The organism is Photobacterium sp. GSS17 (assembly GCF_028621875.1).
Lineage (GTDB): Bacteria > Pseudomonadota > Gammaproteobacteria > Enterobacterales > Vibrionaceae > Photobacterium > Photobacterium ganghwense.
In genome coordinates, this window is sequence record NZ_CP117518.1 from 1,095,483 (window position 1) to 1,153,153 (window position 57,671).

Below are 57,671 nucleotides of genomic sequence, written 5' to 3' on the forward strand. Positions count from 1 at the left end.
AATTAATCTGGCACAAGGTTATGTCCAGACGGCATTTGAACTGCTGGATCAAGCCTTTAAACTGGTGCGAGAACAGCATCTGCAACAGGTGCCGCTGCACGAGTTCCTGTTGCGTCTGCGGGCGCAGATCCTATGGTGCTGGAACCGTCTGGACGAAGCTGAAGAATCGGCACTAAAAAGCCTGGAAGTGCTGGCTCCGTATGATGAAACCAAATCCTTGCATGCTTACTCCATGCTGGCGCGCATTGCCGTAACCCGTGGTGAACATGACAAAGCGGCCCGCTACCTGGAACTGTGTAACAGCCTGATGGATCGCTCCATCTACCACATTGACTGGCGCGCCAATACCGACCTGGCCAATTTGCTTTACTGGCAAACCACCGGCGATACGGAGAGCATCCGACTGTGGCTGGAAAAGGCGGAACAGCCAGATGGTGCATGTAACCACTTTCAGCAGCTGCAATGGCGAAACATCGGGCGTGCCAGCGTCAACGTTGGTCAGTATGAACGGGCTGAACAAGTGTTTGCTATGCTTGAAGAAAGTTGTAACAAACATAATTTGGTCACAGACAAAAACCGAAATCTCGTGGTACAAGCCGTGCTAAGTAAAAAGCAAGGTAACCGCCTTCAGGCGCTGGCCCAGTTAAAAGAAGCGCTTAGCCTTGCCAACAGCACGGGAATGGTTGGAATATTCTTGTGTGACGGCAATGAAATTTGTGATTTACTGCAGGAACTGGCAGACACCAAAGCGTTGAATGAACTGGAACTTCATCGCGCACGCCAGCTGCTGAGAGAAATGACCAGCAAAGAGCGAAACCGTTCCGTCCATTTTGATGAGCAGTTTGTAGAAAAGCTGCTGAATCTACCGGATGTACCTGAACTGATTCGCACCAGTCCACTGACACAAAGGGAGTGGCAGGTACTGGGACTGATTTATGCCGGTTACAGCAATGAACAAATTGCGTCTGAGCTGGATGTGGCGTCAACCACGATCAAAACTCATATCCGCAATCTGTACCAAAAACTCAACATAGCCAATCGCCAGCAAGCGATTGAGACTGCTGAGAATCTGTTGAAACTGATGGGCTTCTGATCCTCAGGGCTTCATCTCGGGTTAAGGATGACCGATGAAAGAATGGAGCAAAGACAGGATCTGGTTTCAGGATATGCCGTTCAGGTTCCACGGCATACCTGTGGGTGCCAGAATGACCGTCATTAAGCTGGATAACGGGAAGTTGCTGATTCATTCCCCTATCCAGCTCACTACCCAAATGCAAATTGAGCTGACCAAACTGGGCAGTGTGTATGCCATTGTCAGCCCCAATATGAATCACCATCTCTATCTTTCGGAATGGTGGCTGGCCTATCCGAAAGCCTATTTTTTTGCCCCGCCGGGCTTACAAACCAAACGCACCGATCTGGTGTTTGATGATGCATTAAGTGCCAATAGTCCGTCTATCTGGCGCCATCAGCTTTATCAGACCCTGTTGCGTGGTAGTGACCAAATGGAAGAAGTGGTCTTCTGCGATCCGGAGTCCAACACCCTGATTGTGGGCGACACTCTGGCTTGGCTACGCCACGCCTGCCACCCGCTTACTGTTGCCTTAGGGGTGGCGAGCGGTTGTTACTGGCAACCGGCCATGCCTTATTACTGGCGGCATACCTTTAAAGACAAAACCCGGTTACGGCAGTCATTACAGGAAATTCTGACCTGGCCATTTGATCGCATCATTTTGTCTCACGGCGAAAATATTACCGAGAACGGCAAAGCCGTGTTTCACCATGCATTTCGATGGGCGTTTTAAGCCCTAAACCGAAACCTGAAACCGAAACTCTTGCCGATTTTCTCTTTTGCTGTCACGTTGTTCACCTCTGACGTGACAGCCGAATAGCTTATCAAGAGATAAGCCGACGAAATGAAAATAAGCAGTCCGTTGCCAAGCCGTTGATATCACCCATAGCGAAATTCCTCACAAGTCATTTCCCATTTTTAGGTGATATGGTTTACCGTTTGGTTCAAGAGCGCCTGATTTATTGTCTTTAATCAATGAATTATCGAGTTGTGGTTTCATCATGACCATATGTGATAAAACTCACACATTTACCCGAAAAGTGGCGTATATTCATATCGTATTTCTTGTGAGGAAATGGAAATGAATGCTTCTAAATGTTTTCTGAGGGACCTGCTTGGAATTGTTCTTGTCGTGAGTGCAATTTCGGTGATGATGGGCATTATTTTCAGTTGTTTAGCTGGTCTGAATTACCTTTCCCATGAAGAGGCGTTTGCCAGCACTTACCTCCATGAAGCGATACCGCTGTTATTTTGCATCATTCCATCACTGATTCTTGCGAAAATTATCAATCGTCCGAAATGGATTAATGATGTGGAGGAGTATGAACTACAAAGTGCCAAACGATTCAGTCAGACTCACTAACCTACAGGCCTTTAGCCAATAATATCCCTAACTCAGCCCCGCATAGGGGCTTTTTACGCCCCTGAATATTAGACTCTCAGCCTTCGGCTCCCCGTACCCTCCCTTTCCTATCAGGCAAGTTCTCGCCTGCCGCTTGTACGATGCCCAGCCATTATCGGTTTTCTCTTCGTTTTCGGAGTGACATATTATTGTAAGGGGAACTGGCTAGTATGAGACACATGGCCTTCATAACCTTAAGCAGCGTTAGGGAGTTAAGCGTTTGAATAAGTATGATCTTTACCGGCGCTTGCCTGAAATGATGCAACTCGAAACGCTGGTTAACCATCAGGTCACACACCTTCAGAGTGTGCCTGTATCAGTCAACACACTGGCAGTGACCGAACTCGAAAACGTTCCACTTCCCATCTATAAAATTGCCCTCGGTAATCCCCATCCTGATACTCCCTGCCTGATGTTTATTGGTGGGGTACATGGCCTGGAGCGGATAGGCAGCCAGGTGGTGCTGTCGTTACTCAACAGTCTGTGCCAACGGCTCCATTGGGATGCAGCACTGCAAACCCGTCTCAAACGCCTGCGACTGGTTTTTATTCCACTGCTGAACCCTGTCGGCATGGCAAAACGGTATCGTTCGAATGGCAATCATGTGGATTTAATGAGGAATGCCCCGGTCGACAGTGCTGAACGCACAGCTTGGTTGGTTGGCGGTCACCGGATATCACGTTTTCTCCCTTGGTATCGCGGAGCCGAAGGTGCACCAATGGAACTGGAGTCGCGAGCATTGATCCAAGCCGTGCTCAGTGAAACTCGCCAAAGCCCGTTGACGATTGCGCTGGATTTTCATTCTGGATTCGGCAATAAAGACCGTCTCTGGTTTCCTTATGCCAAAAGCCGTCTCCAGCCAATTGCGGATATCGGTGCACTGTTTCACTTAAAAACACTGTTCTTCAATGCGTTTCCGCATCAGAACTACCTGTTTGAACCACAAACCAAACATTACACCTGTCACGGTGATCTCTGGGATCACCTTTATGATCTGGCTTCGGCCCGGCATCAGTCACTGCTGCCGCTGACCCTGGAAATGGGATCCTGGCGCTGGGTGAGAAAGAACCCGTTACAGTTGCTCGATCGGATTGGATTATTTCATCCTATGAAACCTCATCGAGTCGACAGAGTGCTGCGTACCCACCTGACCTTAACGGAATTTATGATGAGTGCAGCCTATTCTTACACCAGCTGGTTTTTAAGCGATGCCAATGCCGATTATGCCCGGCAAGCCATTTCGCTTTGGTACCCTCAATCGGATTTAACTGACAATGAGCATAGCCTTACCTGAGTCGTCATATTCAGAGACTGCGTCATCTGAAACAACCACTTCCTCCGCGACATCCGGAGCCAATGAAAGTGCTCGCCCCATTATTTTGTTGCGCGGGTTGCTTCGCGAGAGCCGACACTGGGGAGCGTTTACACAGATGCTAGAGCAACACTACCCTTCAAGGCCGGTAATCTGCCTCGATCTAGCCGGAAACGGCAAACGGTTTGAAGAAGCATCACCCTCGCAGTTACCTGAGATGGTTGAAGATTTACGCCAGCAACTAGCGTTATCACTAACGACCCACCCGGCACACGAAACAACCACAACGCCCCCCGCAGGCACGGATGTTCAGGCTCAAGCTCAAAAACAGGATCTGGAACATACACAACAGCCGGTTCAAACAAAGCCTCATCCAAGCCAGCAATCCCCCAAATTGGCAGCAGATATTATCGCCATCTCGATGGGGGGAATGATTGCAATGGAGTGGATGCACCGCTACCCGGAAGAGATTCATCAGTCAGTGCTCATTAATACCAGTGCCCGCCCCTATTCCCCCTTTTATCACCGGCTGCGTTGGCAAAACTATCCGGCCATTCTGCGTGGACTGTTTCAAACAGCCAATGACAGAGAGGCGACATTTTTCCGACTGACCACACGTCTGGCACCCGCTAAACATCTTGAACAATGGTGCCAGTGGAGGGCCCAATGCCCGGTTTCATCGCGAAATGCCCTACGCCAGTTATTTGCTGCAGCCCGCTTCACTCACCATGGCGTGCCCAGTGCTTTTACCCTTTTACTAGCCAGCAAGCAGGACAAACTGGTCGATGTTGCCTGCAGCAAAGCACTGGCAAAAGCCTGGGCCGTCCCGCTGTTGTTACATCCGGCTGCCGGTCACGACTTACCCTTGGATGATCCTGAGTGGGTACTCAACCGGGTCACCACATTTTTCCGGTTACATGAGCAATCCGAACCCGGGGCAAAACCGCGGTAGCCCGGTGTCATCACAGTCAGACGATTGAACAATTTCTGTTTAAACCACAAGCCATACTCGGGTAAAACGCAAAAAGGCCGCATGATAATCTGCGACCTTTTTCTTCATCTTTGCACACCGTTTGTATGCATGGCTTGTGACCTGATTCTGACTTATGCCCTAATCTGGTCCGGTTGCTAAGGCTCAGCGATTAACGCGGACGAGCAAAGACCTGAGTCCAGTAAATACCGTACTGCGTGTCCGGATTTTCTACAGCCGCTGAACCCATTTGCGTTACGTTACCGCTCATGATGTTCTTACAGTGACCCGGGCTGGCCATCCAGGAAGCCATAACGGCATCAATGTCTTTCTGACCTGCAGCCACGTTTTCAGCCCATGCACTAGATACATAACCTGTCGCATCGATACGGTCACCTGGCGAGCTACCGTCAGAGCCGGTATGACTCATGAAGTTGCCGTTAGCCATATCACTGGAGTGACCGTATGCCGCCGCTTCCAGGTCATAATCCCACGTTAGCGCTGGCACCGCTGGCATAATTTCACCGCCACAGTTTTGCTGTTGAGAACGCGCCTGATTCACCGCGTATAGCATCAAGTCTGCAAACTCAGTGGAATCTGGTGGTGTAGTCGGTTCAGTGGTTCCACCGGTGTTGTTACCGTTATCCGGCGTTGTGGTACCCGTGTTACCGCCAGTGCTGCCGCTATCAGTACTTCCGCTGTCTGTGCTGCCACTGTTACTTCCGGTGTTATTTCCCGTATTAATCGCACTACCACTGTTACCAGTCCCGGTTGAGGTCGTTCCCGATGAATCAGAACCACCGCCTGAACCACCACATCCCGTAAGAATTAACGCCGACAATACGAACAAAGGAAGAACTTTCATAATATACCTAGCTGTAGAATACAATAGATATGTTTTATTAAGCTCAATGGTTCATGAGTTGCTATAAATAATTTAGCTTAATAAAACACGATTAATAATTTTGAATATCAATAAGACGAGGCACACTATACTGACTTGGGACTGAACGATTCAATATGCAACGGTTATTTTTAAGCCATATTGACAGATAATTGACAAATAAACCTGGTTGAAATTTGACCAAATATGGTTGTTATTAATTGATTTTAAATGAAATTAAAAACACATCAAACATGAGATAAAAATAAACAGAAAAACTAACAATAATGACTAATAAATAAGTCACACTCCATTGCCCTGTCGATATTAATAAGTCTAATCTTTGATTTTAATAAAATATCCCTGTCAAAATATTATTAATTGTTAAATATTTATTAATGAAAAAAGCCTATATGGACTCAATAAAAAAATGCTGCGTATTTGCAGCATTTTTTAATTACCTCATAATGTTAATTACAGTGCCACTAAGTCATCCTGAGTAACACTCACTCCTTTAATCTGCGCATAAACCTGATCACCAACCTTCAGTTCCAACTCATCAGCTGCCCACAAGGTAATGTTGGCCCAAAGCTGAGCTTCGCCAATTCGTAACCGGACTTCCACCCGCTCTTCCTCATCAACCGAGTGAAGTTTATCAATTCGGGCAGCGAGCACATTTCGAATACTGGTTTGAGTTGGTCGCTCGCGGACAATAGAGACATCGTTAGAATGGATTCTTACTCGTACCCACTCGCCACGGGCACGTTCCAGCCGTTTGACCCACAGATAGGCATCATGATTCAGCATCACCTGTGTCAATGCATAGTCCGGATGCTGAAAGTTCACCCTGGCACTAAGCAATGAGCTTTGCTCTTTGCTTGGCAGCCAAGGGCGCATCGCCGGTGAGCCCCACACACTGTTTATATGGCCGGAGATCACCACCTTCCCTTGATTTATCATGACCATATGATCAGCAAGACGAAGAATTTCGTCCAGGCTGTGCGTCACATACACAATCGGAATTTTGATCTCTCTGGCCAGTTTTTCCAGATATGGCATTAATTCCTGCTTGCGGGGTAAATCCAGAGACGCCAACGGTTCATCCATCAGCAGCATGCTTGGGTTCGACAATAACGCCCGACCAATGGCGACACGTTGCTTCTCCCCTCCGGACAATGAGGCCGGATAGCGTTTCAATAAGTGCGCAATGCCCAGCAGATCAATAACATGCTGAAAATTATCAGGAGACTGATTCACACAGCCATAACGTAAATTGCCTTCCACACTGTAATGGGGAAACAGCCGGGCATCCTGAAAAACATAACCAATCTGACGCTTTTCGGGAGGGAGGTTAATCCCGCGCTGAGTGTCAACAATGGTTTTGTCCCCGATCTCGATCACCCCGTCATCAGGCCGGGTTAATCCGCTAAGGACGTTGATCAGTGACGTTTTACCGGCACCCGAACGACCAAACACCGCGGTGATGCCCTGCATAGGCAGCATCAAATCGACATCCAGCTTCAGCTGACCCAGTGTTTGTTTCACAGCAATCTTAATCATTGTGCCTCCAGACGTCGTCGGGCAAGTCGAGCCAGCCATTCAGAGGCCAGTAGTGATGCCAGTGCAATGGCAATCGCAATCACACATAACCGCGCCGCCTGACTTTCTGCCCCCGGAGTTTCAATGAATGAGAACATGGCCAGTGGAATGGTCTGAGTTTCGCCGGGGATATTCGAGACAAACGTAATGGTGGCCCCAAACTCCCCCAGGGCGCGAGCAAAGGCAAGTACCGAGCCCGTCAGAATACCGGGGATAGTCAGCGGTAATGTAATCGTGAGAAAAACACGCAAAGGGCTCGCGCCAAGGGTCCTCGCTGCTTGCTCCAGTTTAGGATCGACATTCTCCAACGCCAGCCGAATAGCCCTGACCATCAGCGGGAAAGAGACCACGGCCACCGCCACCACAGCGCCGCGCCAGCTGAAACTAAAAGTCAGCCCAAACCAGTCATATAAGACTTTCCCGAGCCAACCCTGACGACCCAACATCACCAACAACAGATAGCCAATAACAACCGGCGGTAACACCAGAGGCAGGTGAATCAGCCCATCCAGTACCGATTTACCCATGAAATTTTTACGAGCCAGCAACCAGGCACACGCCATTCCCAAAGGTAAGCTCACTAACACAGCCACCCCGGAAATTTTCAGGCTCAACAGCAATGCCTGGATCTCGTAGTCGGATAACACTAGCGTGATTCTCCAAAGCCATATTTTTCAAAAATGGCTGCCGCTTCATCTGTCATCAGATAATCGTAGAACCCTTTTACTTGTGGATCTTCTGCTTTGCCTTTAATCATCGCCACCGGGTAAGTGATTGGTGTATGACTGTCCGCAGGTAACACCCCCACCATTTTCACTTTTTCTGACACCATGGCATCCGTTTTATAAACCAGACCCAGATTCGCTTCCTGCCGTTCCACCAGCAACAACGCTGAACGTACGTTATTCGCTGCCGCCAGTGCTTTCTCTGCCTGTGGCCACAAGCCCAGATTGCTTAAAGATTCCTTGGCATACATACCCGCCGGCACATGATTCGGATCGCCCATAGCCAAACGGGTCCCTTTCAAGGCTTCGGTCAGATTCCAGTTGGCGGTAATTTCAATGTTGTCAGCCGGATAACTGGTCGGCGCAATCATGACAAGGCTGTTTTCCAACAACGACTTACGGGATGAAGCGTCGATTGCTTGCTGCTCTGCCAGATAGTCCATCCATTTTTCGTTCGCTGACAGATAAATATCGACTGGAGCCCCCTGAGCAATCTGACGTGCCAACGTTGAAGAAGAAGCATAAGAAAGCGTTGTCGAGACGCCGGTTTTGTCCTCATAGGCTTTTGCCACATCATTCAACGCATTGGTCAGTGAGGCCGCTGCAAACACCGTGATCTTGTCTGCAGCAAAGCTGTTTGTACCCGCCAAGGCCAGCCCAAACAGGGCAATTCGGCTCCAGTTCATCTGTTCTCTCCATATCGTGACAATAAAAATACCGATATATACTATTGTACATATCGGTATCGAGCAATACTCCCTGAGAGGTGTAATAGCTTGATGCGCCATTTATCACGGCACTGGGTGAAGGTGATCTGAGCAACAACCTCAGATCACATGATGAAGGCGAGTTTAGAAAGAAAAATGATATTGGTACTGATACGTCGGCACGATTAAAGCCTGCCTTTCCGAACGCAGCATTTTTTCTCTTTTACGCAGATACCTGGCTTCTTCGCTGTTGCCGTTCTGCTTCTTGTTCAACTGCTGCACCTGATAGGCAATGGTCGACAATTCTCTGTCTATTTCCTGAATCCGCTGTTCGACACGGTATTCCTGAATACCACGGTTGTACTGCTCAATGAACTGCGGGTTGTCGCAAACACCGTTGTACACACCGCCGTAACGGCCTACGCGATAGCCGTTGTCCGGCATGCAGTAATAGGTCAACCCCAGCTCATAACCATTCCCCCAGGAGAGGTGGTCAACCATGACGTTGGCTTCCCGGCAGTCCTGCGCATAATCATTGATTCTTGATGAGGGTACGCCATTCTGCCCGTCCTGAAGCCCGACAGAGTACCAGTCAGCAACCTGACACTCTTCCACCGACATGCTTGAACATCCGACAAGCTGCGCCAATAACAACATACAAAGGGAGCGCCTAAACATAAAACCTCATGTCAAAACAAAGCAAGCCGACATACTAAATCAAACAGCGTTCATTAAAAAGCAGAAAGTTACTCCCAACCTTTAGCTAAGTTGCCCAATTTACAATCTGTTTGATAAAAAAGTGATTGGTTTATCCGTGAAAGCAGTCATCAAAGCGTGGCTAAGCACAGTGTCTCAGGAACACGTTTCGAACAGCAAGTTCCAGCAATGATTAGCTGGTCCTACTTGGTCAAAGCCATTAGAAGAATGGTTATATAAAAAATCAAACAACAATAGAAAGTGCATTGGAAACGGCAATTCTCTGTTTGGTTGTGTAATATAACGTCAGCGTTAAACAGGACTTTTTGATTTCATGGAAAACAGCCTCAGCATTCGTTCCTACACCCGGCAGCGCCGTGGCCACACACATACCTATCATCAATTGGTATTACCCATACAGGGAACAATCAACATTGAATTATCGGGTTACACCGGAAAAGTCTCTGTAGGCGAATGTGTTGTGATTCAAGCAGGACAACAGCACTACTTCAAGGCCGATGAAGCCGCACGTTTTATCGTGGCCGACCTGAACGAGTTGCCTGCAAATCTGATCATAAGTGGGTATGCTGTCTTTTGTGTGACGCCTCCGCTACTCAGTTTTCTCTTTTTTATTGAAAAACAGCTGGAATATCAGGTAGACGACAGACTTGAACAATCGGTTCTGGCGATCTTTTACCAATTGCTGGAGCAACAAGGCTTCACTCATCCGGTCGATCCGCGCATTCGCTCTGCTCAAAGCTATATCACCGAGCGACTTTGTGAACCACTTGAGATCAACCTCCTGGCCGGAGTCGCCTGCCTGAGCCCGACACAATTTAAGAAGCTATTTAAAAAGCACATTGGTATCAGTGCTCACCAATACATTACGCAACAACGGATGGAAAAAGCCAAAGCTTTGCTAAGCCATACTGATTTGCCCGTTCAGTTAGTTGCCGAGCAGGTTGGCTATCGTGATCTGTCAGCATTCAGCCGCCGGTTTTCTCGTTACTTCGGATTATCGCCGCGTGAATTTGTGCACCAATCCCCCTAATAGCGCCCTATCAGCCAACCATTGCGTCCGTTCAGCACAATATTAACGGTAAGGTTCCATTATTCTTTATCACAATACTGTTCTGTTGAATGAGACCTTTGTGATATGACTGTTTATCCTACAACTGCTTCTTCTGCCCGTTACGGCATCTGGGCAATTCTGCTGGCATCCCTGCTGTGGGGGACAACCGGCACAGTCGCAAGCTTTGCCCCGGATGTCAGTCCTTTAGCCATTGGCGCTTTTGCTATGGGATTTGGCGGCCTGATTCAGGCGCTGTCTGCCAAAACCCGCCTCGTACAAGAGATTCCCCGGCTGCTTCAACAGAAACAACGGCTGCTGATCGGTGCTGTGGCCATCACCGTCTATCCACTGGCATTTTATACCTCTATGCGACTAGCCGGCGTCGCCATTGGCACTGTAATCTCCATTGCGTCTGCGCCTTTTGCCACGGCCATCCTAGAGTGTCTCATCAGCAAAAAGAACACACTGACGCAACGCTGGGTGATTAGCTTTGGGTTGGGAATAACAGGAATGGCTTTATTGACCTATGCCGAGCCTGCCACATCGCAGTTGGATGAAATCAGCACGTTAAAGATGACCGGTATTTTATTGGGATTGATAGCCGGCTGTGCTTACGCTGTGTATAGCTGGGTTGCTAAAGCGATGATTGAAACAGGCATTCAATCCTCAGCCGCAATGGGAAGCCTGTTTGGTTTAGGAGCTATCGGGTTATTGCCCACCTTATTCTTCACCGGCAATCAGATGTTTGCATCACTGTCCAATGCCATGGTGATGATTTACATGGCAGTGATTCCGATGTTTCTCGGCTACTTTCTGTTTGGCTATGGGTTACGACACATTAACGCCAGTAAAGCGACACTGTTAACTTTGTTCGAGCCTGTCGTCGCAGCCGTTTTTGCCGTCACTATCGTCGGCGAAGTTATTCCATATCAGGGATGGTTTGGCATGGTACTCATCATCCTGTGCCTCACCATACAAACCCGTGAAAGCCCCGCCGATAAACACAAGCTGTCAGTTAAATCACATCAGTAAACAGTGAACCCAATGCATGGCTCCCCCCACCTTGTTCTGGGGGGAGTGGTCTGAGCAATCAGGATGACGAGCCCTCTATCGTTTTCAGTATTCTCGCCGGATTCCCGGCAATCACCACATTATTGCCGAAGCTCTTCGTCACCACAGCCCCCGAAGCAACCACCACATTGTCACCCAATGTCACCCCCGGATTAATGGTCGCGTGCCCGCCAATCCAGCAGTTATTACCAATCGAGACGGGTTTGGCGAACTCAACGCCCTTAGCCCTTTCAACAGGATCAATTGGATGCGCCGCGGTATAAATACCGACTTGCGGCGCAATAAAGCAATTATCGCCGATATGGACTTCAGCAACATCCAGAATCACGCAGCCAAAATTCGCAAAGAAGTTTTCTCCCACGTGAATGTTTTGGCCATAATCGCAATGAAAAGATGACTCGATGTTAATCTGCTCCCCGGTAGACCCAAATAGGGACTTGGCCATCGCCACCCGTTTTTCAGCCTCAACCGCACTGGTTTGATTCAGTTTCTCCGTCAACAGGCGAGCTCGCAAACGCAACGCGACCAACTCCGGGTCAGCCGGGTTGTAATGCAGTCCTGCCAACATTTTATCTTTTTCCGTCAATGTGTATTCCTTCATTGCTGAGACTGGAAAGTATTACTGCATCTTACTGTCTGCCTCAGTTAACTGATACCGCTAAGTTCGCTTGTTCATGAACATGAACATGAACAGCACGGGAACATGACTGATGTGTCCCATATCAGTCAGTTTTCAATACATGCGATACAAATAAAAAGAGGAAGCTTATTAAGCTTCCCCTCTTATATTCAGCAACGCCTATTCAGTAGCGTCAGCCTTAATGACTTACACAAGCTCTGCCAGCATAGTATCCGTATACTCCACCAAGGCTTCGCCGTTTTTGACCTTTGCAACATAGTCAGGGTTGGCAATCAATGGACGGCCAATTGCCAGCAAATCAAACTGATTGTTTACAATGGCTGCACTGCCAGATTCAGCAGAATAACTCCCTACACCAACCAGTGTTTTGCTGTAGCGCTGACGCACATAGGCCGAAGCGGTACCACCCAGATAGTCGAACTCCATGCTGTCATCGAAGATCCCTATGTGAAGGAAAGCCAGATCGCGTTGTTCCAGTTCTGCCAACAGATAATCTGACACATTGCGGTCACGGGCATCACCTTCCATATTGAAGTAAGCCCCCGGAGATAGTCGCAGACCTGTGCGATCCGCGCCAATACGATCGGCGATAGCATCAATCACCGCCAGCGGGAAACGCGCCATATTTTCCGGTGTACCGCCAAATTCATCGTCACGTGTGTTGCTGCAGTAATGCAGAAATTGATCGATCAGATAGCCGTTAGCACCGTGGATTTCAACGCCATCGAAGCCAGCGTCAATCGCATTAGCCGCAGCCTGAGCGTAGTCTGCAACCAGTTGTTCAATCTCTGCTTTGGTCGCCGGTTTTGGTACGGTATAAACCAACTCGCGCATTCTCGGCACCGTTCCCTCTACGGCAATCGCTGAAGGCGCAAGCACATATTCACCACCAAAGAAATGCGGGTGAGCCACTCGGCCTGTGTGCCACAGTTGCGCAAAAATTTTACCGCCGTTGGCATGTACGGCATCTGTGACTTTGCGCCAGCCATCAATTTGCGTAGGCGTATACAGACCCGGAGTATTCGGATACCCCTGACCATCGGGACGAATGATGGTAGCTTCAGAAATGATTAACCCCGTCTCTGCACGACGGGCGTAATAGTCAACCATCGCCTGCGTCGGGACCAAATCATCGTCAGCCATACAACGAGTCAGCGGCGCCATTAGAATTCGATTTTTAAGCGTCAGCGTGCCATTCAGGGCGTACGGCTGGAACAGGATGTCCGTCATTTTTCTTACCTCTATCTTGAACGTATATTCAAGATAGGCATTCTTGAATAATTGTTCAAGAACTTTTTTGAATGAATGTTCAAACACTGGTAAAATCAAGGCAGTTTCCATTCACCAGAGAGATGCTATGCGCAGTGCAGAGTTCGATCGTGAACAAGTTTTACGTTCTGCAATGGATGCCTTTATTGCTAAGGGATACAGCAAAACCAGTATGCAAGATCTGAAACAGGCTACCGGCCTGCATCCCGGATCCATTTACTGTGCCTTCGAGAATAAACGCGGCCTGCTGCTGGCTTCACTTGAGCAATACCGCTCTGACAGCAAAGCGGATTTCCAACGTTTTTTTGATCAATCCCCTTCTGCATTAAAGGGACTAAGACTGTATCTCGATCATGTTGTTGAGGAATGTGAGTGTGAAACCATCAAAGATTGTCTGCTGCAAAAAGCTTTAAGCGAGCTTTCTCAGCAGGACGAAGAGGTCGAAGCGCTTATCGCCCACATGCTTAATCAATGGCAAGCGTCTATTGCAGCGAAATTACAGCAAGCTCAACAAGAAGGGGACATTCCGGCTGACAGAAATCCGCTTGAGCTGGCTCAGTTTCTGGTTATGGGGATATACGGTATCCGTACCTTCTCACACACACAGCCAGAAAAAGGCACATTGCGAAGATTAGCCGATCAACTGTTTGCTCATTTATCGCAGTAAATTCAGGCTATCTCTGTCCTTTGAGAATGCATACTCAGCCTGATAGACCTAGCTGAGTATGCATGTTTGCATTTTCCCAGCCAGGCACAGCGTTGGTTCCGTCGCCCAGCTAACTGGCGCCGTGTTTGGGAGACAAAACAAACAAAGCAGTCATTAAAACCATCCCAACCAGAAATATCATAGAAGCCAAAGCCAGAATTTTGTCCAGGAGTTCCGGCGCAATAAACTGGCCATAAAGCAAAAATAATCCACTAATCAATATCAGTACGCTCAGGTGATGAACCCAGAACTGCACATGAGCCAAAGCACTGTTGCCATTTTTCAACCACAGCTTGTGGCAAAGCCCGTAAATAAACGAGACAACAAAGCCTGCCAGCATCGTGTGTGCATGCGTAACGAGCTGACCGTGGTTATGAGAGGCCGCCATGTAGATGCCCAGTAAAAGCCCTAAAATGGCGTATCCAAAACTGCACAATATGAATTTTCTGTCCATCCACTCCCTCCAACTGGCGACACTTCACCAACTTGATCGCTGAAATATCGAGCGCTGAAATATTGAGCTCTGAAATGTTAAGCTCTGTAATATTTGGCGCTGAATAGCCCTAAATCATGAGATAAAAACCAGCGTGAGCCTTAAAAGCCAATCCCGCCCTCAACGCAAACACGGATAAAGTAAAAGCAGTTTCTTACTGATATAAATTGGCATTCACCTTCATAAGGCTAGGCTGGACAGATCAACTTTGCCATTCAAACCATAAAGCAACGTCACTCAGACCATGCAACAACTATGCGCCATTCTAAACGGTGATACAGAGGCCTGGCACATGAATGAGAACACATTAGGCAGCAACCAAAGACCAAATAAATCTAATGATTTGCTTCTGAGTACTGGAACTTCTGCTTGCTGGTTCTTCTGATTGCTATTAGCACAACTGGGATTTTACCGTGGCACTTTTAACGTATTTTGCTGCTGCAACGACAGCACAACCTGTTCTCACATGTTCAGCTGGCTATTCCTCTGTGTGTTGAAAAATCGTGTTGCATCTCAGTTCATTCAATGTAATATGGCCGTACAGCCATCTAAACACCCATACCGCCCAATACCATTTTTCGCGTATGGAAATACATGATAGGGAAAGCATGATGAAAAAACGTAAAACAGTCAGTCAATGGATTCTCGGCACCCTGCTGTTTGCAGTCTTAACCGGCTGCGGACAGGAAGACAGCACTGTCATTAAAGTCGGGGCAACGGTAGGCCCTCATGCTCAGGTCGTTGAAGCCGTTGCACGAGAAGCAGAAAAGCAAGGGCTCAAAGTCGAAGTCGTTGAGTTTTCTGATTACATCACCCCGAATGGCGCATTGGCTGACGGCAGCCTGGACATTAACAGTTACCAACACCAGCCTTTCTTACAGAATTACAACAGCAATAATGGCTCGAAGTTGGTCTCGATTGGGGAGTCCATCCTGATGCGCATGGGGATTTACTCGAACAAATACGCCTCTCTGGCCGATCTGCCGGATAATGCGCAGGTTGCGATTCCTAATGATCCGACGAATGGTGGACGTGGTCTGCTTCTGCTGGAGGACGCCAAGCTTATCACACTTAAACCCGGTGTCGGTTTCAAGGCCAGCATTGAAGATGTGGTCGATAATCCAAAGAACCTGAAATTTATTGAAGTTGAAGCCGCGCAGCTGCCACGCAGTCTGGACGATGTCGATGTGGCAACGATTACGATGAACTATGTCATGTCTGCCGGTCTGGATCCGAAGAAACAGGGGATCTATCTGGAACCGAAAGATGCCCCCTTGGCAGTCATGGTGATTGCGACGCGTGAAGCAGATAAAAACAACCCGGCATACCAGAAGTTTGTTGATATCTATCAGTCACAACCGATTCGCGACTATCTGCAGCAAACATTCAACGGTACCATCGAACCAGCTTTCTAAGCCAAATCAGGACATGTCTTGCAGCCCCCCTTCATCAGCGTGTATTCCGCATACTCCGGTGATTGTGGTGGCTGCAACACTCACACCGGATAAGTGTCGCTAATAGCAGTTACTTTGAGTTTTCAGACTCGTCGACATTAAGACGAATGGTGAAGGTACTACCCTGCTGTGGTACAGACTCAACCGTCAGGATACCACCCAGGTTGGTGACCATTGCAGAAGCCAGTGCCAAACCAAGTCCATAGCCCTCCGAATTACTTCGACTGCTATCCACCCGATATAAACGCTTAAACACTAAGTCCTGATGCTCCGGGGCAATCCCGATCCCTGTATCAGTCACATTGATGACTAGCTGGGTTGTTTTCTCCGGTTGGTTAACAGCGTGATGCTCAACCGGTGGCAAAGAGGGAGCAATCGTGGACGCAGATAACCGAACCGATCCTCCCGGCGGGGTGTATTTCAATGCGTTATCAACCAGATTAACCAATACCTGCGTCAGTTTGTCAGCATCAGACAGAATGATGATACCGGGAGAACAGGTGCAATGTAGCTCAATCCCCTTTTCTTCGGCAATATCTTCAAACCAGCTAGCCACGCGCTCCAGCGCCATTTTTACTTCCGTTGGAGCTAGCCTAACAATGCGCTTTCCGGCCAGTTCATCATTCAGTTTCATCAGTGCTGTCAGCATGTTACTGGCCTGCACCGCATACTCAGCACAGTCACTTAAGGCATGCTCCTGCAGATTCTGTTTCTCTGCTCCCTTCAAGGGAGACACCAATGCCCCTTCAGCGGCCAGCCGGATCCGTGACAACGGTGTTCGTAAATCATGGGCAATGGCATCCACTGTGGTATCCATTGTTGCAATGACCTGATGTAACCGTGAAACCGCCTGATACACGCTCTGGTTAATGGCGGCCAAGCCATCTTGTTGCATGGCGTCCGTTCTAGAAAACGTTCCTTTTCGTGGAGGTTCTATCTCGTTTTGCTCGGAAAATGAATCCAAAGCGTGATGGCTGAGCTTATCAAGCTGATTGCCCAAGGTTGCCAGTGGCGACATCGTGTTTTGGATTAAACGATGAATAAACACAGCAGTAAACAGCACCAGTACGCAGAAAGCCATAAAAGTCATCATCCATTGTCGCGTCGCCACTGCATAGCGCGCCCGGTTATCCAGCACCAGCCAAAAGATCTGTTTATCCCCCTCCATTTTCAACGTCATATACGGTTTCACAATGAAGGCATTCAACCAGTTTTGCTCACCCAACAGGTATTCCGTAAGCACCAGCTCAACCGGTAGCTGGTTATCACCGGCTATGTAACTGGCAGGTTTATCAGAGGATATTTGAGTGGCCATCGCCGCGATATTATTTTCGGTCAGGCGTTGGGGGTTTGCCTTAAGAACATGGATAAGTTTTTCATCAGACTCAAAACGAAGAATGCGCTGATATTCAGCAGACAGGGAGTGCAGGATTTTTCGCTCGGCCCGGTAGAGATCATAAAAAAACAGCGCGCCGACCACCATTTCAATCAGCGTCAGGCAAACCAGTAAAATACCCATGAACCGATAAAACAGATGGCGCTGGGTACGTGTTAAGGCCTGATCAATACTCTGATTTGAGGACATAACCCACTCCTCTGATGGTATGAATCAGCGGCTCTTCAAAGTCTCTGTCCACTTTTACTCTTAACCGACAAACCAGCACATCAACAACATTAGTCTGCGGGTCAAATTGATACCCCCAGACCTGCTCCAGGATGGTCGTTTTTGACAGCACGGTTTCCGGTTGTTCCATCAACAGTTTCATCAGGCTGAATTCACGCTGATTCAGCTGAATCGATTGTCCGGCACGAAAAAGTGTTCGTTTCAGCACATCAAGCGTCAGATCCTGATAGCTCAGTTGATGTGACTGCAGAGATTTTGCCTGATCGCGGCGTGTTAAGATCTGACAGCGGACAGCGAGTTCCGAGAATGCAAACGGCTTGACCATATAATCATCGGCTCCGGATTTCAGGCCAAGAACGCGTTCCTCAACAAAATGCCGGGCACTGAGAATGATAACGGGTGTGCGGTATCCCATGCCGCGTAATTCAGTCAACACTTCTAGCCCATCCTTCTGCGGCAGCATAATGTCGAGCACAATAAGATCAAACTGCTCAGTGGTTGCCAGATGTAAACCGTCAACGCCGTTGTCTGCTAATTCAACGGTATACCCTTCCTGACGAAACCCTTGGGCAATAAACCTGGCGATGTGGCGATCATCTTCAATCAGTAAAACGTTCACTTAACCCTGCCATCTTCTGCTCGTTACGCACCACTTTATCAGCTTTTCAGTGAGTCGATGATAAACATTACACCTTTGTAATGGTCCTGAAAGCATCCGGCAATTGCCACTGCACTAAGGTGTTATACACAAATCCAAATCATAAACGTTGAAAACCCTATAACGGAGCATGACATGAAATCATTCACACAATGCGCAACATCGCTAATACTTTCAGGCCTGATGGCAGCGACCTTCAGTACATCTGCAGCCACTGAAAATCAGAACAAGACCATTTCAGTGACTCAGATTTCATCACATACAGCCTTTGAACTTGCCAAAGAAACGGTTCTGCAGTGTGAAGCCAAAGGCTACCGCGTCACAGCAACCGTTGTGGACGTTACCGGTAATGTCATCGCCCAGTTACGTTCTGATCTGGCCGGACGCCACACGCTGGAAAGCTCTCGCCAGAAAGCGTTTACTGCTGTCAGTCTAAAACAACCTACGGCCGACCTGATGAAAACCATCGCGGACAAACCGATCCTGCAACCGCTGAAAGATATGGATGACAATCTGTTGTTACTGGCGGGAGGATTGCCACTCAGCGTGAATGACACGATTATTGGGGGAATTGGTGTTGGCGGTGCACCGGGTGGCCATCTGGATCAGCAATGTGCTGAAGCAGCCATCGCGAAAGTACTGGAACAGTAAATACCAGCCTAAATGAAAAAGGTGCAGGAGACTGAGTCTTCCGCACCTTTCAAATATCAGCGTTTCGCTCTCGTAATACTGGTGTCTGCATTCCGGTAAAGTGGCAGGTCACTTGCGAAGGAAATTAAGATGAACGGCCAGTTTCCAGCCAGGCTTCTGCCTCTTCTTTCTGATCACGGCCAAACCCTTTAATTTCCAGCCCCGGAATCAGCTTTCCTTCAAATTCACTGACAGTTTTAATCCAGTCTTTGTCGGTTAATACCACCGCCCGATCAAACTGCCGAATGAAATGAATCATTTTGGGAAACCGGCCCAACTCTACACCAATAGCGCCGAGAGAGGGTAAGTGGTAATCCACCACATCAAATAACATGACACCATTCTCAATGCCGTCGGCTTGCTCGGTTAGAGCATCCAATGCTTTGCCCATTTGCTCTGCATCCAGTTTGCCACTCATTTCAATGTCTAATCGGTTGTCGCCTACCCGTTTCACTTCAAACATGGCTGACTCCTTAGTGGGAGTGGTGATATACCGTTTCAAGGCAAATTGACAGCTCGCCGTTCAACAGTATATTCCGGTCATTGACCAGCTGTATTACTAAGTATTTGCGATAGAAGTGTAGTACGCCATACCCTTAACTGTCTTTGCTGAGTGCAATTTTCCCCGCCAAACCAATCAGCAGTACGCCAGACACACCTTCAATGACGCGGGTATAACGCGCCACTTTCGGATTGTTGAACAGCCAACTGCCCAATAGGGCATAAACGACATTACACCCTGTCGCTAACGCACTGAAAAGCAGGCCAAACATCAGCAACTGCATCGATGTTGACCCCTGCCCCACTTCAATAAACTGGGGCAAAAAAGACAAAAAGAACAACGCCACTTTCGGGTTAAGTACGCTCACCACCACACCTTGGCGGAATATACTTTCATTAGCCGATGAAGAGGCCGCAGTCATCGTCAGTGAAGATTGCCCGCGCAGCATGTTGCGCAGAGATGAAATCCCCAGATAAAGCAGATAAGCCGCACCCAGGTATTTCACAACACTGAATGCAACAGCGGAACTCAGAATAAGTGCTGACAGTCCAAAAACGGCCGCTAGTGTGTGCAGGAAGTAACCGACACCCAGCCCCATTGCGGCTTTTAAGCCAGCCTGCATACGGCCTTTCATGGTATTTGACACAATATAGACGACGTCCGGCCCAGGGATCAGGTTGATAGACAGTGACGCGATGGTAAATAAAAGTAAGGTTTGGAATTCCATTTCAGCAGCTCCTTGTCGTATAAAAAGAAAATATTATTGCGTCAGCAACTCCGGCGTAGCCAGCAGTTCTGCTGTAGAAACACAGCGAATCGGCATGCCAAAATTCGACATGGTCGACAACGTGCTGTTTTCGTGTGCACGAATCACTGCCGCGTTTGCATGTGGCTTATCCTGTGTGGTGTGAGCATCTGATACCAACTCAACCGGATAACCCAGCCCGGCCGCGCGGCGTACCGTGGTATCCACACAAAATTCCGAGGCATAGCCGCACACAATCAACTTTTCGATACCCAGCTCCTCCAGCAGCTCTTTCAGGTTGGTGTTCAAAAAAGAATCAGGAGTGGACTTTCGGGTATACAAATCGCCTTCACAAGTGACTAACTCACGATACAGTTGCCAGCCTTCACTTTGATAAGCAATCGGTGTATCCGGCTGATCATGCTGAACAAAAATCACCGGTTTTTGCTGTTTTCTCGCCCAGGCGGTAATGGTGTTGATTCTGGAAATAACGTGTTGTGTTTCAAAAGGCTGAGGATCGACATCAAATACGATGGTCTGAACATCAATCACTAATACGGCTGATTTCATGGATTCCCTCCAAAGGAAGTAACTAGGTGTCCTGAATGCAGTACTACCGACGCTTGTCTGACTCTCTTCACGCGATAAGTCTGCATTTCGAATGGGGAACAATATATGACACCACACACTTATCATAAAGACATTATTACCGAGCAAGACCTGACGGCATCTTTACCGCCCTCAGAATCTAATCCGTAATAAAGAGCCAATCAGTACTCAAAATCCGATCCCTCTGAGGATCAGTGCGGGGACACTACCATTCCCCGCACTGTTGCCGTTTTCTGCATTTTTTTCTTGCTGGTGTTATGTCCTGCTATCAGTCACCCGCTTGAGGCTGACTGACAGGTAATGCTCATCAATTGAAAATTGCCAACCGTGCTCTTCCATGTTGTCCGTTTCAACCTCGAACTCTTTAGCCTCACTTTCTTCAAAACGCAGTGCTAACGTTTCCTGCTCAATGAATGTACGGTGTTCAAGCAGCCAGCTTTTCAGCTTTGGGGTGGCCTGAAAGCGCACTTCAATGCGATCGCTGACCTTAAATGCCGATTGTTTGCGCGATTTCTGAATGAACCCCACGACCTCCCTGACAACCCCTTCACCGATCAGCGCCTCGGTCAGTTGGCAGTCCAAATCCACCGAAATACTGGCATTAGACACCACATTGCTCCCCGGCTTCGGTTTGCGAAATAGCTGGATATCCTGTTCACCAAACACTTCACCAGCCAGAGTCACGCTGCCCTCATCCTGAAATCGATAAAGCTGTTGATGATCCAGAGCTTCAATTAACGCCTGATATTGCTTAAATGACTTTCCAAACCGCTTACCGAGCACAGGAAAATTGGGTTTGGCGTAAAAGTCCACACTGTCCGCTTCGTCAGTACTGTAAATGACATCTTTAACATTTAGCTCGGTACGAATGTAGTGATCAAACCGGGCCAAATCATGCAAAACCTGCGAATCACCATGTAAGACAATCAGCTTGGGTAAGGGAGTTTTCATTTTAATACCGGCCTGGTTTCGCTTTTGTCTGCCAAGCAAAATGATCCCCTGCAAGCGATTAACAGAACGTTCAAGAGCCGCATTCGTCAAAGCGTTGTCCACATCAGGGTAAGCACATAAATGGACGGATTCAGGTGAGGAGTCAGCCTGCTGTCGTAACGGCTGCATGGACTGGTACAAATACTCAGCCAAGAAAGGAGCAAATGGTGCCATCAGTTTCCCGAACTCGTCCAGCACAATGAACAGAGTACGGTATGCCGAGGACTTATCCAGAGTCATTTGCTCTCCCCAAAACCGTGAGCGGTTGAGGCGGATGTACCAGTTTGTCAGCGATTCCATGAACTCAAACAAGGGCGGAACAACGTTATACAGTTGATAACACTCCATCTGTTCACTGACCGTCTGCTTTAAGGTTTGTAGCCGAGCTAAAATCCACTGATCAAACGGGTTCTGGCTCTCTGCTGACGATGCGTCATATTGCCAGCGATCAATTGCGCAGTATGTATTCAGAAACTTGAACGCATTAAGCCAAGGCAACAGCATACGCCTAACCATTTCCTGCACACCCGAGTCCGCAAATCGTTGCTCTTCTGCCTTCACCAGACCAGAGTTCAGCAAATACAACCGCAAAGCATCAGCACCGTATGTATCCATGATAATGTCAGGAGCCGTATAGTTTTTCAGGCGCTTAGACATTTTTTTGCCGTCTTCCGCCATCACGATCCCGTTTACAATCACATTTTTAAATGCCGGCTGTTTGAAAAGACAGTGGCTGATCACCTGTAAGGTATAGAACCACCCCCGGGTCTGGTCTACCCCTTCCGCGATAAACTCAGCAGGAAAACCGGCCCCAAAACTGTCTTGATTTTCAAAGGGGTAATGCACCTGCGCATAAGGCATTGAACCCGACTCAAACCAACAGTCGAACACTTCATCGATACGCTGGTATGCCCCCTCTTCTCCCGGCAAACTAAAGCGGATATCGTCGACATAATCACGATGCAGATCATCCAGCCAGACGCCACTGTATGTCTGTAATTCTTCACGGGATCCGATGCAGAGGATGTTACCGGTGACATCATTCACCCATAACGGTAGCGGTGTTCCCCAGTATCGGTTACGTGACACAGCCCAGTCTCTTGCTCCTTCAAGCCATTTCCCCATTCTGCCGTCACGCAGATGATCCGGCACCCACCGAATACGCTGATTGTTTTTCACCAATTCATCACGAATCTGCTCAACACCGATATACCAGGAAGGCACTGCACGGTAGATAATAGGCGTATCAGAACGTGGGCAAAACGGATAACTGTGAACCAGAGTGTCATGCCGGTATAACTGGCCCTGCTGTCGCAACATAGCAATAATGGATTTGTCTGCATCCTTGACATACTGCCTGGTCAGGTCCGGTACTTGATCAGTAAACCGACCCCGTTCATCAAGCGGGCAAGGCATTGCCGTGATCCCTTTTGACTTCATGATCCTATGGTCATCCTCACCAAAAGCTGGTGCCATATGAACGATTCCCGTTCCGCTATCCCCTGAAACAAAATCATCTGCAACGACACAAAATGCGCCTTCTGCTGCCAGCTCACTAAAGTAAGAAAAAAGCGGTAAATAGGTTTTTCCAACCAGATCATCACCTTTACAGGTCGTAAGTTCGCGATAAGGCTGACCTTTCAGAACATGGTCAAGTCGTTCACGGGCTACCCACAAAGCAAGATTGCGGGTTTCGTCCAGCACTTTGACATACTCGGCCTGACCATTAACACAAAGAGCCAGGTTAGACGGCAGTGTCCAGGGGGTTGTCGTCCAGGCGCTCAGATACGCATTTTCATCCTCAAGCTTGAACAGCACTGTAATGGCCGGGTCTTGTACATCTTTATAGTTTGAGGTCGCCTCAAAGTTTGACAGCACTGTGGAAAGCTCAGTTGAATAAGCCACCACTTTTTCACCCTGATAGACCAGCCCTTGTTCCCAAATCTGCTTGAATACCCACCAGACAGTTTCCATATACCAGGGCTCCATGGTGCGGTAATCATTGTCAAAATCAACCCACCGACCAATTCGCGTGATGGTTTTCTCCCATTCCTGCGTATACCGCTGAACAATGCCTCTGCACGCATCGTTATAGCCAGCAATCCCGATTTTTACGACCGTTTCCTGCGCAGACATCCCCAGCGATTTATCAATTTCATGCTCGATGGGTAATCCATGGCAATCCCAGCCAAAGCGGCGTTCAATGTAATGCCCTTTCATCGTGAAGTAACGGGGCACTACATCTTTAATGGTGGATGCGACCAAGTGGCCATGATGAGGTAAACCTGTTGCAAACGGCGGCCCATCGTAAAACACATAAGGCGGTAGGTCTCTTGTTTGCTGCAGTGATTTTTGAAAGATTTCCCTTTCTTTCCAGAAGCTGAGCATCTCATGTTCAGCTTCCACAAAAGAAAAAGGCGATGATTGTTCGCTGGTGACATTAGCCATACACTTTCTCCGCTTTCTTGGTAGGCCAAGGAAGCAGAAAGAAGAAACCCGCCTCCTGGGCGGGTTTCTTACTTTTCGACAAACAGCCAAAAACCCACCATTCCTATGGAATGATGGTAATAATTCGTGCTGGCTGAAGAAGTAAATACATAGTCATATACTCAATGTTGCACAACGTTATGAATTGGTCAACATCTAATCAGCCTGTAATTTCGGAGCACGGCCTGGTTTCAGGTTTGACTCTGGCTTAATTACAGGGTTAGTTTTCGGCTTGGCTCCCGATTGACTATGGTCTGGGGGCTGACTTGGTGTAAGTGAAAAGTTCCTGACGAAAACGTGTAAACGTTGGCACTCGGTACAACCAGGCAGCAGGATGTGTCGTTTTACACAATAATGTATCGGTCTGCTTATAGGCTTGATGAAGCTGAAACATGACTAAACCGGATAAATCGATAGTGTTCATGAACCTCAGGCTGTCAGTGTCATTGTCTTCCGGTGGGGTTACTACAGCACACTCCCCTCCTGCCTGCCTTCTTGTCTGGGTTAGCTCTTGCTGATAACCAAACTCTTGCTCTAACAAGCGGTTAAATTGCGGGTTGAAACCGGCATCAAACGCTTTTGTTCGGGTAAGCTGTCCGGCTTCATCTCGGATATAAAAGTCCCCTTTGGTACAAGCATTGATCGCAATGACCGGATCAAGCATTCGCAGACGCTGAGTTAAATCATCAACGCGCGCCGGCCAGTGTTCAATGAATCGTCGGGTACGGTAAAGGCAGGTGTCCTCCCCCTGCGAGCATTGCAACTGAATAGCGTTAACCACTACAACCGGATAGTGTCCCTGAGCCAAAACCTGAGGCAATGTCGCGAGTAAAGCAGCAAAATGCGTACAAATATTCTCTCCGGTCGCCCCATTGGCCGGACGAGCATAAACCGGTAACCCATTCAGCGCATTAGTGACATGACGGACCTGAAACTCTTTGATGTGTGGACTTTCAATCACCAATACGATCGGGCGGTTAAATCTCTCCCGATGTCTGATAAACATTTCAACAGGCCAGTAGGTCTGCGTATGGTTTTTGGTGCGACGAAACCTGTAACCCGCCTGTGAAACAGTCAGTACTCCAAACACTTCATCGTGACAAATCTGCACTCAATACTCCCTATGATTCAGATTGTTACTCCTTCCGGCGAACACTTTATCGAGTGATTAAAGGCAATACCAGTCCAACTCCACGTTGCATATTGCGGCAACACTGCCCGTTATCAGCATTCTTTCAGAGCCTACAACTGAAAAGGGAATGAGAAAACCGTCGATGGAGTAACTTCAATAGATACTTTTTTGAAACGCTTTTCAGAACAGCTTTTGCAGTTCATGATCTCCAAGACTCCTACTGAGATCAAAGTTTGACGTGTTGGCACCACGTGATGCGCCTCCTCGGCTAACCTTAAATTAAGCGAAGCAATGGAGATCACGCCATGTACTTTACCGAAAAGCTGAAATTGCGCGGCAAAGCCGAAGAAGACCTCTATTTTGCGAAACAGGAAAAAGTCTTAATTGAAGCCCTGCACGAAAAGCGCGATAACGGCGAGCTCGAGCACTGGCACGATGAGTGCCCACCACGAAAAGACCCGCGAAGTGATCATGACTGATGTCGAAGTTGATTGTATCAAACAGATCTGCGCGCCTTTCATCAACTCATCAGCGTTTAAGTCTGATCACTAAAAATTCAGCGGGCTCACACGAGCCCGCTGAGAGTGGCATATTGCTATTTACCTAATACTTGATTAACTGAGCAGACTGCTCTTTGAAAACGGCTATCGGGCCAGTTTCAACTGGACCCGCGCAGGTGCATTAGCGTTCCTCTTTGTCTGCAACGTGATCGGAGACCATAGCTTCGGTGGTGATCATTAACCCCGCCACAGAGGCCGCGAACTGCAGTGCTGAACGAGTGACTTTTGCAGGATCAAGAATACCCATCTCAATCATATTGCCGTATTCACCCGTTGCCGCGTTATAGCCGTAATGGACATCGCCCGCTTTTACGGCATTCACCACAACAGACGCTTCATCACCCGCGTTGGTGGCAATTTGACGCAGTGGTTCTTCCATGGCACGCAGGGCAACACGAATACCCACATTCTGGTCATCGTTATCACCTTTCAGTTCCGCCAGTTCCTTAGCAATCTTGGTCAATGCAACACCACCACCGGCAACAATACCCTCCTCAACCGCAGCACGGGTTGCATGAAGTGCATCATCTACGCGGTCTTTCTTCTCTTTCATCTCGACTTCTGTCGCTGCCCCGATTTTAATCACGGCGACGCCGCCAGACAGTTTGGCAATCCGCTGTTGCAGTTTTTCTTTGTCGTATTGAGAAGTGGTGTTTTCCAACGCTTTCTCAATCGAGGCAACACGATCTTTGATGGCATCTTCATCTGCGGCACCACCAACGATGGTTGTGGTGTCTTTCGTGATGGTGACTTTCGTTGCGCTACCCAATTGCTCCAGCGTTGCTTTTTCCAGCTCAAGACCAATTTCCTCTGAAATTACCGTACCGGCAGTCAGAGTAGCGATATCACCCAGCATCGCTTTACGGTTGTCACCAAAGCCAGGCGCTTTCACCGCAGTCGCACGAACAATACCGCGCATGTTGTTCACCACCAGCGTTGCCAGTGCTTCGCCTTCAATATCTTCGGCAATAATCAACAGTGAACGGCCAGATTTAGCTACGGCTTCTAGTACTGGCAACAATTCCCGAATATTGCTGACTTTTTTATCCACCAACAGGATGTACGGGTTGTCCAACTCAACAGAACCGGCATCCTGATTGGTAATGAAATATGGCGATAAATAGCCACGGTCGAACTGCATACCTTCAACAACAGACAGTTCATTCTTCAGCCCCTGACCTTCTTCAACGGTAATTACACCGTTGCGCCCCACTTTTTCCATGGCCTCAGCAATGATTTCACCAATTTCACGGTCACTGTTTGCAGAAATGCTACCGACCTGAGTGATAGACTCTTTATCGCTGCACGGTTGTGACATTTCACGCAGCTTTTCAACCGCCGCATCAACTGCTTTGTCGATACCGCGTTTCAGGTCCATTGGGTTCATACCAGACGCCACCGCTTTCAAACCTTCGTTAATGAAAGACTGAGCCAGTACGGTTGCGGTGGTAGTACCGTCACCTGCTTCGTCGTTGGCTTTGGAGGCGACTTGTTTCACCATTTGTGCGCCCATGTTTTCGAACTTGTCTTGCAGCTCGATCTCTTTCGCAACAGAGACGCCATCTTTTGTAATGGTCGGCGCACCGTAGGATTTGTCCAGTACGACATTACGTCCTTTAGGACCCAGAGTAACCTTCACTGCATCCGCCAGCAAATTCACCCCTTTCAGCATTTTTTGACGTGCGTCATCAGCAAATAAAACGTCTTTTGCAGTCATAAAAAACTCCTCTGAAAATCACTACAAAATAGATTATTCGACAATCGCTAACACATCAGACTCAGACAAAATCAGGTATTCTGAGCCATCGATTTTTTCAGTTTTCACACCGTAGCCGTCATTGAAAATAACCACGTCGCCCACTTTCACTTCCATGGCCGCGTGCTCACCGTTTTCCAGCCGTTTCCCCTTACCAACCGCAAGCACTTTTCCTCGATTAGATTTCTTGACCGATTGAGAGGTTAAAACGATTCCTCCTTCAGATTTATTTTCCACCTCTTGTCTTTCAACAATCAGCTTGTCATTTAAAGGACGAATGTTCATTAAGGTGCCTCCTACTTAAATACCGAAAAATAAAAGACAGATTGAATAGTGATTAGTAAGAGCCAGTCCGATGCTCTCGATGAAAGAAAATAAGGTCATTTAAAACAAGTTCAAGGGGTATTTTTAATAAAAAATTTTTATCACCTTGAGCAATTTCATTGTTAACCAACAGAACGGGCTGACCAGCGGCGTATCAGGCATGGGTCCACTGCGGGTAAAGTGGACATGAAGTGGTCACGTTACCTTCAATCTCGCAAAAGCGTTTATGTCTTTCGCACGGTACGTTAAACTTGGCACAAGTTATTCATAATCCGTTGGTCAGCTGCGATGCCATAACTGGCCGTGGCTTACTGACATAGCCTGTCTCTGCCGCTTTGGCTTAAGTCAGTGTAATGACAGCACAATAAGAGTTTTCCCAATGAGCAACACTATTCAGTGGTTTCCGGGCCACATGCACAAAGCACGTAAAGAGATTGAAGAAGTTCTGCCAAAAGTCGATGTGATCATCGAAGTACTGGACGCCCGCATTCCATTCAGCAGTGAAAACCCGTTAATAAAAACTTTCCGCGAAAAATCGAATAAGCCAGTGGTGAAAGTACTGAACAAACGTGACCTGGCTGATCCGGAGATGACCCAGTTATGGATTGCGCATCTAGAAAAAGAGCAAGGCGTAAAAGCCATTGCCATCACGACGGAAAACGTGAATGAAGTGCACCAGATTATGGAGCTTTGCCGTAAACTGGCGCCAAACCGTGAAGATATGGGCAAAAACATTCGCACTATGATCATGGGTATTCCGAATGTGGGCAAATCAACCATCATCAATACGCTGGCAGGTCGAAGTGTCGCCGTCACCGGTAACCAACCTGCGGTGACACGTCAACAACAGCGTATTAACCTGCAAAACGGTATTGTGCTGTCTGATACACCGGGAATCCTGTGGCCAAAAGTGGAAAACCCGCACAGTGGTTTTCGTCTGGCTGCTACCGGTGCCGTTAAAGACACTGCGATGGATTATGTGGATGTGGCGTTTTTTACCATTGAGTATCTGGCACAAGCCTACCCTGAGCTGATTAAAGCGCGTTACGATCTGGATGACGACCTGCCGGAATCAGATATTGAAATGATGGAAGCCATTGGTCGTAAGCGTGGTTGCCTGAAGGCTGGTGGCCGTGTTGATCTGCACAAAGCCTCTGAGATCCTGATCAATGAGCTTCGCAACGGTACACTGGGACGCATCACAATGGAGCGTCCGGAGATGATCACTCAGGAATTGATCGACGTAGCCGTTGAAGCTGAGCGTAAAGCAGAAGAAAAAGCCAAACAGAAAGAAGAGCGCCGTAAACGTTACCTGCGTAATAAACGATAAGTTTCTGACATTTGTTAATTGATTCGGCTGCCTGAAACCTGACACGAAGTTGCTCTGTCTTTCAGCGAACAATGATATGTCAGCACTATGCTTGCCGTTTTACCTGCCCCCGGTTTTCATCGGGGGTTGTTATATCAGGCCCAATCAAAGAAAATGCCTGTGACACGGAAACTTATCCTGAGTAATCCGGTCTGATTGTTCTGCCCTATCGGGTAATGATGAGCGTAATCCGCTGATTTCTATTGGCCATTAACAGGACCCATGCATGCGTAGCCACACCAGCCGTTACCAACATGCCAGAGTAGCATTGTGTCTGGTCATGATCGTGCTCTTCATCTGCTCCGGGCAGAGAATGGGGCTGGTAACGTCGTGCCCGGCAAAGCAAGCGGCTGGCCACCCGTCTGCAAATCTGGTGAGTGAGCTTTCAGCAAAGGCTGCCATTTTCGTCCAGACCGCCATTCAGGCAACATCGGATCATGAGCCCCATGAACCTTGCTCGCTAGCCGATCACCTGTTGCAGCTTCATCAGCACCAACTGGATTTTGCCATTCTTCAATCCTTTGTAATTTTTCTGGCTTTTGCGATCCTGGCAGGGCCCAGCCTGATCACGCCGGTATTGACGGAGCCGATTCCGCCAACACGAAGGCGCCACCTGACATTATGTGTATTCCGGGAATGACACCGGCTTGAGTTACTCCGGCACCCGCCGGCACTTTTGTTGTGTTTATCCTTGGAGATTGATTGTGAAAAAAGCACCTTATTCCCTGTTTACTACGCTGATGAGCCTGCTGGTGCTTATCGGTTTTTTGTTCACCTTTCCAGCCCGGGCTGTTGACTATTCAACCGGCTGGCTGACAAACCCTGATCATCCCCCAGTCGAACTACGGTTTATGCTGACGGGCCAGACTGATGCTGATGCCAAAACGGTAGAAGCGCTACTGGAAGTCAAACTTGCTGAAGACTGGAAAACGTACTGGAGAACGCCAGGCGAAGGCGGTGTTGCTCCGTCGCTCAAGTGGGATCTGGCTGACAATCTGACAGCAACAGACTGGCACTGGCCTCTGCCTCAACGCTATGAGTTTCTGGGGGTAGAAACTCTGGGGTACAAACACCATATTCTGTTCCCGATGACGCTTCATGTCGAAGACATGGACAAAGCGGTCTTTCTGGCTGGCACGCTAACAATGTCCTCCTGCACCAATATTTGTGTACTGACCGATTATGATGTATCGCTGAGTTTTACCCCTTCCCAGCTGGTCGCGTCCGAAGAAGCTATGCACCTGTATAACCAGGGCATGAGCCATGTTCCACGGGATCAGGAAGCCGTTTCAATTAACAACGTCTCTTGGGACCCGGATAAACAAACGTTGTCTCTGGTCGCGACAAATACACTAGGTTGGCAGCAACCTGATGTTTTTGTTGATGGTCAGTCACAAAATGTCCAGGATGCATCATTCCTTCAACCTACCGTACAGGTTGATGGTCAAACCCTGATCGCAACAATGAAGGTAAATAGCTGGTTCGGGGTGCCGAAACTGCTTGGTGAAACAGTCAATATCACGCTGACAGACAAGGATTTTGCCAGCGAAGAAACCGCTATTGTGAGCGACCAGCCATTGGCCATTACCATCGCAGGCAGCAAAAACCTGCCGGAGATCATTGCTATCGCTCTGCTTGGGGGCCTGATCCTCAACGTGATGCCTTGTGTATTACCCGTACTGGGAATGAAACTGAGCAGTGTAATCACCGCTCAGGGCCTGGCTCGCCGCCAGATCCGTGCCCAGTTTATGGCTTCGGCACTAGGAATTCTGGTCTCTTTCTGGCTACTGGCAGGATTCCTGATTGCCCTGAAACTGTCCGGACAGGCTTTAGGATGGGGGGTACAGTTCCAGAGCCCGTATTTTATCGGCGCCATGGTAGTTATCACCGGACTGTTTGCCGCAAACATGCTGGGCTTGTTTGAGATTCGTTTGTCCAGCGACACCAACACCTGGATGGCGACCAAAGGGGATGACTCTTATCTGGGACATTTTGTTCAGGGGATGTTTGCAACCCTGCTTGCGACACCTTGCAGTGCACCGTTTCTGGGCACGGCTGTTGCCTTTGCCCTGGGCGCGGATTTTCTTACCCTGATCGCCATCTTTACTGCGCTGGCGGTAGGTATGGCAGCGCCTTGGCTAATGATTGCGGCCTTCCCCCACCTAGCCGGCTTGTTACCGAAACCTGGCATGTGGATGAACAAGGTCAAAACCCTGTTTGGCCTGATGATGCTTGCCACCAGTCTTTGGCTTATCAGCCTGATGACCAGCTTCTTCAGCCCAGTCATGGTGGCTGCATTCGCGGCCGCCCTATTGCTTGCCCTGCTATGGCAACTTGGACGGGTAAAAGGCCGGAAGCCGGTAATTTATACACTGGCTTTTCTGGTGCTCGCCTCGGGCGGCGGATTAATCGCCGGAAGTATGACCGCTGATCGCTGGTCAACACCACTTGCGACCGATCATCACTGGCAGCCACTCAATACCGATGCCATCAGCAAGGCAGTCAGCAATGGACAGACTGTCTTTGTCGATGTCACGGCGGAATGGTGTATCACCTGTAAAGTCAACAAAGTCAGCGTCTTATTGCAAGAGCCTGCTTACAGTGCGCTGGATACCGAGAATATCGTTCTGATGCGTGGCGACTGGACCAAACCATCTGAATACGTCACCGGGTATCTGCGTTCACATGGCCGTTATGGTGTGCCGTTTAATATTGTCTATGGCCCGGCAGCACCACAGGGCATTGCCCTGCCTGTTATTCTGACCAGCGACGAGGTGTTACAGGCGATCCAGAAAGCCAGTGGAGAGCGTTCGTAATGCCGAAGCAACCGGAAAAAACGGCCAAGCCCAAGGTTCGCCGCTTGCTGAAAGAGATACTGTGGATGACGGCAATAGTGATTGCCGTCAGCGTGGCGATGGATGTCTGGAGAAGCCGCACGATACCCTCCGATCCTGTACCGGCTGTCCCGCTACAGTCGACACATGGAGAAAGCATCGATCTGGTAAACCTAAGTTCAGAAAAGCCTGTATTGGTCTATTTCTGGGGCAGTTGGTGTCAGGTCTGTCGCTTTGTGAGCCCATCCATTAACTGGCTAAACAACAGCCATGATGTGGTTTCGGTCGCGGTAAGTTCCGGTGATGACCGACGGATAAACGGCTACATGAATCATCATGACTACCGTTTTCCTGTTATCAATGATAACCGCGGCCAGTTGATGCAGGCATGGGGGATCACTGCGTTACCGACCGTAGCCATCATCAAAAACGGCAAGGTACAAACAGTCACAACCGGTTTCAGTTCACCGCCGGGATTGTGGCTGAGAATGGCGGTGAATAAATAAAAGCAGTAGCCGTTCCCACTGCATAGGGCTTCGATCCCTATGTAAACCAATGAGATAAAACCAGTAAGCCCATCAATCTTGATGGGCTTACTGGTTTATGAGCTTACTAAATCGATTAACTTCAGCAGATGAGCTGACGTCCGGCTCATTGTTGAGTGGTTTAATCCGTACCGATTACTTCGTATATCTCGATATCCCCACTTTACTCGCTATTCCCATTCCCAGTGACGGCCTTCATGCCCTTGTGCAAACATCATGCGATAGCCGCTGATGTTCTGATGGGGAATATCGTGCATGATTTTACCGAACTGTTTTTTATCCAGATGAATCAGGTTTTCATGGTCACCGGACTCAATATACAGCTCGTTTTGGTCAAGCAGCATATCATCCACCAACATGTTCACACCGTATGCCTGTCCGATGCTCGGCACCGCACCCGGTTCACAATCCTGGAAGAGTTTGGAGAGTTCATGTTCACCGATGAGGAAGAACTGTCGTCCCATCATCCGATTGATTTTATCAATCATCACACGTCGGTTAGACGGTACAACCGCCATTAACAAATCACCATTCTGATCTTTGAGCATAACGGCTTTTGCGACTTGCGCTGTAGGCACATGCGCCGAGATGGCAGAACTAAATGATGTATCGGTATGTCTGTGTCGGGTCAGACTGAAGTCGATATTGTGACTATTCAGGAATTGCCCGACTCGAGTTGCCATAGCCATGGGTCACCTCCCGTGTCGAACGCCACCAGACAGAAGGTATATCCGGTGGCTAGCTATAGCCTCATTATGGGAGGGGATGGGTCATTTCGCGACTTAAAACACAGTAAAAATACCGTAAACTTTATGTCACACATTATTGGGTGCGGTATGGGCCGTTAGCGGGAATTCGTCTGGCCTGCCAGTAGACGCTGCGCCAGTAAGGGTTATTCAGGTTCGAAATGGTAACACCCTGCGAGGTAGAGGCGTGTAGAAAGCGAGACTCGCCCAGGTAGATACCAACATGACGCAAACGGCGACCTGTCTTAAAGAACACCAGATCCCCTTTCTTTAAGTCAGAAATATCAACCCATTTTCCCCGGCGCACCTGCTCTTCCGTTGTTCGCGGCAGATTCACTTTCATGACATTGGCAAAACCAACCTGAACAAAGGCAGAGCAGTCGATTCCTCGGCGGGTGGACCCACCGAGACGATAAGGCGTTCCCCGCCACTCGCGGTATACAGCGTCAAACGACGGATCGTTATTGAGCGGTACGTTCATCGGGACGAAATCATACCCGTTTTGTGATTGGCTGACTTCTGTTTCGGCTTCTGCGGTTGTCTCAGGTGTTGATGAGCAGCCTGACGCGATTAGAGCCACCAATATAGGGAATACAGCATATTTCACGAACCAATGTCCTCAACTGGCTATCAGTCAGTAATGACTATTTTATTGCATTTTTTTGTTGGTCAAAGTGAATAATAGCAATTCAGGCAGCCGGCAACCATGATTTAGAGGAAGATTTGACATTCAGTGCGCAGAATACGACCAAAAAAAGAGGCCGACGTCAGTCAGCCTTAAAATTCCACACAACAGAAGAGAAAGATAGCATCATCAATGCATGTGTCTGAGAAGACAAATTATCCCTCCCGCTCTTTATCGCTGTTATAACTTTTCATATCCAGTTGTTTATTAACGCTTATCTAACAACTGCGATTGGCTTCACGAGAAAAACGTCCAATTATCTCTCATATCGGTCAAAATACGTCTCAACTGTTGTTTTTCAATGCAGCGACTTTATTAGGCTCATCGGTTTTATCTCTCTTCACCGATTTATGTAACCCTGCTGTTTGATTTGAAGCACCAGCGTTACCGCGTTCAAATGTCACCTGCCCCTGTAAAACCGTCATCATGACTTTTGCCTGAGCAATTTTTTCCGCCGGAATCGCCGTCAAATCCTGATTGATGATCACCAGATCAGCCGATTTTCCGACCACGAGGCTACCAGTGATCGATTCAATCCCAAGCGCCTTAGCGGGTTCAATAGTATAGCTGTCGATAGCCTGATAAATATCGTCAATCCCAATCTCTGGCTTCTGCAATGATTCACTGATCCTGGCTAATGGAACAACTTTGTTGGTGTATAACCCGGCACTGCCCAGTGCCACGCTCACTTTGTGTTTGAGTAACTCGGAGATCGAAACTGCTTCTTTTTTATCCAAAATGTGTGATGGTGGTTGCTGGCGAGAAAAATCCGGATTCAGCAGATAAAAATTGGCGGTCACATCCAGATCATGCAGCAATTTATATAGCGGCTCATGGATGAACCGCATATTGCTTAACGTAAAGCGACTGTCATCATTTTCACGACGAACGTTCTGAATGGAGTAAAGCGCAGCCTTGATGGCTTCATCCCCCTGTGCGTGAATATATGCTCCATATCCGATTTCATTCAACCTCATCAGCCAGGTATTCAATTCCGTCGGCGAAAAGAAAAATAACCCGTAAGGCTCACTGTCTATGGACGGTTCACTGTATGGCACCGATAACCGAGCAGTGCCCAGATGGTATTGTCCGTCAACATGTAGCTTGACCTGGTTGATCAGCAACCGATCACTCAAATCGTTCCGATACAGTTCCTTCAGTCCTTCCAGTTGCGCGTTGACACCTTTATAGGGTGACAGTTTTGGCCGCACCGACACCCTAACATTCAGCCGGTTATCACGAGCCAGTTGTTGCCAGAAATCGATGCCGCCATAAAACCAAAGGCTTCCTGCATCGCCTAAGCTGGTCACTCCGTGCCGCTCAAAACAGGAAGCGGTTTTTGCGACCTGACTGTATAACTGAGTCAGCGTGGCACGGTGAGACTCCAGCGCTTTTTCCATCACGACTTCAGCGACAGATCCCAGAATCACGCCTGTGGGTTGCTGATCGCTACCACGAAGAATTTTACCACCGATAGGATCCAGCCCGTGGCGTGTCACCAGCATTTCATCCAGTCCTTTACTGTTGACCCATACCAGTGACGCATGAGGCTCAATCACCACAGTTGGGACGTCCGGAAAATGTGTATCCAGCCACTCGCGGGGGGATTGCTGTTTCAATGGTTTATCAAATAGCCCAGCGCTGAAACCTACCAGCCACTGGTTGGATTTCAGTCGGCGCGCGACTTTCTTACACGCCTGAGTACCGGCATCACCAGCTTCCGGATTGATTTCACAGGCAATATGAGTGAAGGCAACGGTATCAAGGTAGTGGGTATGTAACTCGATAAAACCGGGATAGACACCCGATTTTTCCGCATCCACGATACGGGTCTGTTTGGTCACCATTGGCTCAGCGCCAATCATGGGACCAAGGTAACTGATTTTTCCGTCGCTGATGCCAACCACTGTACCGGGTGCCTGTTTGTACACCTTGCCGCCGGTGATCAACATATCCAACGTTTCTCTGGCTTGTGTTGCACCACTGACACCCCAGAAACAACTGGCGGCCAGTGCCAACACGGTTACCCAGCGCGAACCTTTTGATTCCATTCGTAACTCGTCCATGACTTTCCTCACTCTAGGGTAATGAAAAACCCCGTTTTTTACACAGCTTGCCAAAAGTCAGGATTCTCAAATTGAGACATTCATGCATATTTTCTGCAAGGCTTCACGCAAAGCGGTCAATAACTGACACTTCCGCTATGAAAACAATAAATCAAAACGTTAGCAACTGGTCTTATGAGTTAAATGATCCCATAATGAACAAAGTTTTGTATTTTCCGTCAAGGAGTCAGTGTGCTTTCTATTGTCCGCATTTTCCTCGCCGCCTGCTTTATTATCGTTACAACGCTGTGTGCCTTGCCTTATTGCTGCCTGTTTACACCCCGCAATCCTCGTCATGTGTACACCTTCAGTCGTTGGTTTGCCCAGTTGCATAACATCATCGGCCTGAAGCTGATTCACCGCGGCAAAGAACAAGTCGCCGATGTACCGCGAGCGGTCTATATTTCCAACCACCAGAATATTTTCGACTTCGTCACATCGCCGGGTATGATCATGCCGCGCACGGTATCCATAGGTAAGAAAAGCCTGCTCTGGATCCCCTTCTTTGGTCAGCTGTACTGGATCACCGGCAATATACTTATCGATCGGGAAAACAAATCGAAAGCCCGGAGTACCATCCAGCAAGTGGTCGAAGCCATCCACCAGCGTAATCTCTCTGTCTGGATGTATCCGGAAGGCACGCGCAGTAAAGGTCGCGGTCTGCTGCCTTTTAAAACCGGAGCATTTCGCATGGCCATTGAAGCTGGCGTACCCATTGTGCCGGTCTGTGTCAGCTCCACACACAACAAAATTGCGCTCTCTAACCGCGACAACGGCACAGTGATTGCCGAAATGATGGAGCCGATTGATGTTTCCGGGTACACCCTGCAGGATGCCCGTCAGTTGGCCGATATGTGCCATGCAATGATGGAAGCTAAAATTGCTGAGCTAGATAAAGAAGTCGAGATGATTGATCAGGCACGTAACCGAGAAGAAGTTCGGGTCAGCTAACAGGGCTGCCTAACTTATCCTTGATGAGCGTGAGATAGGATCCACGCCCTAGTGGGGTGTCGGGCGCAGCAACACAAAGTCTATCAATAACACGAGGCATGCCCTGTTCGAGCATGCCTCGTGTTTTTTACAAATGGCGCTTGGCTGATTCATCTTAACTGGCGCTTTGCACCTGGTGTTTATTACCTGACGTTTAGTGAAGCCTTGCTAATCAAGATCCTGTATCCAGATATCACTTTGTTACACAGCGGGGTCGGTAGAAAAGTCACCGGACTTATGCGGCTCGGGAAGCCTCCGTGAGTGCCACCAGATGATCAAAACCACGTTTAAGCTGGTCGCTTTGCAAAATACGGCCATGACCTAGGCCATCGGTCGGGAACAAAGTAACATGCTCCAACTCGCCGATCTTTTCGGAATGGCTGAATGACGCGAACCGGTCTTTACGATCATGAACAATCACCACATCAGCCAGACGTTGTTCCAGACGAGCCGCTGGGTTAATACGTTCCAGTGGGTACTGGTAAGCCTGTGCAATGTCGTCGACCACCGCATTAAACAATTTCATTGAATACCCGGAGCGCTCCACAGTGCTAAACAGGTTCTCGGTATAGTTGAGTACAGGAGCGACCAGCAACACTGGTTTATCTTCCAATAACGGATGACGGCTTTCCAGCACCATAGCTCCTCCCATACTGTGAGCGATCACCCCAACAATGGCTTCCTGCTGGGCCAGAATATCATTCAGAGCAGCCACAAAACCTGGCAGGTGGCCATACTGCCCTTCACTCTCACCATGTGCCGGATTATCAAACGCCAGAGCAGTAAAACCGGATGCAGCAATGTGTTCCATCAGACTGAAGAACTGGCTGGATGACCCTGACCAGCCATGGCCCAGTACCCAAGTCGGTCCCGTACCTAGGCTATATGTCATCATGTTACCTTCTGAGGTTTTTACTTTACGGCGGATAAGCCCTGCTGGCTCATCCACTTTACGTTTACTGCGCTCCGGGGTCAGTAACACTTTTTTGGCCACTTTACACGCATGCCCGGGAGCCAGCGTGTGGTGAAGCCGTGTCGTCAGGTTGATCAACTGACGGCGAAAACTGAAAGCCTGACGCTGACTGAAATAGATTTTGCTGCTCATCGCATTGTCTCCTCACAACCGAAATAAAACGAACGGTCGTGCTTTTTAAATCCATGAAATTACCCGTTGATGATTAATAGTTGATGCTTAATCAACGGGCATTGAAAAACATTACATCGCGATCTATCAGATCACTCGTTGCGATCGGCACGCCATTGTACGAACAGATCATCAATTCCCTGCCAGAAGCGTAAATGTTCCGCGGTTTCCAGCCCCATAGAACGGAATAAATGGCTGCTCAGATAAACGCCATACAAGCGATAGACACACTGCCAGCTATCCAACGTCGAGACAAACTCTCCCTCTGCTTTAGCCCGTTCAATCTGACGGTGAAGATAATCGAGCCAGCGGCGGGTCACTTGAGTCAACGCCGCCTGTACAGCGTTGTCGTCATCCCCCCGCTCCTTCCAGGCATCAAGGAACATGCAACTGCCCTGAAACGACTGATTCCATTCCAGCCACAGGCGGAGCAGAAAGCGTAGCTTCTTCTCAATGCCCATAGGTACGGCTTGTCGGGCTGGTTGAATAACACGCTCGGCAAAAAGCTGCCCGGCATATTCCAGTACCGCGATTTGCAAATTCTCTTTGGAATTAAAATGTGCGAACAACCCGCTTTTTGACATTCCTGATGCTTTGGCCAGTTGCCCGATAGTCAGACTATCCAGACCATCTGTACTCGCCAACTCAAAGGCTGTCTGTAAGATATGTTCGCGTGTTGCTTGCTTTTTGTTCATTATCATTCGCGGCAGAAATAACTCAGCATCTTTTAGCACGATCGTACTTTTTAACTCAAGAAAAATCTTCACTGTGTCGATAATCATTCTCTGGATGCTCTTCCCGTCGCTGTCCGCTTTTCCGTGGCATTGCGATTACAAAAAGAGACATTTCCAATGTCGTTACATTTCTCCGGCACAGTGAAGATGCTCTCTACCCTTTCGCTTCTTTGTCTGGAATCTCTTCCACCGTTTTCTTTAGCTACGAACGTTTTGGATTAGCGTTCGGCAAACCGGAACAGGCTGTCAATACGAACAGGACATTCACCAACCTGATTTACCTGATCTTCAGCCTGTTTCAGCGAATCAAAACTGCATGGAATACCGTAAGTATCAGTCAGCGGGACATCATTCCCTTCATAATCAATGAAATGGATGCTCCACCCCGCACTCAGAAAATCATGCACCAGACGTGCTTCAACAAATGAATGCTGAGACATAAGCTGACGACATTCTGAAAGAACCATAGTCACCTCCAAATGACAAACTAGTCATTACTAGTGTAGTCAGATCAATTATAGCAATGGTCTGTTCCTCACTAGTTGAAGTCAGCCTTCATAGCGATAAAAAATTCACTCTCCGCCGCAAACAAAAGAGGCTACCTTTCGGTAGCCTCTTGCAGAATGCATGCATTCGGAAATACGTATGCCTCAGATACCTTACAGGTACATCTTCGCTACGTCTGATGGCTCATGCTCACTACCTTCCAGCTGAGCAGTCCAATTCAGGCCAACCAGTACACCATCTTCAGCCAGAGTGATCATCCAGTCTTCAACAAATACATCCAGTGGGATCATTACCGCAGTAAATTCTGTCCACTCATCTACACAATGCACCGCAGCGTCCGCTTCGTTTGACCAGAACGGCATCACTTCAGATTCTTCGAACTCGCTTGAGTCAACAGACAGCCAGTCACCTTCTTCATTACAAAGGCCCCACACCTGCTGAGTCTCTTTCGTTTCAGTCACAAACAGTTCATCGTTTGCTTTCAGATCTGCGGTTAGCTTAGTCATTCTCTTCTCTCTTGATAATCTATAGGCATCAACAGCCTGATGCGGTGTAAGTTTATCAGACTTTCCTGTTCAACATGTACAACACTCTTTGTTGTTTATAGTAATCGCGCAGGAAATCAGCGTTGCAGACTGCCAATTCGCTATACTTGATTTGGCAACATCATTTCACAGCAATTTCAGGCCGTGCTGGAGTAGTAAGTCTATGGCAACCATTGATTGGCTAACAAACCTGAACAATCAAACGCTGTTAACACCTCGGTCGCATCTGGTTGAAGCACTCGAGTTCATAGGCGGGAATGGCGATGGCCAGGTAGCAGTGGATTGTGGTTGTGGATCCGGGCGCGATACAGTCTACCTGCTTGAAAAAGGATACCGGGTTTTTGCCTTTGACAATGATATCCCTCGGTTGGAAACATTATCTGAGCACCCACTCACCGGCGCCAATCCGAATCTGGATATTCAAATCAGCAGTTTTGCCGAATACCGCTTTCCTAAAGCTCATCTGATCAATGCCAGCGCCTGCCTGTTTTTCAGTACACAGGCCGACTTTGACATTCTGTGGCGCAACATCTGTAAAAGCCTTCATAAAGACGGGATTTTCTGCGGTCATTTCCTAGGCAGTGATACATTGGAAGAAAATGAGAAACTGCCTATCCTGACCCACAGTACCAAAGAGCTGGAACGGTTATTGTCTGATTTCTATATCATTTCGTGGAAGAAAAAACAGGAATACTCAGCCAACCTGACCGGTAAACGACGTTTGTGGCTTGTTCATACTATCATTGCCATGAAAAAGTGATTTCACCTGACCAGAAAACTTACCAGCTCTGGCGTTTTCGTTCTGGGCGTACAGCTTTGTCTCTGACTTTTTTCATGTCAGAATAACGCCACTTTCCTCCCCCTGTTCTGTTTGGTTCACCGTTTATGCGTACTCAACGCGTCGGCAATGCGCTGGCCGCTTTTTCGTTTGTGCTATGGGGCATTCTTCCCCTTTACTACCAGTTTTTACCGGAAGCAGATATCAATGATCTGCTGGCGCTGCGTATCCTGTTTTCCGTTCCCTTTATGTTACTGGTAATGGGGATGCTAAAGCGCCCGTTCCCAAGCCTCCATACTTTATGGCAGGACAAACGTTCACTGGCGGTTTCCGGCCTTGCCGGTCTTATCATGTGCATATCATGGTATGCCTTCACCTGGTCATTGACCCACGGACAGGTTCTGGCCGCCAGCCTGGGTTTCTTTATCAACCCACTCTTTGCCGTCACTCTGGGTGTCATCTTCCTCAAGGAACGGTTATCAGCCGCCCAGTTCGTTGCGGTACTGCTGGCTATTGCGGGCATCGGCTATCAGGTCTGGTACTACGGTGAGCTGCCATGGCTGTCACTCATCATGGGTAGTTTTTTTGCCCTGTACGGGCTATGCAAGAAATTCATCCGGTACGATGCGCTAACATCCGTTACCCTAGAATCCGCGCTGCTATCACCGTTTGCGTTGTTGTTTCTGCTGTTCTCCGGGTTCCAGGGAACCAGCACAGCGCTGTCGTCTGACACCACAACCTTGCTGCTATACATGGGCTCTGCACCTGTCACTTTGCTGCCGCTGATCTTTTTTGCTCTGGCCATTCAGCGAACCAGCCTGACCATGGTCGGACTGATGCAGTACATTGAGCCATCGTTGCAGTTTATGCTGGCAGTCTGGCTTTTTGGTGAAATGTTTGAACCCGCAAAGGCGATCAGTTTCGGTTTGATCTGGCTGGGGCTTGTGATTTGCAGCCTGGAAGCCTTAGGTGGCCACCTCCACCACAAACTCCGCGCCAGCTAAAAACTTGCCAATTGGGCGTATTACTTAAGCCTTCCCACTCCGGCCTTAAGGCCGGAGCTGGCTCACTCTTTTCGGTTCATTTCGCTGTTAGAATAAAACTTGTTCAGTTGCACGCAGTGAATTCAGTTGCACCAAATAGATTCAGCTGTACCAAATGGATTCAGTTGCATATCGTTATTGCATTGCCATACTCATAGCATGGGCTGACGCTTTCCCAGGGAGTGAAAGTGCATTCTCACCAAATATTTAATGACAGCTACCGCCGCTGCCTCAAGCACGAGCGTTTTTTTGACGTGTTCTATAACATTTTCTGGTGCCGGGATGAGAGGTTCCGGAAGATGTTCAAAGGCGTGGACATGGCAAGGCAAATCAAAATGCTGAAATTCTCCATTTCCATGCTCATGCTCTGCGCCACCTCGGCCAATGCCAGAGAAGCGATTCGCTTATACGGCTGCCGTCACGGTTCAAGTGGCCCGGGCGGTATTGGTGCGACCGCCGCCGATTATGATATCTGGCTCGACTGCCTGATTGACACGGTGGAACTGTGTGATCCCAAATTTGATGAATCGGTCGCTGCAGCCTGGAGACATTGTTTTGCGTCGGGTATCGCTATAATGAAGGAAGAATGTGAAACGGTAAGCCGTCGTGCCGATGAACAAACTTCCACCAGCGAAATCCACCCAGATTTATGACTGGCGCTACGGCCTGCTGGTCTCTGTTGCCGTTATTCTGGGATTGCTCACGCTGCTTTTCTCTCCTGTGTATCAACCCGCTGATTTTTATGACTATGCAGACCAACGCACGTTTGCTGGCATCCCCAATTTCCTGAACGTACTCACTAATCTCGGGTTTGCCCTGGTGGCCTTGACGGGGTTATGGCACCTGTACACAAGCCACCTCACAATTATTCCTACCTTCGGACAAGCCTATCAGTTGTTTTTTATCGGGTTATTACTCACATCACTGGGGTCTGCGGTTTACCATTATCAACCTGGTCCTCTCACGTTGGTCCTTGACCGTATCCCTATTGCGATCAGTTTCATCAGCCTCTATGGCATTGTTGTGGCTGAACACCTTTCCCTCCAATTGGCTAAAGCGATGATCTGGCCGCTGCTTGGCTACGGTGTCCTGTCTGTCACTTACTGGTACATGACAGACATTCCTGCAGGGCAAGGCAACCTGGCGCCGTACATTCTGGTCCAACTGTTACCCATTATTCATATACCGATGATTTTATGGTTTTACCCGAGTGCTGAACCTGCAACCACACGATATTACTTCATGGCACTGGGACTATATCTGCTGGCCAAACTGGCAGAGGTAGCCGACCGGGAAATCTACAATCTATTGGGATTTAGTGGCCACAGTCTGAAACATCTTCTTGCGGCTGGGGCGGGCTATCTGGTGTATGTTGGCTGGCGAATAAGAGCCCGGCGAACACACTGATCAAGGAAAGAGATATGCAGGCAGCGGTTATAAAACAGCGGATTAAAAACACTGAATTAAAAGAGCAAATTAAAGCAGATAACAAAAAGTCCCGTCAATAAGGACAGGACTTTTCTCATGCACTGCCGACTGAAAATGTCACTAGGGCAATAACATAGTCATAAATAATAGAAAAAGTATAGAAAGCAGGGAGCCAGGCTCCCAGGCCCTTACTTGTGGCCAACACCACGATTTTCTTTCTGAGCCAATGCGATTTTGCCAAAGCCCAGCTTCCGGAAATGGCTGTCGCGATAATCACGCGCCGCCTTCTGGGTCGAAACAGCTTCCACCTGCTGCTCCATTTTTAGAAATTCCTTCAGATCAATGCCTTCTGCTGCAGCAACGGCTTCATGAATTGTGCGGTATTGTGAGTAGGAAAACGACAGTGTCTTCTCTTGATTCTTATAGGTGTAGATAATAGTGCGCGACATAACGCCTCCGACTGCAGAATGAAGAGGGCGAATTTACCCTGTTTCTTCTCAAGATGAAAGTGCCACTTCGCCAGCATCCCATGTCTTCAATGCCGACAATGCCTGAACAGGCATCGGTTGAAAGAAATAATAGCCCTGCACGCAGCTGGCACCCTGCTCCCTGGCCAACATAAGCTGCTCAGCTTTTTCAATGCCTTCCACCACCACTTCTGCTTCACTCATTGCCCCCAGCTGAACCGCGACAGAAAAAAGGCTCTTTCCTTTGTCACTGCCACTGTTGCCAATCAACGAGCGATCAATCTTGATGCGATCAAAGGTAAAACGGGATAAATGCGCCAGAGAGGCATAGCCTGAGCCAAAATTATCCAGCGCAATCGCAATGCCCCTCGCTCGCAATTTAGCAATCATTTTCGCCGTTTCACGCGGATCCTGTACTAAGCCTTCTTCGCGAATTTCCAGACAAATATCGGAAAAGATCAGTCCGTTTTCAACCACCGTCTGACAGACCCGATCAGCAAACGCCGGTTGAGCAAGACTGGCAGAAGAAACATTAATACAAAGACGACAACCGGATGGCCGCCCTAATTTCACAAAATCAGCTATTGCGTGTTTCAGTACCCAGTCATCAACCTCGGCCATCAACCCCAGCCGCTCATACGAGGATAAGAAGGACGGAGGCGTCACAGTACCATCCGCCCCTATATGCCTGAGCAATGCTTCCACAGCCACAATCCTGCCGCTGTGACTATCCACCTGAGGCTGATAATACAGTGCAAATTGTCCCTGCTTTCTGAGCATGTCTATCTCGCGCTGCGCCATCATGTGCAACTGCATCGACGGAAAGTGCCCGGTTACCCGATTAAGACTATCGACGCCATCATTTTTCATCATCCGGTTTGTCATCAGTACTGTGATGCTGTGTCCGGCCGCCTGATTGTCCATGATTCTAAAAAATGGGTAGTAAAACAGCATACTCAGGCCAATCAGACCCAGTTGAAACAAAGCAACAGACCACTCTCCGCCGCTGGCAAGATAACCACTCAGTACCGGTGGCGTGATCCAGGGTTGCACTTCGGTGAGTGGAGCAATCAGACCAGAAGAAATCGCGCTATACGCCAACAGATAACTCAATAAAGGTGTCAGCATGAAAGGAATCAGCATGATCGGGTTGAGGATAACCGGAATCCCAAACAGAATTGGCTCATTAATATTAAACAAGCTAAAGATCAGTACGATTTTTGCCAGCAGCCGATACCCTTCACAACGTCCAAACAGCAAAATACACAATACCAGCCCAAGGGTATTGCCAGCTCCCCCAATTCCGGTGAAAAAGTCATAAAAGTTGGTGCTGATGATATTGAGTTCATCACCCAGATTCCGCCAATCTGCCATATTGGCAACACTCAGATCATATAAACCTGATTGATAAGATTGCAGGAAATCATGACCATGAATGCCCATTCCCCACAAGAAACCGCGTACCAACTCGTAGATCAACCCGTCATGAAATGACAACGGATTCAGTAACGGCAAGTTGAGTGAGGGGGAGATGACGCTCGATAGCACCAGAGAAAGAGCGGTACTGCCAAGGAGCAGGGCTGTCAGAGTGCTAGCCGCCAGTATTACAAATCGGTACAACTGCTGGCCATCCTCATTCAGCCAAATATCGCACATACCGGTCAGCCGTTGAAACTGAGCGCATCGCTTGAACCGATGCAAAATCAGACAGGACGCATACGCCGTCAACAATGCCACAACCAAACTGTTGGGTATCGGCACTTTAATGGCCAGCAGCCCCCACTGATATGAGATGAACATGTATCCAAGCAGCGCACAAAAAATGGCGCACCCTTTGTGGATTCTGTGCATGGAGGCGTAGTAACTGGCCAGATAGAAATTGACCAATATAGGGAAAAGATAACTGGTCACTTCCCCCATATAATTTAGAATAACACTGGCCGACTGCCACCCGAATACACCCGCCAGTTCTGCCATCAGAAACAGGCAGGCTGCCAGCATAGTAATGGGTAAAGCCAGAATAAAGACATGACTCACCGCAACGGTGTACGGATTCTCTGAAAGCAGAGACACTATTTTTTTTAACATTCCCTGTCCATAAGGCGTTATTTTTATACGACTTTGCTTATTCCGATGGCGTTGTAACGGACGGCCGACGTGCTAGTGAATCATAACAAAATCCATTTTTATTATGGGGTTTTATCCCGCACATTCACTGACTCTGCGAGTCATATAACACATATTCGCAACGCTTCTAGTGTTTTTACAGCATAAAAAATACCTCTGAAAATGTAGCCACAAATTTCAAATTTGATTAGCTAATTATCTTATTATCCATAGCGATAGGTTATATCAATACAATATAACCGCTGCCTTAATCAGTATCCGAGTATTAAAGACACCGACCTGAATCAAACAACAATGCGTTGGAACAGCAATGTGAAAAAATGAAGAGAATGACAATCGCGAAAAAGTGGAAAAGTGGAAAAGTGAGTACGTCAGAAAATGAGAAAGGAAAAAGCCGCTTTCCGAAAACTGGCGCTGTGTTGACAGCTTGAAGATTGCATAAACGCTACGCTCAATAACCCGGAATTAAAAGCCAGCACCGTTTCAGAGCCAAAGCACATTCTACTATCAGCGATACCGTCACAATAGCCAATGACGAAATCACTGTACTTAGGATTTTCGCCGTTAGTTCGTCAAGGCTCTTCTGGGGTCTTGGGGGCGATTTGACCGCGACTTTAGCTCTTTGACAAAGCGGATTCTGGGTCATTCAAATAGTGGATAACCTGATTAGCACTTCCGCGCCATAACAACGATGGATCGTAGTGTTCCTGTTCGAATTTCCCGTCAATCACAACATCAACATGACGGATAACGGCTTGCTGTGCGTCATTAAGTTCAGCCAGTGTATACCCAGTCCAGAGCCAGATATCCTTGTCCGGACATTCTCGTCTTACGCGTTCAACCAGTCGTTGTATCGCGGCAACGTTCACTGGATGCAAAGGATCCCCGCCTGAAAGTGACAAGCCACGACGTTTAATTCGGGAATCATTCAGATCCTTAATAACCTGATCTTCCATCGCCTGCGTAAACAGATGGCCCGAGTCCGTCCGCCAGGTGCTCTGGTTATAACACCCTTTGCACTGATGCACACAGCCGGAAACAAACAGGGTACACCGCGTTCCCGGCCCATTCACCACATCTACCGGGTAATATTTTTGATAATGCATGACTTTACTCTACCCATACCGTCTGTCACCCCTGCCTGCTACTACTGAGCCAGAACAACGAACGTGTAAAAGCCAGATACTAACAAAACGGGTTTAAAACTAAGCTACTAAGCTACTAAGCTACTAAGCTACTAAGCTACTAAGCTACTAAGCTACCAAGCTACCAAGCTACCAAGCTACCAAGCTACCAAGCTACCAAGCTACCAAGCTACCAAGCTACCAAGCAAAATAACAAAGCGCCGAAAAACAGCGCTTTCAAAATTTCAGGGTACCCAAGAACTGCCGTGATTCGGCCTATTCTGCCATCACGACACCACAGCACCACAGCACCACAGCACCACAGTAAAAGTCGCTACATATGCTTAACGCGGCGTTTCACTTCTTCCTGTTTACCAAAGTTGAACGGGCGCGCATCCGGGCTCCCCAGATAACCACAGACCCTACGTGTAACCGACACCTTGGCCGGATTATGGTTACCGCATTTCGGGCAGGTAAACCCTTTACTGGTACAGGCAAATTCGCCGGTAAAGCCACACTCATAACACTCATCAATTGGGGTATTGGTGCCGTAGTACGGGACGCGGCTGTAACTGTAATCCCAGACGTTTTCGAGTGCTTCAAGGTTATGCTGAATATTCGGGTATTCCCCGTAACAGATAAACCCGCCATTAGCGATTTCCGGATACGGCATTTCAAAATCAATCTTATCGTAAGGATTGACCTGCTTTTCTACATCCAGATGGAAACTGTTGGTGTAATAACCTTTGTCGGTTACACCTTCAACGACGCCGAACTCTTTCGTGTCAATTGCACAGAAACGGCTACACAGGTTTTCACTCGGTGTGCTGTACAGGCTAAAGCCATAACCGGTTTCTGCCTTCCAGCGATCCGTTGCCGCTCTCAGGTGCTGCACTATCGCAATGGCTTTCTGGCGCAACTCATCGCTATCGTAGACATGACGCTCAGCCCCATACAGCGCGTTCATTGTTTCATGAATACCAATATAACCCAGCGAAATAGAAGCACGGCCATGCTTAAAGATTTCCGCCACGTTATCATCAGCTTTCAGACGCACGCCACACGCCCCTTCCATATAGAGAATCGGAGCTACCCGTGCCTTCACCCCTTCGAGACGACTAATGCGGGTTTCAAGTGCGCGGCGGGCCAAGTCCAGTTTTTCATCCAGAAGACGATAAAAACGGGTTTCATCCCCTTTCGCCTGCAACGCAATGCGAGGCAAGTTAAGGCTGACCACTCCCAAGTTGTTACGCCCTTCATGAACCAGCTCGCCTTTTTCTTCATATGGCCCAAGAAAGCTACGACAGCCCATTGGGGTTTTGAAAGAACCGGTGACTTCCACCACTTTGTCGTAGTTCAGAATATCCGGATACATACGTTTTGACGCACATTCCAGCGCCAACTGCTTGATGTCGTAATTCGGATCCCCTTGCTTGTGGTTCAACCCGTCTTTTATCGCAAACACCAGTTTCGGGAAAACCGCCGTTTTACGGTTTTTGCCCAGTCCGGCGATACGGTTTTTCAGGATAGACGACTGAATCAGGCGCGATTCCCATGAGGTGCCTAAACCAAATCCAAAAGTAACAAACGGTGTTTGCCCATTCGCAGTGTGCAGCGTGTTGACTTCATATTCCAAGGACTGGAACGCGTCGTAACACTCTTTTTCCGTTCGTGCGCGGGCAAATTTCTCTGGTTCAGGAATATCCCACTCACGGGCAATCTTGAGTTGCTTTTCATAGCTGACCGTTACATAAGGTGCCAGCACCTCATCAATTCGGTTTATGGTTGTGCCGCCGTAAATATGGCTCGCCACCTGCGCAATGATCTGTGCCGTAACAGCTGTTGCGGTTGAAATCGACTTCGGAGTATCAATTTCGGCGTTACCCATTTTGAAACCATGGGTCAGCATGCCATTAAGATCAATCAACATGCAGTTGAACATAGGGAAAAAGGGTGAGTAGTCCAAATCGTGAAAGTGCAAATCCCCTCGCTCATGCGCCGTGACGATGTCACGTGGCAACATATGCTGCTTCGCATAATGTTTAGCCACAATACCCGCCAATAAGTCGCGCTGTGTTGGAATCACTTTGCTGTCTTTGTTGGCGTTTTCGTTCAGCAGCGAGGCATTACTCTGCTCTATCAGACCACGTATCTCATTGTTCAGGTGACTTTTTTTCTCGCGAGCAATGTCCCGATCGTGACGATATTCAATATACGCGCGCGCAACTTCTTTGTGAGGGCCCGTCATCAGGTGATTTTCAACGGCGTCCTGAATCTGATGAATATCGACCAGTGCTTGCTCTGAAAACTGGGCCAGCACGGCTTCAGAGACATCCTGTGCATACGCTTCGTCCATGGCTTCTACAGACTCAGCTGCACTGAGTACAGCTTCCTTAATACGCTGAGTATTAAATGGTACGCGGCATCCGTCACGCTTAATCACAACCGGGTTCACACAAGGCTCCTAAAAATGACACTGTCACGAAAAACACAAAATATAGTGGATTCAATAACAAGCGGAATACAAGATGTGGGGTATTAAGCGAGAATTCAGTTTTGAATACATTGATCTGAGTCAGGGTTTTACCATGACCGTACAGGTTGCAACCGATGTTTCCTACGGGCTCTCAAAATTCTGCTTTTGATTCCTACCTGGCTCACAAAGTCAACATTAAACATTCATCGAATCTGAATATTTACAAAAATTCGGCGGGAATTCTTGCGCAATCAGGTAGACTTATTAACCGGATAAAAAACGGTATTTTTATGTCTACGCTCTCTCGAGAAGCCTTTCAGGAAGAGGCTTTATATCAACTACTGACCCGTGGCTGGCGCTGGGTATGCACCTTGTCACTTATCTTGTTGTTCATTATTGTCGCGACATTTTTAGGCAATGCACTACGAGATCCTACCGTGCTGCTGCACCCTGCACTCAGTCTCTACGGTATACAATCACTTTGTTACATGACGGGACTGATCATTTTTCGTCCCGGTAGTCGCCCTTTTCCCTACTGGCATCTGCTCTTTTGCGTACTTTCGCTGCTGTTTAGCATGAGCTGGATGATGTCGGTGTTTCACCTGATCCACTATGCCCGGCTCTATACCAGCGCGGAAGTGCTGTCTGAGTTGGTCATCATGTTGTGTCTGCTTGGATTTTTCGCCTCGGTAAAGGCCACGTCGTTTGCCATTGTGCCTATGCTCCTTTTGAGCACTTACATCAACTATCTTAGTGTTCATGAGAGCTTACAAATTCCCCTCCTCAAGCTGCTGGCCATGCTACTTATTATTTATACAGGGCGACAAACCCTGATGCATTGGTTCAACAGCAGTGTGAGCAAGGAGTACGACAAAGAACAACTGGTCAAGCAACTCAACCAGATGGTGTCGCAAGACCAACTAACCGGTCTCAACAACCGCCGGTTCTTCGAATATGAGTTGGAAAAACAGTTTCACCAGTGTCGACGGGAACAGCAGCCCTTGTCACTGATTATGATTGACATTGATTATTTCAAGCACCTGAATGATGCCCTTGGCCATCCGGCGGGCGATGAATGCCTGAAACGGGTAGCCCAAGTACTGAAAACCAGCCTGAAGAGACCAACTGACAGTGTGTCGCGATTCGGCGGCGAGGAGTTCATCGCAATATTACCTGCGACATCGGCAGACGGCGCCAAGGTTGTCTCCGCCAGAATATGCAAAAGCCTGGCGGATGCAAAAATTCTTCATCCCGCTTCAGATGTCAGCCCGTATGTCACTGTCAGCCAGGGTATTGCCACTGTGGGGAAGGAACAAATTACCCACCAACTACTACAACGAGCCGACAGTAATCTGTATCAAGCCAAAGCCCGAGGGAGAAACCAGGCCTGCTCGTAGTAATGCAGCGTAGCCATTTCTGTTTATCCCCTTTCCTTATCATCCCCCCGTCACCCGCCCTTTTCCCGGCCGTTCAGACCGGGAAAAGCCTATACTCAATGCAATACGCTGTTGAGTATGGGCCATGAAAACAGTACTGCGGTTGTGCTGCTGTCTGAGCATCGTCCTGTCTTCATTCGGTTTTACGTTTGAAATCACCCCGATTCCCAGCACCAAATACACCGGCGATTTACCTGTTTTACTCGAAAAAGGCGTCATTCGCGTTCTGGTTTCAGCGGATCTTGGCTTCTATTACCTGGATCAGGGTAAGCCTCGCGGTTTAACTTCTGAACTCTTGGAACTGTTTGAAGCTTACATTGCAGAAGCCACCGGCCAGAAATACCGCCTCCAGATCATTCCGATCGATCGGGATCAGCTCTTTCCGTCTCTGATTGCCGGAGTTGGCGACATCGCTGCCGCAAATCTGACCATTACTCCACAGCGATTGCAAAAAGTGGATTTCAGTGACCCCTTCCTGACTGAGGTCAGCGAACTGTTTGTGACCGAGAAAAAGCGCCGCCGGATTACCCGGCTTCGGCAGCTATCTGAAAAGAGTGTCTGGGTTCGGGCCAGTTCCAGTTATTACCAGAGCATCCGAAAAATCAATGAACAATTGGCCAAAAAGCATCTTGAGCCCATGTACGTGCATTTTCTGGAAGAAACACTGGAAGACTATGAGTTGGTACAGATGATTCAGGAAGGGTTGATCCAAATGACCGTACTGGATTCTCACAAAGCTGAGTTCTGGTCATTGGTTACTGGTAATCTCCGGCTGCATACCCGTTATCCGATCCGCGAACATGGTTCGATTGGTTGGGCTTTTCGCAAAAACAGTCCGAAACTGAGCAAACTCATCAACAGCTTTATTGAAAAGAACCGACGCGGCACCCTGAACGGCAACGTGATCTTCAACCGCTACCTTAACAGCAAAGAATGGTTCAAACAGGTGATCAGCCCAAGCAGCATCAAGCAATTTAAGAATTTACAGGACAAATTCATTCGCTACGGCAACATGTATGACATTAACTGGCTGATCATTGCAGCGCAGGCATACCAGGAATCGCAGTTTGATCAGTCGAAACGTTCACATGCCGGTGCAATCGGCATCATGCAGGTTCTTCCCCAGACCGCCAATGAGCCATATATCAACATCCGCCATATTCAGAATATTGAAAACAACATCCACGCGGGGGTGAAATACATGGACTACATTCGTAATAATTATTTCCAGGATGAGGAAACGGATGAGCTGAACCAGCTGTATTTTACCCTCGCCAGCTACAATGCCGGTCCCAACCGGATTAACCGCCTACGGGGAGTCGCAAAGGAACAAGGCTATGATCCGACCAAATGGTTTAACAATGTCGAGAAAGTGGTAAAAGAAGAGGTCGGTATGGAGCCTGTCACTTATGTGGGTAATATCAACCGTTACTTCACCATCTACAAACAACTGATGTCGATGCAAACTGCCGCACAAAGCGAAACGGCGCGCGTTCACCGCCTTCATTACAAACTCAGTCGATAAGCCTGCTGATGTGTATCGTTGAATAATTCAGCGATTAATACGCAAAATCTTGCAGGGCTGAGATCGTGATCCCGCTTTCATCATAATGTCATTTATCAAGGCTAGTGTTGCTACTACAACTTAAACACCGATGAGTTTGCTCTGGCACTCGGAGCAACAAGAAAAGCATTGAGACGACAGTATGGATACATTACACCTCACAACCTTTGTTGTCCCGACAGAAGAAGATTTGTTGGCCAGCTGCCCGGATGATCTGTTTCTGAATGACGGTGATGACGAATTCGCGAATGATGTTATCGTGCTTTAAGCGCAACGACAGACAATGACAGCCAACAATGACAAATTGGCATCGAACGACAGCAAAAAAGCGATAACAAAATCCGGTAACAAGTGCTGATTAAATCCCCCTTGCTGAATCGAGCTTGTCGAACAGAGCCCGTTTTTCGCTGAGAACGTGGGTTGCCCAATACCACCGGTTATCAGCACTTTCTTCCGTTCTTCACGTACCCATAGAAAAAGCCCTCATCATGAGGGCTTTTTGTTTTCAACTCATTTCAGTTCAAGCTGGCATGCTGGCTGGCCAGTCAGACCGTTTCAGGATGGTGCTTTTTTACGGCAGTGATATGCTCCTGACCGTTATACATCTGAACGTAGAGTTCAGCCGCTTCATCCCATTCAAACCGACAAGCCATCGCATTTTGCTGCAGACGTTTAAACTCCTGCGGGCGCTGGCAGTACAGCAGTAAGCTTCGCTGCAGCTTGATCAGCAAAGCTTCCGGTGTCGGAGCTTTAAAAATAAAGCCTGTTGCCACCTGCGGTGTCTGATCATAGTCAATCACAGTATCAATCAGCCCACCCACTGCCCTAACAATCGGTAATGTCCCATAAACCAGGCTGTAAAGCTGGTTCAAGCCACATGGCTCAAACTCGGACGGCATCATGAAGAAATCGGCCCCCGCTTCGACACAATGTGCCAGCGGATTATTGTAAGCTTCCACGAACGCCAATTTTTCAGGATGTGCGTCACTGATTGATCGCAGTTTTGCCGCCAGAACCGGATCACCGCTCCCGACAATCACCACCTGTACATCATGAACCAGAAAATCAGCCAGAATCGGCAGCAGATAATGGATGCCTTTCTGCTCTGTCAGACGACAAACCATGCCATAGACCGGCACATCTTTAACCGGCAGATTCACCTGCTGTTGCAGATCCCGCTTACAGGCCTTCTTGCCACGGGTGACACTGACTTTATTGGCTTTGTAATTCTGGGCGATGTACGGATCAGTTTCCGGGTTCCAGTCGCCGTAATCACACCCGTTAACGATACCGTAGAGATCATCTGACCGGTTGCGAAAATCAGCTGCCATACCATGTGAACCCAGCTCAGTCAGTAACTCAGCCGCGTAGTTAGGACTAACTGCATTGATTTTATCGGCAAAAGCCACGCCTGCTTTCAGCATACTGATATGGGCACTGTCCATTTCAGCCTGAACGTAGCGCTTTTGGATCAGTTCAGGAATTAAACGGAACTGCTCATAATCGAAATTGCCTTTGAAGACGGCGTTATGAATCGTGATAACACTTTTCGTGTTGGCAAAAAAAGCGTCATCTGCATAACGGGTACGCAGCAAAAACGGAACCAGACCGGTATGCCAGTCATTACAGTGCACAATATCCGGCTGAAAGCCGAGCTTTTCGCATATATCCAGCGTAGCTGCACTGAAAAAAGCAAAGCGCTCGCCGTTATCGGCATAGCCTTCGTTATTTTCCGCATAGAGTTCAGCACGGTCAAAATACTGTGGCGCGTCTAATGCGTACACAGGAACTTCACCGCTGTACAGCCGCTTCACCGCATACCCCACCGGTTCAGGCTGTGTTGGTACATACAGTACCGTTTCCAGCAGGGTGTCACCCTGCTCACGTTCTGCCACTTTGCGATAGTACGGCATGGCAATACGCACATCATGCCCCATCGCTTTCAGTGAAGCCGGCAGCGACTTGGCCACATCCGCCAGGCCACCGGTTTTAACAAGTCCCTCAACCTCAGAAGCCACAAACAGAATTTTCAGAGGCTGAGAAGAAGGTGTAGTCTTAATAGCCAATTTTCGCTCCTTTCGGTATCACGACAATTCCTTCGTCTGATACATGGTACTTTTTACGATCCTCTTCAGGATTCTCACCAATGACAGTTCCCGGTGCGATTTGCACGTTTTTATCGATAATAGCACGGCGAATGGAGCAGTTAGCGCCGATTTTCACATCCCCCAGGATGATTGATTCGCTGATTGTCGTACAATGATCCACATTAGTACGGAACCCCAGCACTGACTTGTAAACCCGCGCACCGCGAATGTAACTACCAGCCGAAATCATGCAGTTATTGATATCAACCTTGCAGTTGTCACCGTCCAGAACGGTGGCCGGAGGCAATGGAGGGTAATAGGTATGCAATTGCCACTGGCGGTTATACAGTGAGAACGGCGCATCTTCAGACAATAAATCCATGTGCGCCTGCCAGTAAGATTCAATCGTACCGACATCACGCCAGTAACCTGCTGTTTTCTCACCCGGGATGATATTCGTTGTAAAATCGTAAACGTACACTTTCCCTTGCGGGAACAATTTTGGAATGATGTCCTTACCGAAATCATGGCTGGACGATTCATTCATCGCATCTTCTTCCAGTTCTTTACACAGCACACCGGTTTCGAAGATGTAGTTACCCATCGACACCAGAGCATGCTCAGGATCCCCGGGGATCGCCTTTGGATTTGCCGGTTTCTCTTCAAAACCTATCATCCGCCCGTTCTGATCCACTTCGATCACGCCAAAGGCAGACGCTTCGCTGATCGGCATACGCAGTGCTGATACCGTTAAATCCGCTTCGTGAGCATGGTGGAAATCCAGCATCTGCTTCACATCCATTTTGTAGATGTGGTCACTGCCGAAGATACACACCTGATCTGGTGATTCCAGCTCAATAAAGCGAATATTCTGGTAGATGGCGTCAGCTGTCCCGTCATACCAACGCTTACCCATCCGCATTTGCGCTGGGATAGGATCAATAAAACGCCCTGTGATCCCAGAAACATTCCACCCTTTTTTCATGTGCACATACAGCGACTGAGACTTAAACTGAGTCAACACGAAAATCCGCATCAAATCGGCATTCAGAAAGTTATTCAGTGCAAAGTCGATCAAACGGTAACTGCCACCAAAAGGCACTGCCGGTTTGCTGCGTGAATCCGTGAGTGGCCTGAGACGAGAACCTTCACCACCAGCCAAAATCATTCCTAAGACACCTGCCATGGTGTACCTCCTTGTGAGTAAGCAACTTGTGCCATATATAACACACGGCCATACCTGAGGAGAATGGCTATGCAGTATAAATTGATAGGTATTTTCAAAAATATTGTTTTCTTTCAAACCCAGCGATGTGGGTTACATCTTTTTTCGTCAGACTTTTTGAACACGCGCATCATTCGAAACATAAAACTGCGAGCAAGTACAAAAAATAACCGATACAAAATTTTATAATTTTGTCACTTTCGTCTGTTTGCCACGTATTTTCTTGCTTGCAATCCCTACTCCCCCAGCCTCCTCCCCCTTGAACCATTGCAAAAGCTGAATACTTTCGCAAACTGAGTGGGTAGACTGCGCTCAGTTCATCAGAAGGACATACAGAATGAGCAACCCTGTTTCACATATGGACAATACCTGCGCCAGTAATGTCATCCTGCACGCATTTGACTGGCCATACGCCCGGATTGCACACTATGCCGAAGCTATTGCAAATGCCGGATTTAAAAGCGTTCTTGTCTCCCCACCGATGAAATCCCTCCACCACCAGAACGGGTCTCCCTGGTGGCAGAGATACCAGCCTCAGGATTACCGGGTGATAGACAATCAATTAGGCAACACCCATGATTTCATCCTAATGACAGAGGCATTAAAAAAGCATGATCTGCACATTTATGTCGATGTGGTCTTTAATCATATGGCTAACGAGTCAGACCATCGGACAGACCTGAACTACCCTTCAGAAAAAATCCTTAATCAATATAAGGATGAAGAAGAGTATTTCGAAAAAATCCGTTTATTTGGTGATTTATCAAAAGCCTTATTTACCGAACAAGACTTCGTTAACGCCTTCCCAATTAAGGATTGGCACAATCCCTGGGAAGTTCAGCACGGAAGAATCAGTGGTGGTAGCAATGATCCCGGTCTTCCAACGCTAAAATGCGCAGAAAATGTAGTAAAGCAACAACAGAAATACCTGCGCGTGCTAAAACAATTAGGCATAAAAGGGTTCAGAATTGATGCTGCTAAGCATTTAACTTTAGAACATATTCAGCGAGTGTGGGACGAAGACGTCAGTAAAGGCATGCATATTTTTGGTGAAATCATCACCGATGGCGGAGCCAGCCGTGACGAGTATGAATTATTTCTGGAGCCGTATCTGAAAAGCACTTCGCTCGGGGCATATGACTTCCCACTGTTCCATTCAGTCTTCAATGTGCTGGAGAAAAACCGTCCAATGACAGAATTAATCAACCCCTATTCAGTGGGGCAGGCACTGGCATATGATCGGGCAATCACTTTTGCCATTACCCATGATATTCCCAATAACGATGTCTTCCTGGATCAGGTCATGTCCCCTGTCAGCGAGCGGCTGGCCTACTGTTACCTACTAGGGAGAGACGGTGGTGTACCGTTGATATACAGCGATCTGAACACCAGTGGCATAACTGATGAGTCGGGACAACCACGCTGGCTGGATTGCTGGCATGATCCGATACTAAGCCGCATGATTGCTTTCCATCACCAGATGCACAGCCTACCTATGCAAATCCTGGAAGCCGGAGATGATCACTTGGTTTTCTCCAGGGGAAACGAAGGCATCGTCGCCATA

General features: G+C 48.3%; 54 protein-coding genes (2 of these 54 cut by a window edge). 24 read left to right on the plus strand and 30 right to left on the minus strand.

Annotated elements, in window-relative coordinates; genetic code table 11:
- From malT to PGW97_RS21440, 5 genes are all read left to right on the plus strand, one after another.
- A protein-coding gene (malT, locus tag PGW97_RS21420) for an HTH-type transcriptional regulator MalT (RefSeq protein WP_273859763.1) crosses the window boundary here: on the plus strand, nt 1-1,093 show its 3' portion. Its footprint begins 1,616 nt before the window's first position; 1,093 of the gene's 2,709 nt are visible here — the last part of the coding sequence; its start codon lies off the left edge, out of view; it ends in the stop codon at nt 1,091-1,093.
- 34 nt (nt 1,094-1,127) lie between these two features.
- Nucleotides 1,128-1,805 carry a DUF4336 domain-containing protein gene (locus PGW97_RS21425; protein ID WP_047885980.1) on the plus strand — a complete coding sequence of 226 codons (678 nt, stop codon included), beginning with the start codon at nt 1,128-1,130 and terminating at the stop codon, nt 1,803-1,805.
- A gap of 348 nt (nt 1,806-2,153) precedes the next feature.
- Complete coding sequence (locus PGW97_RS21430) at nt 2,154-2,435, plus strand: D-fructose-6-phosphate amidotransferase (protein WP_273859764.1); 282 nt, start codon at nt 2,154-2,156, stop codon at nt 2,433-2,435.
- 259 nt (nt 2,436-2,694) lie between these two features.
- The gene (locus PGW97_RS21435) at nt 2,695-3,768 is read left to right on the plus strand and encodes a DUF2817 domain-containing protein (RefSeq protein ID WP_242551910.1); all 1,074 of its coding nucleotides are present in this window, start codon (nt 2,695-2,697) and stop codon (nt 3,766-3,768) included.
- A gap of 136 nt (nt 3,769-3,904) precedes the next feature.
- Nucleotides 3,905-4,738 (plus strand): alpha/beta fold hydrolase, encoded by an 834-nt coding sequence (locus PGW97_RS21440; protein ID WP_273859765.1) that lies wholly within the window; start codon nt 3,905-3,907, stop codon nt 4,736-4,738.
- Between the two features lie 190 nt (nt 4,739-4,928).
- On the opposite strand, the gene PGW97_RS21445 is transcribed toward PGW97_RS21440, so the two are convergent.
- The 5 genes from PGW97_RS21445 to PGW97_RS21465 all read right to left on the minus strand — a co-directional run bounded on the left by PGW97_RS21445 (nt 4,929) and on the right by PGW97_RS21465 (nt 9,348).
- Nucleotides 4,929-5,621: a CAP domain-containing protein gene (locus tag PGW97_RS21445; RefSeq protein WP_047885982.1), complete on the minus strand. Its 693-nt coding sequence runs from the start codon at nt 5,619-5,621 to the stop codon at nt 4,929-4,931.
- 492 nt (nt 5,622-6,113) lie between these two features.
- On the minus strand, nt 6,114-7,199 hold the full coding sequence (modC, locus tag PGW97_RS21450; protein WP_047885983.1) for a molybdenum ABC transporter ATP-binding protein ModC: 1,086 nt from the start codon (nt 7,197-7,199) through the stop codon (nt 6,114-6,116).
- Nucleotides 7,196-7,885 (minus strand): molybdate ABC transporter permease subunit, encoded by a 690-nt coding sequence (gene modB / locus PGW97_RS21455; protein WP_047885984.1) that lies wholly within the window; start codon nt 7,883-7,885, stop codon nt 7,196-7,198. The genes modC and modB overlap by 4 nt, the downstream gene beginning before the upstream one ends.
- Nucleotides 7,885-8,649, minus strand: a complete 765-nt coding sequence (modA, locus tag PGW97_RS21460) for a molybdate ABC transporter substrate-binding protein (protein WP_273859766.1) — start codon at nt 8,647-8,649, stop codon at nt 7,885-7,887. The genes modB and modA overlap by 1 nt, the downstream gene beginning before the upstream one ends.
- A 165-nt stretch (nt 8,650-8,814) precedes the next feature.
- The gene (locus PGW97_RS21465) at nt 8,815-9,348 is read right to left on the minus strand and encodes a DUF2799 domain-containing protein (RefSeq protein WP_273859767.1); all 534 of its coding nucleotides are present in this window, start codon (nt 9,346-9,348) and stop codon (nt 8,815-8,817) included.
- 352 nt (nt 9,349-9,700) lie between these two features.
- Here PGW97_RS21465 and PGW97_RS21470 point away from each other — a divergent pair, with 352 nt between their 5' ends.
- Together PGW97_RS21470 and PGW97_RS21475 are read left to right on the plus strand one after the other, a co-directional pair.
- Nucleotides 9,701-10,417 (plus strand): AraC family transcriptional regulator, encoded by a 717-nt coding sequence (locus PGW97_RS21470; RefSeq protein WP_273859768.1) that lies wholly within the window; start codon nt 9,701-9,703, stop codon nt 10,415-10,417.
- Nucleotides 10,418-10,522: 105 nt separating this feature from the next.
- Nucleotides 10,523-11,470, plus strand: a complete 948-nt coding sequence (locus PGW97_RS21475; protein WP_273859769.1) for a DMT family transporter — start codon at nt 10,523-10,525, stop codon at nt 11,468-11,470.
- 58 nt (nt 11,471-11,528) lie between these two features.
- Here the strand turns inward: PGW97_RS21475 and PGW97_RS21480 are convergent, their stop codons facing one another.
- Nucleotides 11,529-12,095 carry a sugar O-acetyltransferase gene (locus tag PGW97_RS21480; protein WP_273859770.1) on the minus strand — a complete coding sequence of 189 codons (567 nt, stop codon included), beginning with the start codon at nt 12,093-12,095 and terminating at the stop codon, nt 11,529-11,531.
- Nucleotides 12,096-12,335: 240 nt separating this feature from the next.
- A complete protein-coding gene (locus PGW97_RS21485; RefSeq protein WP_273859771.1) occupies nt 12,336-13,379 on the minus strand; it encodes an alkene reductase in 1,044 nt (347 codons plus the stop codon).
- A 127-nt stretch (nt 13,380-13,506) separates the two neighbouring features.
- Here PGW97_RS21485 and PGW97_RS21490 point away from each other — a divergent pair, with 127 nt between their 5' ends.
- Nucleotides 13,507-14,085 (plus strand): TetR/AcrR family transcriptional regulator, encoded by a 579-nt coding sequence (locus PGW97_RS21490; RefSeq protein WP_047885990.1) that lies wholly within the window; start codon nt 13,507-13,509, stop codon nt 14,083-14,085.
- Between the two features lie 109 nt (nt 14,086-14,194).
- Here the strand turns inward: PGW97_RS21490 and PGW97_RS21495 are convergent, their stop codons facing one another.
- Nucleotides 14,195-14,578, minus strand: a complete 384-nt coding sequence (locus PGW97_RS21495; protein ID WP_273859772.1) for a TonB-dependent receptor — start codon at nt 14,576-14,578, stop codon at nt 14,195-14,197.
- 650 nt (nt 14,579-15,228) lie between these two features.
- On the opposite strand from PGW97_RS21495, the gene PGW97_RS21500 reads away from it, so the two are divergent.
- On the plus strand, nt 15,229-16,032 hold the full coding sequence (locus PGW97_RS21500; protein ID WP_273859773.1) for a MetQ/NlpA family ABC transporter substrate-binding protein: 804 nt from the start codon (nt 15,229-15,231) through the stop codon (nt 16,030-16,032).
- Between the two features lie 109 nt (nt 16,033-16,141).
- Here the strand turns inward: PGW97_RS21500 and PGW97_RS21505 are convergent, their stop codons facing one another.
- Both PGW97_RS21505 and PGW97_RS21510 read right to left on the minus strand, forming a co-directional pair.
- Nucleotides 16,142-17,656, minus strand: coding sequence for a sensor histidine kinase (locus PGW97_RS21505; RefSeq protein ID WP_273859774.1), 1,515 nt, complete (start codon nt 17,654-17,656; stop codon nt 16,142-16,144).
- On the minus strand, nt 17,634-18,314 hold the full coding sequence (locus PGW97_RS21510; RefSeq protein ID WP_273859775.1) for a response regulator: 681 nt from the start codon (nt 18,312-18,314) through the stop codon (nt 17,634-17,636). Before PGW97_RS21510 ends, PGW97_RS21505 begins: the two co-directional genes overlap by 23 nt.
- Before the next feature lie 222 nt (nt 18,315-18,536).
- On the opposite strand from PGW97_RS21510, the gene PGW97_RS21515 reads away from it, so the two are divergent.
- Nucleotides 18,537-19,004 (plus strand): GlcG/HbpS family heme-binding protein, encoded by a 468-nt coding sequence (locus PGW97_RS21515; RefSeq protein WP_047886361.1) that lies wholly within the window; start codon nt 18,537-18,539, stop codon nt 19,002-19,004.
- A gap of 124 nt (nt 19,005-19,128) precedes the next feature.
- Here the strand turns inward: PGW97_RS21515 and PGW97_RS21520 are convergent, their stop codons facing one another.
- The 5 genes from PGW97_RS21520 to PGW97_RS21540 form a co-directional block, all read right to left on the minus strand.
- Complete coding sequence (locus PGW97_RS21520) at nt 19,129-19,506, minus strand: STAS/SEC14 domain-containing protein (protein ID WP_047885995.1); 378 nt, start codon at nt 19,504-19,506, stop codon at nt 19,129-19,131.
- 133 nt (nt 19,507-19,639) lie between these two features.
- Entirely contained in the window at nt 19,640-20,272 is a 633-nt protein-coding gene (locus PGW97_RS21525) for a LysE family translocator (RefSeq protein WP_047885996.1), read from the minus strand.
- Nucleotides 20,273-20,305: 33 nt separating this feature from the next.
- The gene (locus tag PGW97_RS21530; RefSeq protein WP_047885997.1) at nt 20,306-20,860 is read right to left on the minus strand and encodes a cysteine hydrolase family protein; all 555 of its coding nucleotides are present in this window, start codon (nt 20,858-20,860) and stop codon (nt 20,306-20,308) included.
- A gap of 294 nt (nt 20,861-21,154) precedes the next feature.
- Nucleotides 21,155-24,337: an isoleucine--tRNA ligase gene (ileS, locus tag PGW97_RS21535; RefSeq protein WP_273859776.1), complete on the minus strand. Its 3,183-nt coding sequence runs from the start codon at nt 24,335-24,337 to the stop codon at nt 21,155-21,157.
- A gap of 286 nt (nt 24,338-24,623) precedes the next feature.
- Nucleotides 24,624-25,487, minus strand: coding sequence for a hypothetical protein (locus tag PGW97_RS21540; protein WP_273859777.1), 864 nt, complete (start codon nt 25,485-25,487; stop codon nt 24,624-24,626).
- Between the two features lie 326 nt (nt 25,488-25,813).
- Between PGW97_RS21540 and PGW97_RS21545 the strand changes: the two genes are divergently transcribed.
- Nucleotides 25,814-25,987 (plus strand): hypothetical protein, encoded by a 174-nt coding sequence (locus PGW97_RS21545; protein WP_273859778.1) that lies wholly within the window; start codon nt 25,814-25,816, stop codon nt 25,985-25,987.
- Nucleotides 25,988-26,189: 202 nt separating this feature from the next.
- Here the strand turns inward: PGW97_RS21545 and groL are convergent, their stop codons facing one another.
- Complete coding sequence (groL, locus tag PGW97_RS21550; protein WP_273859779.1) at nt 26,190-27,785, minus strand: chaperonin GroEL; 1,596 nt, start codon at nt 27,783-27,785, stop codon at nt 26,190-26,192.
- 33 nt (nt 27,786-27,818) lie between these two features.
- A complete protein-coding gene (locus tag PGW97_RS21555) occupies nt 27,819-28,109 on the minus strand; it encodes a co-chaperone GroES (RefSeq protein ID WP_217391650.1) in 291 nt (96 codons plus the stop codon).
- 418 nt (nt 28,110-28,527) lie between these two features.
- On the opposite strand from PGW97_RS21555, the gene ylqF reads away from it, so the two are divergent.
- The 4 genes from ylqF (at nt 28,528) to PGW97_RS21575 (ending at nt 32,857) form a co-directional block, all read left to right on the plus strand.
- Nucleotides 28,528-29,478 carry a ribosome biogenesis GTPase YlqF gene (gene ylqF / locus PGW97_RS21560; protein WP_047886002.1) on the plus strand — a complete coding sequence of 317 codons (951 nt, stop codon included), beginning with the start codon at nt 28,528-28,530 and terminating at the stop codon, nt 29,476-29,478.
- Nucleotides 29,479-29,743: 265 nt separating this feature from the next.
- The gene (locus PGW97_RS21565; RefSeq protein WP_273859780.1) at nt 29,744-30,157 is read left to right on the plus strand and encodes a hypothetical protein; all 414 of its coding nucleotides are present in this window, start codon (nt 29,744-29,746) and stop codon (nt 30,155-30,157) included.
- 100 nt (nt 30,158-30,257) lie between these two features.
- A complete protein-coding gene (locus PGW97_RS21570) occupies nt 30,258-32,333 on the plus strand; it encodes a protein-disulfide reductase DsbD family protein (RefSeq protein WP_273860642.1) in 2,076 nt (691 codons plus the stop codon).
- A complete protein-coding gene (locus PGW97_RS21575; protein WP_217391652.1) occupies nt 32,333-32,857 on the plus strand; it encodes a protein disulfide oxidoreductase in 525 nt (174 codons plus the stop codon). Before PGW97_RS21570 ends, PGW97_RS21575 begins: the two co-directional genes overlap by 1 nt.
- A 209-nt stretch (nt 32,858-33,066) precedes the next feature.
- On the opposite strand, the gene PGW97_RS21580 is transcribed toward PGW97_RS21575, so the two are convergent.
- The 3 genes from PGW97_RS21580 to PGW97_RS21590 all read right to left on the minus strand — a co-directional run bounded on the left by PGW97_RS21580 (nt 33,067) and on the right by PGW97_RS21590 (nt 36,393).
- Entirely contained in the window at nt 33,067-33,585 is a 519-nt protein-coding gene (locus tag PGW97_RS21580; protein WP_047886005.1) for an aminoacyl-tRNA deacylase, read from the minus strand.
- A gap of 133 nt (nt 33,586-33,718) precedes the next feature.
- Nucleotides 33,719-34,249: an NlpC/P60 family protein gene (locus PGW97_RS21585; RefSeq protein ID WP_273859781.1), complete on the minus strand. Its 531-nt coding sequence runs from the start codon at nt 34,247-34,249 to the stop codon at nt 33,719-33,721.
- 362 nt (nt 34,250-34,611) lie between these two features.
- On the minus strand, nt 34,612-36,393 hold the full coding sequence (locus PGW97_RS21590) for an amidohydrolase (protein WP_273859782.1): 1,782 nt from the start codon (nt 36,391-36,393) through the stop codon (nt 34,612-34,614).
- 231 nt (nt 36,394-36,624) lie between these two features.
- Here PGW97_RS21590 and PGW97_RS21595 point away from each other — a divergent pair, with 231 nt between their 5' ends.
- Complete coding sequence (locus PGW97_RS21595; RefSeq protein ID WP_273859783.1) at nt 36,625-37,383, plus strand: 1-acylglycerol-3-phosphate O-acyltransferase; 759 nt, start codon at nt 36,625-36,627, stop codon at nt 37,381-37,383.
- A gap of 274 nt (nt 37,384-37,657) precedes the next feature.
- Here the strand turns inward: PGW97_RS21595 and PGW97_RS21600 are convergent, their stop codons facing one another.
- From PGW97_RS21600 to PGW97_RS21615, 4 genes are all read right to left on the minus strand, one after another.
- Nucleotides 37,658-38,527: an alpha/beta hydrolase gene (locus PGW97_RS21600; protein ID WP_273859784.1), complete on the minus strand. Its 870-nt coding sequence runs from the start codon at nt 38,525-38,527 to the stop codon at nt 37,658-37,660.
- 131 nt (nt 38,528-38,658) lie between these two features.
- Nucleotides 38,659-39,261 (minus strand): TetR/AcrR family transcriptional regulator, encoded by a 603-nt coding sequence (locus PGW97_RS21605; protein ID WP_047886363.1) that lies wholly within the window; start codon nt 39,259-39,261, stop codon nt 38,659-38,661.
- Nucleotides 39,262-39,518: 257 nt separating this feature from the next.
- Nucleotides 39,519-39,767: a hypothetical protein gene (locus PGW97_RS21610; RefSeq protein WP_047886010.1), complete on the minus strand. Its 249-nt coding sequence runs from the start codon at nt 39,765-39,767 to the stop codon at nt 39,519-39,521.
- Between the two features lie 192 nt (nt 39,768-39,959).
- Entirely contained in the window at nt 39,960-40,313 is a 354-nt protein-coding gene (locus tag PGW97_RS21615) for a DUF2750 domain-containing protein (RefSeq protein WP_047886011.1), read from the minus strand.
- Nucleotides 40,314-40,515: 202 nt separating this feature from the next.
- Here PGW97_RS21615 and PGW97_RS21620 point away from each other — a divergent pair, with 202 nt between their 5' ends.
- From PGW97_RS21620 to PGW97_RS21635, 4 genes are all read left to right on the plus strand, one after another.
- Entirely contained in the window at nt 40,516-41,112 is a 597-nt protein-coding gene (locus PGW97_RS21620; protein WP_273859785.1) for a class I SAM-dependent methyltransferase, read from the plus strand.
- 125 nt (nt 41,113-41,237) lie between these two features.
- On the plus strand, nt 41,238-42,134 hold the full coding sequence (gene rarD / locus PGW97_RS21625) for an EamA family transporter RarD (protein WP_273859786.1): 897 nt from the start codon (nt 41,238-41,240) through the stop codon (nt 42,132-42,134).
- Between the two features lie 356 nt (nt 42,135-42,490).
- Nucleotides 42,491-42,826, plus strand: coding sequence for a hypothetical protein (locus PGW97_RS21630; RefSeq protein WP_273859787.1), 336 nt, complete (start codon nt 42,491-42,493; stop codon nt 42,824-42,826).
- Nucleotides 42,786-43,580: a hypothetical protein gene (locus PGW97_RS21635; RefSeq protein WP_273859788.1), complete on the plus strand. Its 795-nt coding sequence runs from the start codon at nt 42,786-42,788 to the stop codon at nt 43,578-43,580. Before PGW97_RS21630 ends, PGW97_RS21635 begins: the two co-directional genes overlap by 41 nt.
- Nucleotides 43,581-43,789: 209 nt before the next feature.
- Here the strand turns inward: PGW97_RS21635 and PGW97_RS21640 are convergent, their stop codons facing one another.
- From PGW97_RS21640 to nrdD, 4 genes are all read right to left on the minus strand, one after another.
- Nucleotides 43,790-44,050: a DUF2960 family protein gene (locus PGW97_RS21640; RefSeq protein WP_047886016.1), complete on the minus strand. Its 261-nt coding sequence runs from the start codon at nt 44,048-44,050 to the stop codon at nt 43,790-43,792.
- Nucleotides 44,051-44,098: 48 nt separating this feature from the next.
- The gene (locus PGW97_RS21645) at nt 44,099-46,156 is read right to left on the minus strand and encodes an EAL domain-containing protein (RefSeq protein ID WP_273859790.1); all 2,058 of its coding nucleotides are present in this window, start codon (nt 46,154-46,156) and stop codon (nt 44,099-44,101) included.
- 653 nt (nt 46,157-46,809) lie between these two features.
- Nucleotides 46,810-47,301, minus strand: a complete 492-nt coding sequence (gene nrdG, locus PGW97_RS21650) for an anaerobic ribonucleoside-triphosphate reductase-activating protein (protein ID WP_273859791.1) — start codon at nt 47,299-47,301, stop codon at nt 46,810-46,812.
- A 352-nt stretch (nt 47,302-47,653) separates the two neighbouring features.
- On the minus strand, nt 47,654-49,774 hold the full coding sequence (nrdD, locus tag PGW97_RS21655) for an anaerobic ribonucleoside-triphosphate reductase (protein ID WP_273859792.1): 2,121 nt from the start codon (nt 49,772-49,774) through the stop codon (nt 47,654-47,656).
- A 155-nt stretch (nt 49,775-49,929) separates the two neighbouring features.
- Between nrdD and PGW97_RS21660 the strand changes: the two genes are divergently transcribed.
- The 3 genes from PGW97_RS21660 to PGW97_RS21670 all read left to right on the plus strand — a co-directional run bounded on the left by PGW97_RS21660 (nt 49,930) and on the right by PGW97_RS21670 (nt 53,063).
- On the plus strand, nt 49,930-51,192 hold the full coding sequence (locus PGW97_RS21660) for a GGDEF domain-containing protein (RefSeq protein WP_273860643.1): 1,263 nt from the start codon (nt 49,930-49,932) through the stop codon (nt 51,190-51,192).
- 124 nt (nt 51,193-51,316) lie between these two features.
- Nucleotides 51,317-52,756, plus strand: coding sequence for a lytic transglycosylase F (locus PGW97_RS21665; protein ID WP_273859793.1), 1,440 nt, complete (start codon nt 51,317-51,319; stop codon nt 52,754-52,756).
- 181 nt (nt 52,757-52,937) lie between these two features.
- A complete protein-coding gene (locus PGW97_RS21670) occupies nt 52,938-53,063 on the plus strand; it encodes a hypothetical protein (RefSeq protein WP_273859794.1) in 126 nt (41 codons plus the stop codon).
- A gap of 277 nt (nt 53,064-53,340) precedes the next feature.
- Here PGW97_RS21670 and glgA read toward each other — a convergent pair whose 3' ends face one another.
- Both glgA and glgC read right to left on the minus strand, forming a co-directional pair.
- The gene (gene glgA, locus PGW97_RS21675; RefSeq protein WP_273859795.1) at nt 53,341-54,861 is read right to left on the minus strand and encodes a glycogen synthase GlgA; all 1,521 of its coding nucleotides are present in this window, start codon (nt 54,859-54,861) and stop codon (nt 53,341-53,343) included.
- A complete protein-coding gene (gene glgC, locus PGW97_RS21680) occupies nt 54,851-56,068 on the minus strand; it encodes a glucose-1-phosphate adenylyltransferase (protein WP_047886039.1) in 1,218 nt (405 codons plus the stop codon). Before glgC ends, glgA begins: the two co-directional genes overlap by 11 nt.
- A 397-nt stretch (nt 56,069-56,465) precedes the next feature.
- Between glgC and PGW97_RS21685 the strand changes: the two genes are divergently transcribed.
- Nucleotides 56,466-57,671 carry the 5' portion of an alpha-amylase family glycosyl hydrolase gene (locus tag PGW97_RS21685; protein WP_273860644.1) on the plus strand. It continues 225 nt past the right edge of the window, so the window shows 1,206 of its 1,431 coding nt (coding positions 1-1,206); its start codon is at nt 56,466-56,468; the stop codon falls past the right edge of the window.

Bases quoted from the DNA above. Each gene is read 5' to 3' on its own strand.
- PGW97_RS21590 (WP_273859782.1), bottom strand. From the start codon at position 36,393: ATGGACGAGTTACGAATGGAATCAAAAGGTTCGCGCTGGGTAACCGTG.
- PGW97_RS21430 (WP_273859764.1), top strand. From the start codon at position 2,154: ATGAATGCTTCTAAATGTTTTCTGAGGGACCTGCTTGGAATTGTTCTT.
- ileS (WP_273859776.1), bottom strand. From the start codon at position 24,337: ATGGCTAATGTCACCAGCGAACAATCATCGCCTTTTTCTTTTGTGGAA.
- PGW97_RS21490 (WP_047885990.1), top strand. From the start codon at position 13,507: ATGCGCAGTGCAGAGTTCGATCGTGAACAAGTTTTACGTTCTGCAATG.
- PGW97_RS21470 (WP_273859768.1), top strand. From the start codon at position 9,701: ATGGAAAACAGCCTCAGCATTCGTTCCTACACCCGGCAGCGCCGTGGC.
- PGW97_RS21495 (WP_273859772.1), bottom strand. From the start codon at position 14,578: ATGGACAGAAAATTCATATTGTGCAGTTTTGGATACGCCATTTTAGGG.
- PGW97_RS21505 (WP_273859774.1), bottom strand. From the start codon at position 17,656: ATGTCCTCAAATCAGAGTATTGATCAGGCCTTAACACGTACCCAGCGC.
- PGW97_RS21635 (WP_273859788.1), top strand. From the start codon at position 42,786: ATGAACAAACTTCCACCAGCGAAATCCACCCAGATTTATGACTGGCGC.
- PGW97_RS21565 (WP_273859780.1), top strand. From the start codon at position 29,744: ATGCGTAGCCACACCAGCCGTTACCAACATGCCAGAGTAGCATTGTGT.
- PGW97_RS21425 (WP_047885980.1), top strand. From the start codon at position 1,128: ATGAAAGAATGGAGCAAAGACAGGATCTGGTTTCAGGATATGCCGTTC.
- groL (WP_273859779.1), bottom strand. From the start codon at position 27,785: ATGACTGCAAAAGACGTTTTATTTGCTGATGACGCACGTCAAAAAATG.
- PGW97_RS21580 (WP_047886005.1), bottom strand. From the start codon at position 33,585: ATGGCTATGGCAACTCGAGTCGGGCAATTCCTGAATAGTCACAATATC.
- PGW97_RS21670 (WP_273859794.1), top strand. From the start codon at position 52,938: ATGGATACATTACACCTCACAACCTTTGTTGTCCCGACAGAAGAAGAT.
- PGW97_RS21645 (WP_273859790.1), bottom strand. From the start codon at position 46,156: ATGTTAAAAAAAATAGTGTCTCTGCTTTCAGAGAATCCGTACACCGTT.
- PGW97_RS21520 (WP_047885995.1), bottom strand. From the start codon at position 19,506: ATGTTTGAAGTGAAACGGGTAGGCGACAACCGATTAGACATTGAAATG.
- PGW97_RS21600 (WP_273859784.1), bottom strand. From the start codon at position 38,527: ATGAGCAGCAAAATCTATTTCAGTCAGCGTCAGGCTTTCAGTTTTCGC.
- PGW97_RS21610 (WP_047886010.1), bottom strand. From the start codon at position 39,767: ATGGTTCTTTCAGAATGTCGTCAGCTTATGTCTCAGCATTCATTTGTT.
- nrdG (WP_273859791.1), bottom strand. From the start codon at position 47,301: ATGCATTATCAAAAATATTACCCGGTAGATGTGGTGAATGGGCCGGGA.
- PGW97_RS21485 (WP_273859771.1), bottom strand. From the start codon at position 13,379: ATGACGGACATCCTGTTCCAGCCGTACGCCCTGAATGGCACGCTGACG.
- rarD (WP_273859786.1), top strand. From the start codon at position 41,238: ATGCGTACTCAACGCGTCGGCAATGCGCTGGCCGCTTTTTCGTTTGTG.
- ylqF (WP_047886002.1), top strand. From the start codon at position 28,528: ATGAGCAACACTATTCAGTGGTTTCCGGGCCACATGCACAAAGCACGT.
- PGW97_RS21575 (WP_217391652.1), top strand. From the start codon at position 32,333: ATGCCGAAGCAACCGGAAAAAACGGCCAAGCCCAAGGTTCGCCGCTTG.
- PGW97_RS21665 (WP_273859793.1), top strand. From the start codon at position 51,317: ATGAAAACAGTACTGCGGTTGTGCTGCTGTCTGAGCATCGTCCTGTCT.
- PGW97_RS21605 (WP_047886363.1), bottom strand. From the start codon at position 39,261: ATGAACAAAAAGCAAGCAACACGCGAACATATCTTACAGACAGCCTTT.
- PGW97_RS21570 (WP_273860642.1), top strand. From the start codon at position 30,258: ATGAGCCTGCTGGTGCTTATCGGTTTTTTGTTCACCTTTCCAGCCCGG.
- glgC (WP_047886039.1), bottom strand. From the start codon at position 56,068: ATGGCAGGTGTCTTAGGAATGATTTTGGCTGGTGGTGAAGGTTCTCGT.
- PGW97_RS21615 (WP_047886011.1), bottom strand. From the start codon at position 40,313: ATGACTAAGCTAACCGCAGATCTGAAAGCAAACGATGAACTGTTTGTG.
- PGW97_RS21620 (WP_273859785.1), top strand. From the start codon at position 40,516: ATGGCAACCATTGATTGGCTAACAAACCTGAACAATCAAACGCTGTTA.
- PGW97_RS21465 (WP_273859767.1), bottom strand. From the start codon at position 9,348: ATGTTTAGGCGCTCCCTTTGTATGTTGTTATTGGCGCAGCTTGTCGGA.
- PGW97_RS21545 (WP_273859778.1), top strand. From the start codon at position 25,814: ATGTACTTTACCGAAAAGCTGAAATTGCGCGGCAAAGCCGAAGAAGAC.
- modC (WP_047885983.1), bottom strand. From the start codon at position 7,199: ATGATTAAGATTGCTGTGAAACAAACACTGGGTCAGCTGAAGCTGGAT.
- PGW97_RS21555 (WP_217391650.1), bottom strand. From the start codon at position 28,109: ATGAACATTCGTCCTTTAAATGACAAGCTGATTGTTGAAAGACAAGAG.
- PGW97_RS21500 (WP_273859773.1), top strand. From the start codon at position 15,229: ATGAAAAAACGTAAAACAGTCAGTCAATGGATTCTCGGCACCCTGCTG.
- PGW97_RS21530 (WP_047885997.1), bottom strand. From the start codon at position 20,860: ATGAAATCAGCCGTATTAGTGATTGATGTTCAGACCATCGTATTTGAT.
- PGW97_RS21630 (WP_273859787.1), top strand. From the start codon at position 42,491: ATGGCAAGGCAAATCAAAATGCTGAAATTCTCCATTTCCATGCTCATG.
- PGW97_RS21525 (WP_047885996.1), bottom strand. From the start codon at position 20,272: ATGGAATTCCAAACCTTACTTTTATTTACCATCGCGTCACTGTCTATC.
- PGW97_RS21515 (WP_047886361.1), top strand. From the start codon at position 18,537: ATGGCAGCGACCTTCAGTACATCTGCAGCCACTGAAAATCAGAACAAG.
- PGW97_RS21640 (WP_047886016.1), bottom strand. From the start codon at position 44,050: ATGTCGCGCACTATTATCTACACCTATAAGAATCAAGAGAAGACACTG.
- PGW97_RS21440 (WP_273859765.1), top strand. From the start codon at position 3,905: ATGCTAGAGCAACACTACCCTTCAAGGCCGGTAATCTGCCTCGATCTA.
- modA (WP_273859766.1), bottom strand. From the start codon at position 8,649: ATGAACTGGAGCCGAATTGCCCTGTTTGGGCTGGCCTTGGCGGGTACA.
- PGW97_RS21475 (WP_273859769.1), top strand. From the start codon at position 10,523: ATGACTGTTTATCCTACAACTGCTTCTTCTGCCCGTTACGGCATCTGG.
- PGW97_RS21445 (WP_047885982.1), bottom strand. From the start codon at position 5,621: ATGAAAGTTCTTCCTTTGTTCGTATTGTCGGCGTTAATTCTTACGGGA.
- PGW97_RS21660 (WP_273860643.1), top strand. From the start codon at position 49,930: ATGTTTCCTACGGGCTCTCAAAATTCTGCTTTTGATTCCTACCTGGCT.